General features: G+C 70.6%; 42 protein-coding genes and 3 pseudogenes. 23 read left to right on the forward strand and 22 right to left on the reverse strand.

Going from position 1 to position 57,671, the window contains the following annotated elements; all coding sequences use genetic code 11:
- The 4 genes and pseudogenes from ACWD3C_RS09715 to ACWD3C_RS09730 all read right to left on the reverse strand — a co-directional run.
- Nucleotides 1–289: pseudogene (locus ACWD3C_RS09715) on the reverse strand (hypothetical protein); the annotation flags it as partial.
- A 341-nt stretch (nucleotides 290–630) separates the two neighbouring features.
- A complete protein-coding gene (gene prfB, locus ACWD3C_RS09720) occupies nucleotides 631–1,737 on the reverse strand; it encodes a peptide chain release factor 2 (RefSeq protein ID WP_451141921.1) in 1,107 nt (368 codons plus the stop codon).
- 164 nt (nucleotides 1,738–1,901) lie between these two features.
- Nucleotides 1,902–3,149, reverse strand: a complete 1,248-nt coding sequence (locus ACWD3C_RS09725; RefSeq protein ID WP_451141923.1) for a serine/threonine-protein kinase — start codon at nucleotides 3,147–3,149, stop codon at nucleotides 1,902–1,904.
- Nucleotides 3,150–3,343: 194 nt separating this feature from the next.
- Complete coding sequence (locus ACWD3C_RS09730) at nucleotides 3,344–5,050, reverse strand: serine/threonine-protein kinase (protein ID WP_451141925.1); 1,707 nt, start codon at nucleotides 5,048–5,050, stop codon at nucleotides 3,344–3,346.
- 591 nt (nucleotides 5,051–5,641) lie between these two features.
- Between ACWD3C_RS09730 and ACWD3C_RS09735 the strand changes: the two genes are divergently transcribed.
- The 5 genes from ACWD3C_RS09735 to ACWD3C_RS09755 all read left to right on the forward strand — a co-directional run bounded on the left by ACWD3C_RS09735 (nucleotide 5,642) and on the right by ACWD3C_RS09755 (nucleotide 16,831).
- Nucleotides 5,642–10,204, forward strand: coding sequence for an FHA domain-containing protein (locus ACWD3C_RS09735; RefSeq protein WP_451141927.1), 4,563 nt, complete (start codon nucleotides 5,642–5,644; stop codon nucleotides 10,202–10,204).
- Between the two features lie 457 nt (nucleotides 10,205–10,661).
- Nucleotides 10,662–12,077, forward strand: a complete 1,416-nt coding sequence (locus ACWD3C_RS09740) for an ABC transporter substrate-binding protein (protein WP_451141929.1) — start codon at nucleotides 10,662–10,664, stop codon at nucleotides 12,075–12,077.
- A 5-nt stretch (nucleotides 12,078–12,082) separates the two neighbouring features.
- Nucleotides 12,083–13,435, forward strand: coding sequence for a carbohydrate ABC transporter permease (locus ACWD3C_RS09745; RefSeq protein ID WP_451141931.1), 1,353 nt, complete (start codon nucleotides 12,083–12,085; stop codon nucleotides 13,433–13,435).
- Nucleotides 13,432–14,415 (forward strand): carbohydrate ABC transporter permease, encoded by a 984-nt coding sequence (locus ACWD3C_RS09750; RefSeq protein ID WP_451141933.1) that lies wholly within the window; start codon nucleotides 13,432–13,434, stop codon nucleotides 14,413–14,415. Before ACWD3C_RS09745 ends, ACWD3C_RS09750 begins: the two co-directional genes overlap by 4 nt.
- 160 nt (nucleotides 14,416–14,575) lie before the next feature.
- Nucleotides 14,576–16,831, forward strand: coding sequence for a bifunctional glycosyltransferase/CDP-glycerol:glycerophosphate glycerophosphotransferase (locus ACWD3C_RS09755; protein WP_451141935.1), 2,256 nt, complete (start codon nucleotides 14,576–14,578; stop codon nucleotides 16,829–16,831).
- Between the two features lie 255 nt (nucleotides 16,832–17,086).
- Here the strand turns inward: ACWD3C_RS09755 and ACWD3C_RS09760 are convergent, their stop codons facing one another.
- On the reverse strand, nucleotides 17,087–17,500 hold the full coding sequence (locus ACWD3C_RS09760; RefSeq protein WP_451141937.1) for an organic hydroperoxide resistance protein: 414 nt from the start codon (nucleotides 17,498–17,500) through the stop codon (nucleotides 17,087–17,089).
- A gap of 122 nt (nucleotides 17,501–17,622) precedes the next feature.
- Between ACWD3C_RS09760 and ACWD3C_RS09765 the strand changes: the two genes are divergently transcribed.
- Nucleotides 17,623–18,114: a MarR family winged helix-turn-helix transcriptional regulator gene (locus tag ACWD3C_RS09765; RefSeq protein ID WP_451141939.1), complete on the forward strand. Its 492-nt coding sequence runs from the start codon at nucleotides 17,623–17,625 to the stop codon at nucleotides 18,112–18,114.
- A 55-nt stretch (nucleotides 18,115–18,169) separates the two neighbouring features.
- Nucleotides 18,170–19,156 carry a UDP-glucose 4-epimerase GalE gene (galE, locus tag ACWD3C_RS09770; RefSeq protein WP_451141941.1) on the forward strand — a complete coding sequence of 329 codons (987 nt, stop codon included), beginning with the start codon at nucleotides 18,170–18,172 and terminating at the stop codon, nucleotides 19,154–19,156.
- A gap of 109 nt (nucleotides 19,157–19,265) precedes the next feature.
- Here the strand turns inward: galE and ACWD3C_RS09775 are convergent, their stop codons facing one another.
- From ACWD3C_RS09775 to ACWD3C_RS09785, 3 genes are all read right to left on the reverse strand, one after another.
- Complete coding sequence (locus ACWD3C_RS09775) at nucleotides 19,266–19,547, reverse strand: hypothetical protein (RefSeq protein ID WP_451141943.1); 282 nt, start codon at nucleotides 19,545–19,547, stop codon at nucleotides 19,266–19,268.
- Nucleotides 19,544–19,900, reverse strand: coding sequence for a hypothetical protein (locus ACWD3C_RS09780; RefSeq protein WP_451141945.1), 357 nt, complete (start codon nucleotides 19,898–19,900; stop codon nucleotides 19,544–19,546). Before ACWD3C_RS09780 ends, ACWD3C_RS09775 begins: the two co-directional genes overlap by 4 nt.
- 89 nt (nucleotides 19,901–19,989) lie before the next feature.
- Entirely contained in the window at nucleotides 19,990–20,412 is a 423-nt protein-coding gene (locus ACWD3C_RS09785; RefSeq protein WP_451141947.1) for an ATP-binding protein, read from the reverse strand.
- A gap of 208 nt (nucleotides 20,413–20,620) precedes the next feature.
- Between ACWD3C_RS09785 and ACWD3C_RS09790 the strand changes: the two genes are divergently transcribed.
- The 5 genes and pseudogenes from ACWD3C_RS09790 (at nucleotide 20,621) to ACWD3C_RS09810 (ending at nucleotide 24,216) form a co-directional block, all read left to right on the forward strand.
- Nucleotides 20,621–21,472, forward strand: coding sequence for a helix-turn-helix domain-containing protein (locus ACWD3C_RS09790; RefSeq protein ID WP_451141949.1), 852 nt, complete (start codon nucleotides 20,621–20,623; stop codon nucleotides 21,470–21,472).
- An 11-nt stretch (nucleotides 21,473–21,483) separates the two neighbouring features.
- The gene (locus ACWD3C_RS09795; protein ID WP_451141951.1) at nucleotides 21,484–21,690 is read left to right on the forward strand and encodes a DUF397 domain-containing protein; all 207 of its coding nucleotides are present in this window, start codon (nucleotides 21,484–21,486) and stop codon (nucleotides 21,688–21,690) included.
- A pseudogene (locus ACWD3C_RS09800) lies at nucleotides 21,683–21,820 on the forward strand (ADP-ribosylglycohydrolase family protein); the annotation flags it as partial. The gene ACWD3C_RS09795 and the pseudogene ACWD3C_RS09800, both read left to right, overlap by 8 nt.
- Before the next feature lie 675 nt (nucleotides 21,821–22,495).
- Nucleotides 22,496–22,723, forward strand: a complete 228-nt coding sequence (locus ACWD3C_RS09805; protein ID WP_451142005.1) for a lactococcin 972 family bacteriocin — start codon at nucleotides 22,496–22,498, stop codon at nucleotides 22,721–22,723.
- 1,250 nt (nucleotides 22,724–23,973) lie between these two features.
- A complete protein-coding gene (locus ACWD3C_RS09810; RefSeq protein WP_451141953.1) occupies nucleotides 23,974–24,216 on the forward strand; it encodes a hypothetical protein in 243 nt (80 codons plus the stop codon).
- A gap of 400 nt (nucleotides 24,217–24,616) precedes the next feature.
- Here ACWD3C_RS09810 and ACWD3C_RS09815 read toward each other — a convergent pair whose 3' ends face one another.
- Complete coding sequence (locus ACWD3C_RS09815; RefSeq protein ID WP_451141955.1) at nucleotides 24,617–24,838, reverse strand: hypothetical protein; 222 nt, start codon at nucleotides 24,836–24,838, stop codon at nucleotides 24,617–24,619.
- A gap of 149 nt (nucleotides 24,839–24,987) precedes the next feature.
- On the reverse strand, nucleotides 24,988–25,626 hold the full coding sequence (locus ACWD3C_RS09820) for a TetR/AcrR family transcriptional regulator (RefSeq protein WP_451141957.1): 639 nt from the start codon (nucleotides 25,624–25,626) through the stop codon (nucleotides 24,988–24,990).
- Between the two features lie 234 nt (nucleotides 25,627–25,860).
- Here ACWD3C_RS09820 and ACWD3C_RS09825 point away from each other — a divergent pair, with 234 nt between their 5' ends.
- Together ACWD3C_RS09825 and ACWD3C_RS09830 are read left to right on the forward strand one after the other, a co-directional pair.
- Complete coding sequence (locus tag ACWD3C_RS09825; RefSeq protein WP_451141959.1) at nucleotides 25,861–26,826, forward strand: ABC transporter permease; 966 nt, start codon at nucleotides 25,861–25,863, stop codon at nucleotides 26,824–26,826.
- Nucleotides 26,819–27,658: an ABC transporter ATP-binding protein gene (locus ACWD3C_RS09830; protein WP_451141961.1), complete on the forward strand. Its 840-nt coding sequence runs from the start codon at nucleotides 26,819–26,821 to the stop codon at nucleotides 27,656–27,658. The genes ACWD3C_RS09825 and ACWD3C_RS09830 overlap by 8 nt, the downstream gene beginning before the upstream one ends.
- Nucleotides 27,659–27,789: 131 nt before the next feature.
- Here the strand turns inward: ACWD3C_RS09830 and ACWD3C_RS09835 are convergent, their stop codons facing one another.
- Entirely contained in the window at nucleotides 27,790–32,733 is a 4,944-nt protein-coding gene (locus tag ACWD3C_RS09835) for an NAD-glutamate dehydrogenase (RefSeq protein WP_451141963.1), read from the reverse strand.
- Between the two features lie 865 nt (nucleotides 32,734–33,598).
- Here ACWD3C_RS09835 and ACWD3C_RS09840 point away from each other — a divergent pair.
- The gene (locus tag ACWD3C_RS09840) at nucleotides 33,599–34,165 is read left to right on the forward strand and encodes a DJ-1/PfpI family protein (RefSeq protein ID WP_451141965.1); all 567 of its coding nucleotides are present in this window, start codon (nucleotides 33,599–33,601) and stop codon (nucleotides 34,163–34,165) included.
- A gap of 180 nt (nucleotides 34,166–34,345) precedes the next feature.
- Here ACWD3C_RS09840 and ACWD3C_RS09845 read toward each other — a convergent pair.
- From ACWD3C_RS09845 to ACWD3C_RS09855, 3 genes and pseudogenes are all read right to left on the reverse strand, one after another.
- Nucleotides 34,346–34,986, reverse strand: a pseudogene (locus ACWD3C_RS09845) (ATP-binding protein); the annotation flags it as partial.
- A gap of 146 nt (nucleotides 34,987–35,132) precedes the next feature.
- On the reverse strand, nucleotides 35,133–35,798 hold the full coding sequence (locus ACWD3C_RS09850; protein WP_451141967.1) for an HAD family hydrolase: 666 nt from the start codon (nucleotides 35,796–35,798) through the stop codon (nucleotides 35,133–35,135).
- A 115-nt stretch (nucleotides 35,799–35,913) separates the two neighbouring features.
- Complete coding sequence (locus ACWD3C_RS09855; protein ID WP_451141969.1) at nucleotides 35,914–36,429, reverse strand: DUF6912 family protein; 516 nt, start codon at nucleotides 36,427–36,429, stop codon at nucleotides 35,914–35,916.
- 354 nt (nucleotides 36,430–36,783) lie between these two features.
- Between ACWD3C_RS09855 and ACWD3C_RS09860 the strand changes: the two genes are divergently transcribed.
- Nucleotides 36,784–37,617 (forward strand): Rv3235 family protein, encoded by an 834-nt coding sequence (locus tag ACWD3C_RS09860; protein WP_451141971.1) that lies wholly within the window; start codon nucleotides 36,784–36,786, stop codon nucleotides 37,615–37,617.
- A 154-nt stretch (nucleotides 37,618–37,771) separates the two neighbouring features.
- Here the strand turns inward: ACWD3C_RS09860 and secA are convergent, their stop codons facing one another.
- Nucleotides 37,772–40,585, reverse strand: coding sequence for a preprotein translocase subunit SecA (gene secA, locus ACWD3C_RS09865; RefSeq protein ID WP_451141973.1), 2,814 nt, complete (start codon nucleotides 40,583–40,585; stop codon nucleotides 37,772–37,774).
- A 272-nt stretch (nucleotides 40,586–40,857) separates the two neighbouring features.
- On the opposite strand from secA, the gene ACWD3C_RS09870 reads away from it, so the two are divergent.
- Nucleotides 40,858–41,430 carry a GNAT family N-acetyltransferase gene (locus tag ACWD3C_RS09870; protein ID WP_451141975.1) on the forward strand — a complete coding sequence of 191 codons (573 nt, stop codon included), beginning with the start codon at nucleotides 40,858–40,860 and terminating at the stop codon, nucleotides 41,428–41,430.
- Nucleotides 41,431–41,743: 313 nt separating this feature from the next.
- Complete coding sequence (locus ACWD3C_RS09875) at nucleotides 41,744–42,946, forward strand: winged helix-turn-helix domain-containing protein (protein WP_451141977.1); 1,203 nt, start codon at nucleotides 41,744–41,746, stop codon at nucleotides 42,944–42,946.
- Between the two features lie 35 nt (nucleotides 42,947–42,981).
- On the opposite strand, the gene ACWD3C_RS09880 is transcribed toward ACWD3C_RS09875, so the two are convergent.
- From ACWD3C_RS09880 to mtnA, 7 genes are all read right to left on the reverse strand, one after another.
- Nucleotides 42,982–43,728, reverse strand: a complete 747-nt coding sequence (locus ACWD3C_RS09880) for a response regulator (protein ID WP_152790099.1) — start codon at nucleotides 43,726–43,728, stop codon at nucleotides 42,982–42,984.
- Nucleotides 43,729–43,936: 208 nt separating this feature from the next.
- The gene (hpf, locus tag ACWD3C_RS09885; RefSeq protein ID WP_451142007.1) at nucleotides 43,937–44,632 is read right to left on the reverse strand and encodes a ribosome hibernation-promoting factor, HPF/YfiA family; all 696 of its coding nucleotides are present in this window, start codon (nucleotides 44,630–44,632) and stop codon (nucleotides 43,937–43,939) included.
- Between the two features lie 316 nt (nucleotides 44,633–44,948).
- Nucleotides 44,949–45,854, reverse strand: a complete 906-nt coding sequence (locus ACWD3C_RS09890; protein ID WP_451141979.1) for a ComF family protein — start codon at nucleotides 45,852–45,854, stop codon at nucleotides 44,949–44,951.
- A gap of 233 nt (nucleotides 45,855–46,087) precedes the next feature.
- Nucleotides 46,088–47,926, reverse strand: coding sequence for an LpqB family beta-propeller domain-containing protein (locus ACWD3C_RS09895; protein WP_451141981.1), 1,839 nt, complete (start codon nucleotides 47,924–47,926; stop codon nucleotides 46,088–46,090).
- On the reverse strand, nucleotides 47,916–50,045 hold the full coding sequence (gene mtrB / locus ACWD3C_RS09900; RefSeq protein WP_451141983.1) for an MtrAB system histidine kinase MtrB: 2,130 nt from the start codon (nucleotides 50,043–50,045) through the stop codon (nucleotides 47,916–47,918). Before mtrB ends, ACWD3C_RS09895 begins: the two co-directional genes overlap by 11 nt.
- A 1-nt stretch (nucleotide 50,046) precedes the next feature.
- The gene (gene mtrA, locus ACWD3C_RS09905) at nucleotides 50,047–50,736 is read right to left on the reverse strand and encodes a two-component system response regulator MtrA (RefSeq protein WP_187822996.1); all 690 of its coding nucleotides are present in this window, start codon (nucleotides 50,734–50,736) and stop codon (nucleotides 50,047–50,049) included.
- A gap of 8 nt (nucleotides 50,737–50,744) precedes the next feature.
- Nucleotides 50,745–51,890 (reverse strand): S-methyl-5-thioribose-1-phosphate isomerase, encoded by a 1,146-nt coding sequence (gene mtnA / locus ACWD3C_RS09910; protein ID WP_451141986.1) that lies wholly within the window; start codon nucleotides 51,888–51,890, stop codon nucleotides 50,745–50,747.
- A 140-nt stretch (nucleotides 51,891–52,030) separates the two neighbouring features.
- Here mtnA and ACWD3C_RS09915 point away from each other — a divergent pair, with 140 nt between their 5' ends.
- From ACWD3C_RS09915 to ACWD3C_RS09935, 5 genes are read left to right on the forward strand one after another with little or no spacing between them, the layout of a single operon-like run.
- Nucleotides 52,031–53,398 (forward strand): glycerophosphoryl diester phosphodiesterase membrane domain-containing protein, encoded by a 1,368-nt coding sequence (locus ACWD3C_RS09915; RefSeq protein ID WP_451141988.1) that lies wholly within the window; start codon nucleotides 52,031–52,033, stop codon nucleotides 53,396–53,398.
- Between the two features lie 4 nt (nucleotides 53,399–53,402).
- Complete coding sequence (locus ACWD3C_RS09920) at nucleotides 53,403–54,113, forward strand: DUF4129 domain-containing protein (protein ID WP_451141990.1); 711 nt, start codon at nucleotides 53,403–53,405, stop codon at nucleotides 54,111–54,113.
- Complete coding sequence (locus ACWD3C_RS09925; protein ID WP_451141992.1) at nucleotides 54,110–55,303, forward strand: DUF4350 domain-containing protein; 1,194 nt, start codon at nucleotides 54,110–54,112, stop codon at nucleotides 55,301–55,303. The genes ACWD3C_RS09920 and ACWD3C_RS09925 overlap by 4 nt, the downstream gene beginning before the upstream one ends.
- Nucleotides 55,303–56,292, forward strand: a complete 990-nt coding sequence (locus tag ACWD3C_RS09930) for an AAA family ATPase (protein ID WP_451142009.1) — start codon at nucleotides 55,303–55,305, stop codon at nucleotides 56,290–56,292. Before ACWD3C_RS09925 ends, ACWD3C_RS09930 begins: the two co-directional genes overlap by 1 nt.
- Nucleotides 56,292–57,602: a DUF58 domain-containing protein gene (locus ACWD3C_RS09935; protein ID WP_451141994.1), complete on the forward strand. Its 1,311-nt coding sequence runs from the start codon at nucleotides 56,292–56,294 to the stop codon at nucleotides 57,600–57,602. Before ACWD3C_RS09930 ends, ACWD3C_RS09935 begins: the two co-directional genes overlap by 1 nt.
- Nucleotides 57,603–57,671 lie beyond the last annotated feature (69 nt).

Genomic DNA, 57,671 nt, shown 5'->3' on the forward strand with positions numbered 1-57,671 from the left:
CCCCACCAGGCGGCTCCTCCCCACCAGGCGGCTCCTCCCCACCAGGCGGCTCCTCCCCACCAGGCGGCTCCTCCCCACCAGGCGGCTCCTCCCCACCAGGCGGCTCCTCCCCACCGGGCGGCTCCTCCCCACCAGGGGGATCCTCCGGGAGGCAGATGCCGATCGGGCAGTCCTCGTCGCCCTCGTCAGCGAAAGCCGTGCCCGCACCGATCGCGGTGAGCGACGCGCCGGCGGCGATCACGGCACCGGCGGCGACGCGCGCCACCCGGATCCGCGTCTTCTTGGTCATAGGTTTGCTACCCCCAGTAGCTCATCGTCAGTGGAGCAGCGCCCGGGGCCACGGCGTCAGGAGATAGCTCGTTCACTCAAGCCCCCCGCGTCACATGCGCCCCAGAGATACGCATGCCACGCTTCACCCTTCCCAGTTTTCAAAGCAACGTCAAGGTCGTTGCGTGCGCAATGTCCAGTTCACGTCATTTGGGGACGGTGAGGGTGTGTGAGTGTGACGTAAAACCCAGACATGCCGCGCAGAACCGGCAGCCATGTAAACCCCGGAAACGACAACGGCCGCCCGATGGACGGCCGTTGTCATGTCGACAAAGTGCTCGCGATGCGTCTCGCCGTACGCGCTTACTTCTCCTGCTGCTTGCGCCAGCGAATCCCGGCCTCCAGGAACCCTTCGATCTCACCGTTGAACACGGCTTCCGGGTTACCGACTTCGTGATCGGTGCGCAGGTCCTTGACCATCTGGTACGGGTGCAGGACGTACGAACGCATCTGGTTGCCCCAGGAGTTGCCGCCGTCGCCCTTGAGGGCGTCCATCTTGGCCTGCTCCTCCTGGCGGCGCCGCTCAAGCAGCTTGGCCTGGAGCACGTTCATCGCGGTCGCCTTGTTCTGGATCTGCGAGCGCTCGTTCTGGCAGGAGACGACGATGCCGGTCGGGATGTGCGTGATGCGCACCGCGGAGTCGGTCGTGTTGACGCCCTGGCCGCCGGGCCCGGACGACCGGTAGACGTCGATCCGAAGCTCGGACTCGTCGATCTCGACGTGGTCGGACTGCTCGACGACGGGCAGCACCTCGACACCGGCGAAGGAGGTCTGGCGGCGGCCCTGGTTGTCGAACGGCGAGATGCGCACCAGCCGATGCGTGCCCTGCTCGACGGAGAGAGTCCCGTAGGCGTACGGGGACTGCACGGCGAAGGTGGTGGACTTGATGCCCGCCTCCTCCGCGTACGACGTCTCGTACACCTCGGTCTTGTACCCGTGCTGCTCGGCCCACCGCAGGTACATGCGCTGGAGCCTCTCGGCGAAGTCCGCGGCGTCGACGCCGCCGGCCTCGGCGCGGATGTTGACGAGCGCCTCGCGGGCGTCGTACTCACCGCTGAGCAGCGTCCGGACCTCCATCTCGTCCAGCGCCTTCTTGACGGCGGCGAGCTCGGACTCGGCCTCGGCGCGGGTGTCCGGGTCGTCCTCCTCCTCGGCCATCTCGAAGAGCACGGCGAGATCGTCGATCCGCCCGCGCAGGGCCTCGGCCTTCCTGACCTCGGCCTGCAGGTGGCTCAGCTTGCTGGTGATCTTCTGCGCCTCGTCCGGGTTGTCCCACAGGGACGGCGCGGCCGCCTGCTCCTCGAGCACGGCGATGTCTGCCCTCAGCTTGCCGAGGTCCAGAACGGCCTCGATCGACTCCATGGTCGAGGAGAGGGACTTGAGCTCTTCGGATACATCGACGACTGCCACGCCTCCAGCGTAACGGTTACGGCAACCGTGGCTCGCCGCTCGGTACCGGGGGAGGGCCGGCAGCCGCCGGGGCCCTGTGAGGTGTGTCCGCCCCCGCCGTCCCTGGGCCTGCCCCTGCGCCGTCCCCTGCCCGTCGCATCCCCGGAGGCCGGCCCTCACCCCCGTCACGGCGAAGACGGCACCGAATTCTTCGTGTCCGTCGGCGTCCCACCCGCGTCGTCGCCCGATGTGGCCGCCCACGTCCCCACCCCCACCGCCGCGACCAGCGCCACAGCCGCCGTCCCCAGGGTGATCCGGCGGCGTCGGGCGGTGGCGCGGTGGCGGGCCGAGCCGGGGCGGGGGGCGCCGGGGGTCCGGGGGGCCCGGGCGGTGCCGCGGGCGCCGCCGGCCAGCTCGTCCGGGCCGGGCACCCGCATGGAGGTGTGGGTGTCCCGGTTGGAGTCGGGTTTCGCACCCGGTACCAGCGGCACGGCGCCCCGCCGCACCCGCTCCCGCGATGCCGCGGCCGTCGCCGAGGCCGACGCCGACTCCTCCTCGGGCTCGTCCCCCGACTCGCCGTCCGGCTCGTCCACGTCCAGGGGCGGCATTCCGGCCAGCGAGGGCAGCTGTTCCCGCAGCCGGGCCGCGAGCTCGGACGCCCGCAGCCGCGAGGCCGGTGCCTTGGCGAGGCACTGGACGAGCAGCGCCCACAGCTCCTCCGGGATGCCGGGCAGGGGGACGACCGTCTCCGTGACGTGGCGGCGCAACACCGCTCCCGGGTGCCCTCCGCCGAACGGCGTGAAGCCGGCGAGCAGCTCGTACAGGACGGTCGCCAGGGCGTAGATGTCCACCGAGGCGCGCGGCGGCAGTCCCTCCACGATCTCCGGTGCGAGATAGTCCGGCGTGCCGATTATCTTCGTGGCCCGGGTGCGGCGCGGCGAGTCGATCAGCTTCGCCACGCCGAAGTCCGTCAGCAGCGCGGGGTGGGAACCGCCGGGGCCCAGCGGGCCCTGCATGTCCAGCAGCACGTTCTCCGGCTTGACGTCCCGGTGCACGACCCCGGCCGCGTGCGCCGCCGCCAGCCCGTCCGCGATGTCCGCGACGATCGCGACCGCCGCCTCGGGCGCCAGCCGCCGCTCCCGGTCGAGCCGGGTGCGCAGGTCGGTGCCCCGGACAAGGTCCATGACGAGGGCGAGGTCGTTGCCGTCGACCACGAGGTCCCGTACGGAGACCACGTTCGGATGGTCGAGGCCCAGCAGCGCCGTCCGCTCCTGGACGAAGCGCCCCACGAGTTCCTGGTCGGCCGCGAGGTCCTCGCGCAGCAGCTTGATGGCGACGGGCCCCTCCGGCCCCTCACCCAGCCACACCGCGCCGGCGCTGCCCCGCCCCAGAATCTGGTGCGCGGTGTACCGGCTCCCGATCTTCCGTGCCAAAACTGCTCCTACGGACGCGTGTTGCCGATAAAACTACGCGGCCGCGGAGCCAACCTTCACCGCGGAGACAGAAATCACCCGTCAGATGTCGACAAATCCCCAACCTCGGCGGCGAAACCGTCAGGGCGGAGTCGTCGGAGCGGAACCGTCAGGCGGAAGCGTCAGTACGGGTACGCGCGGCTGTGGGCCACGAGCTACTGGTCCGAGCTCCCGTTCAGCTGCCCTATCCACCCGCTGACCTCGGTCACCACGTCCGTCAGCTGCTCCCAGTACCCCTTCGACGTACCGATCCATCCCTGCAGCGGGCTCAGTTCCCAGATCAGCCATCCGGCGACGAACAGGATGACGATCGTGAAGAGGCACCCCTTCAGGCAGCCGAGCCCCGGGATCTTCATGGGGTTGGCGCTGCGCCGGCGCGGCTCACGCGGTTCACGGGGCTCGCGCGGTGGGCGCGGGGCGGGCTGCTGGGGCTGCTGCGGGGCGGGCGCGTACCGCTGCGGCTGGGCCTGCGGCGGCGCTTGGCGCTGCGGCTGCTGCTGGGGGGCGTACTGCTGGGGCTGCTGGGGCGGGTAGCCGTAGCCCTGGCCGGGCTGCCCGGGGTGCTGCTGCGGACGTGGGCGCTGCGGCGGCTGCTGGGGCCGCGCGACCTGCCGCTGGGGGCGGCGGCGCAGGGGATCCTGGCTGGGGTCGAGGTACTGGACCTGCGTCTGGTCGTTGCGGTCCCGGGCCGCGCGCAGCTGGTTCTGCCAGGGGTGTGGGTCCTCGCCCTGCCCGGGGGGCTGGTTCGGCGGCACCGGTGGCATGACGGCGGTCGGGTCGGCGGCACCGTGGTTCGGGAGTACGGAGGTGGGGTCCCCGGCGCCCGCGGGGCCCGAGGTGTGCGGAAGCACGCTGGTCGCCGCTTGCGGGTCGTACGCGCCGGCGGGCGAGGCGTGCGGGAGCACCTGGGTGGGGTCGGCCGCGCCCGCCGCGCCCGGCACCGGCGCGGGTGCCGGGTCGGGGGCGAGGAGGGCGCCCACGCCCTCGGCGGCGGCGATCTGCGCGGAGTTCGCGTGGACGCCGATGCCCTGGGCGACGACGCGCAGCCCGTGCGCGAGGCTTTCGGCGCTGGGCCGGTCGTCCGGGTTCTTGCGCAGACAGCGCTCGATGACCGTCCACAGCGGTTCCGGGACGGTGGAGGGGCGGCGCGGCTCGGCGCTGAGGTGCTGGTGCAGTACTTCGAGGGCGGACTGGCCGCTGAACGGCGGCCGCCCGGTGACCAGCTCGTACAGCAGGATTCCGGCGCCGTAGATGTCGACGGCGGAGGTCTGCGGGCGGCCCTCGGCACCCTCGGGCGCCACGTACGCGGGCGTGCCGACGAACTCGCTGGTCCTGGTCAGCCCCGGGGAGTCGGCGAGGCGGGCGATACCGAAGTCGGTCAGCATCGGGTGCATCTCGCCGCCGTACTGCTGGAGCAGGACGTTCGCGGGCTTCAGGTCGCGGTGGACTACGCCGTCGGCGTGGCTGGCGGCGAGCGCGTCGGCGATCTGGGCGGTCAGGAGGGCGGCGGCGACGGGCGTGAAGGGCCCGTTCTCGCGCAGGTAGCGGTGCAGGTCGGGGCCCTCGATCAGGTCCATGACCAGCGCCAGCAGATCGCCCTCGACCACCAGGTCCCGTACCCGGACGATGTTCGGGTGGGTGAGGCGGAGCAGGACGGAGCGCTCCCGCAGGAAGCGCATCACGATGTCCGCGTCGCTGGCGAGCTCCTCTTTCAGGACCTTGATCGCCACGGTCTCGCCGGGCTGGCCGGGCACGGCGGCCTCGGCCCCCGCCGTCTCCCGCTGGCGGGCGCGCCAGACAGTGCCTGTGGCGCCGCGCCCCAGCGGCTCCTCAAGGAGGTATTTGCTCCCTACCGGCCGCACGTCATGGCTCCCTGCTGCTTGCCCGTCTTGTCCGTACACCGTGCTATGGGTGTTCCGACCCACTGTAATGCCGCTGTCCTTGGGACCGGGTTGTCGTCTGTCCTGTGATTGCCCTGTGGCCGTCCCGCACGCCTCAGGGGCGGCCGCGCGCTCGCCGTGAACGCCCGTTCGTCCCGCACACGCGAGTAGTCCCGTAGTCCCGCTGGTCCCGCACACGCGAGTACGTACGGGGTCCGGTGCGCGTTCGGCCGGATGGCCGTTCGCGTACCCGTACGTCCTCTCGCACACGTTCCCGTCGTGTTCCCGTACTTGTTCGACGGGAAGACGCTCGTTTTGGGGAAGTTGGTTGCCTGGCGTGGACGTGACCGATCTCAAGCGGACTCGGTCGGTCACTGGTCAGGCACTTTTGCGGGCAGAGCCGACCAATCAAGATCACTTGCGGGTGGGGGACGGGCGCGTTGTCAGTGGCAGGTGCGAGGATGCTCCCGTACTGGCCGACGTGCCCGTGTGGTGGGGGAAGTCTGCGGTGGGGACCGCGCAGCCTCGTTCTCGCCGTCGCGGGTGCCCGCGCGGAAGGGACCGCTGACGGCGATGCAGATCCGGCTGACCGTCGTAGACCCGCTGGGGCCGTCCTCGGAGCCGCGAGGACGTGCCACGGCCTGCGATGTGCTGGTCACGGCACCGGCCGGGACGGCGCTGGCCGCGGTGGCCTCGGGCCTCGCCTCGGCGCTCGGCGGGGACGGGGGCGCCTCGCCGGCCGAGCGGAGCCGGGAGCCCGGCGGCGGGACGGTCGTGCTGTACGCGGGCGCGGAGCGGCTCGACGCACAGCGCCGCACCCTGGGCGAGCCCCCTCTGATCGACGGCGCCGTGCTCACCCTGGGCGCCCCCGCCGAGCCGGGCCCCGAGGTCGACGAGGCCGCGGCCCAGCTGCACGTGGTCGCGGGCCCCGACGCGGGCGGCGTCCACCTCCTGCACGGAGGCAAGATCCGCATCGGCCGCTCCGCCGACGCCGACGTCCCCCTCGACGACCCGGACGTCTCCCGCCTCCACTGCGCGGTCACCGTCTCCCCCGACGGCCGCGTCTCGGTCGCCGACCTCGGCTCCACCAACGGCACCACGCTCGACGGCACGCGCGTGGGCGACCGTGCGGTGCGGTTCGCGCCGGGGGCGCTGCTGCGGGTCGGCGAGTCGACGTTGCGGCTGGCTTCGCCCGGGGGTGCGGGGGCGGTGGGGACCGTGCCGGACGGGGAGGGGCATGTGCGGGTGGGGGCCGAGGGTGTGGGGACGGTTGGAGCGGCGGGGACGGCGGGGACGGCAGGGACGGTTAGGGGTGGGGCTGGGGGTACGGCCGGGGGGGCTGGACCGATTTCGGGACCGGCTTCTGGATCGGGTCCGGGATCGGTTCCAGGAGCATCGGGATCTGTCGCGGGTGCCGTTGTGCCGCATGTGCCGCACGCGCGCGTGGGGAGTCCCGGCGGACAGGGATCGGCGGGCTGGGGCGCGGCCGGGGAGGCCCCCGGTGCGCAGGAGCACGGGCCCGTGGAGCCGCCGATCGTGCCGGGGCAGGGGCGGGCGCCGCGGATCGAGAGCAGGGGCGTGGACGGGGGCGGGGCCGCGGGGGCGCGTGGTACGACTCCGGCCGCGGCTCCCCGAGACATGGCTCACCCGGGTGACGCGGTCGAGGACCGCCCCTCCAGCTCGCGCAAGGGCACACCCCTGCGGGGCACGGACGTACCCCAGGGGCTGCGGAGGCGTGGCGGGCTCGGCGCGTGGGCGCGTCGGCTGGCCGGTGGGCGGGGCGAGCAGCCGGGGAGCGAGACGCAGGCGTACGACGAGGAAGGCTCGGCCCCGGAGCCCTTCGTCACGCTGCCGCAGGCGCCCGAGGTGTGGCCGAACCCGGCGGAGCTGCTGCTCACGGCGCTGGGACCGGGACCGCGGCTGTGGGAGCGCGGGCCGGGAAACCCCGAGGCGCTGGCGGTACGGCTGGGCACGGCCGACCGGATGGCGCCCGACGGCTCCGGACTGGTCCCCGCGGTGCCGGTGACCGCCGGGCTGCGGGAGGTCGGCGCACTCGGACTGGCCGGGCCGCGCCCCCGGCTCATGGGGCTGGCCCGCGCGGTCGTGGCCCAGCTCGCCGGGCTGCACTCCCCCGACGCGCTGGAGCTCGTGCTGATCAGCGCGGACCGCTCCCGCTCGCCGGAGGAGCGCACCGCCGACTGGTCCTGGCTCGGCTGGCTCCCCCACGTGCGCCCCACCCACGGCCAGGACTGCCGCCTCCTCCTCGCCTACGACCGCGAACAGGCCACGGCCCGCACGGAGGAGCTCCTGCGCCGCCTGGAGGACCACCTCACCGACGCGGGACGCTCCGCCCCGGGCACGGCACGCGCGGGCGGACAGCCCCTCGGCGGAGCCGCTCGCACGGACGCCTACGGCGCCGGGGGTGCCGACAGCAAGGGCGGCGGCCCTCACGGTGCCACCACCGGCTCCGGCCGACCGCCGGGCGACGACAGCGGACCGGTCTCCGCTCCCTGTGCGGCGGGCGAAGCCCGTCACTCGGGCGCCTACGGCACCGGTGCCGTAGGCAGCCGGGGCAGCGGCGGCCTCCCCGGAACTGCGGGCAACGTCGGCCGGGGCCCGGCCGACGGCGGCGTCCCGCCCCGTGCCTCCGGCCCGACCGGCGCACACCCCGGCACATACGGCACCCGGCAAGACGCCACGCCCGGCGGGCACTCCGGCCAAACACCCGCCGACGGCAATGCCCCGCCCCACACCTCCGGCCCAGCGGGCGCCCACCCCGGCGCATACAACACCTCCAGCCGGACACCGGCCGACGGCAGCGGCCCCACCCGCGCCTCCGGCCCAACGGGCACACACCCCGGCACGTACGGCACCCGGCAAGACGCCACCCCCGGCAAGCACCCCGGCCAAGCACAGACCGACGGCGGCGTCCCGACCCGCGCCTCCGGCCCGACCGGCGCACACCCCGGCACGTACGGCACCCCGCAACACGCCACCCCCGGCAAGCACCCCGGCCAAACACCCGCCGACGGCAGTGACCCCACCCCCAACTCCGGCCCGGCAGGCGCCCACCCCGGCGCATACAACACCTCCAGCCGGACACCGGCCGACGGCAGCGCTCCCACCCGCGCCTCCGGCCCAGCGGACACGCACACGGGGGCGTACGACACCCCGCGAAGCAGCCCTTCGGCCCCCGCTCCCGCCCCCGTGGGCGCCCGCCCGGCCGTATACGGCGCCCCGGACGGCACCGCCCCCACCGAACACCCCGTGCGTCGGCCCTCCTGGGCCCGTGACGACGAGGCGGTGGACGTCGGCTTCGCCGGGCCGTACACCGTGGTGCTCGTGGACGGGGACCCGGGTGGGGCGGATGTGCGGGAGGCGGTCGTGCGGCTGGCTCAGGAGGGGGCCGTGGCGGGGATCCACGTCGTGTGCCTCGCCGAGACCGCGGCCGCGTCGCCCGCGTCGCCGGTGACGGAGACGTACGAGGCGGCCTGCGCGGTCTCGCCGGCGTTCCTCGTGTGCGGGGCCGTGGCCCTGCTCAGCGGGGACGTGGCCACCGCCCTGCGGCTGATGCGGGTCGCACCGGCCGACCCGGCCACCCACCAGCCGGCGCGCCACACCACACCGGGCACCCCGGCCGCCCACGACACGCCGGGCACCTTGGGCGCGCCCTCCCCCAGCACCCCTGCCGCCCATGACACCCCCGCAAGCCACCCGCCCCCCAACCACGCGGGCCGTACGCACACCAGCCTCACGGGCCACCTCACACCCGAGCCCCCCGGCCCCGGTCAGGTCGCCGTCTCCGGCGGGCCCATGGGGCACGGCACCGTCGCCTCCGTGGACGCGGTGTCGGCGGCGTGGGCCGAGCGGTTCGCACGGGCGTTGGCACCGTTGCGGACGGACGGGGCAGGCGGCGACCGGCAGCAGCGATTGTCCGCGCCGTTGCCCCAAGCGGCGCGGCTGCTGGACGAGTTGGGGCTGGCGCGGGCCACCCCGGCGTCGCTGATGACGCGTTGGGCGGACGCGGCCGACGACAGGGAGGCGCTCGGCGGACGGGCCTGGGCCGTGCTCGGCGCCGGCCCGCGCGGCCCCGTCACCGTGGACCTCGCCGCCCAGGGCCCGCATCTGCTGATCGAGGGCCCGCCCGGCAGTGGCCGTACGGAGCTGCTGCGCTCCATCGCCGCGTCGCTTGCCGCCGCCGAGCGGCCCGACCGGCTGGCCATCGCTCTCGTGGACGGCCGGGACAGCAGCGGGGCCGGGACCGGGACCGTCGGCCGGACCGGTGAAGGGCTGCGTGTCTGCACCGACCTGCCCCACGTCGGTACCCACCTGACCGCCAACGACCCCGTCCGTATGCGGGAGTTCGCCCAGTCCCTCAGCGCCGAGCTCAAACGCCGGGCCGAGTTGGTCGGCCACCTCGACTTCGCCGCCTGGCACGCCCGGGGCAGGTCGTCCGGCCGTATCGTCGCCCAGCGCCCGCCGACCGCAGGCGCACCCGGCACCCCCGGCACCCCCGGCACCCCGAACGCCTCCCCCGGTGCCGCCGACCTCGACACACCCCCCAGCTCCACCCTCCGCCTCCGCCCGGCCGCGACCCGCACGCGCGGCCAGGCCGGTCCGCCGCCGGCCCTCGCCCGGCTGGTGGTGATCGTCGACGACCTCGACATGCTGCTCTCGCCACCGTTGGGTTCGCCCGGCCGTCCCTCGGCCGGTTCAGTCGTACGGGCGCTGGAGGCGGTGGCCCGGGAGGGCGCCCGGCTCGGGGTGCACCTGGTCGCCGCCACCGCCGGTGGGCCCCGTACGGCCGAGAGCGGGCTCGCGCGCGCGGCCGCCCTCCGGGTCACACTGGAGGCCCCGTCGCCCGGGCCGGACGAACCGGCGCCGGGGCGGGGGCAGTTGACGGTCGGCGGTCGGACCACGCCGTTCCAGGCGGGGCGGGTGACGGGGCGTATCCCCCGTACGGCCACGCTGCGGCCCACGGTCGTTCCGGTGGACTGGGTCCGCATGGGCGACCCGCCCACCCGGCGGCCGGTCCGCGAACTGGGCAACGGACCCACGGACCTGGCCCTCCTCGCCAGCGCGCTCGACCGTGCGGCGCGGGAGGTCTCGGCGGCGGAGGTGCCGTCGCTGCTGTGACCCCGGCACCACACGACCCTCAGCACCGCACGACCCCCGGCAACACCGCACCCCCCAGCGCTGCCCAGACCTAGGACCTCCGGCTCCCCCCTCGGATCGTGACCGCGTTCGAGGAGAAGTACGGGTGGGACGTAACCGCCCCCACACGCCCGGGAGTTGGCGGCATACTGCTGGAAGTGCGTGTACGTCGTTGGCGACTGACCGGCACAGCCCAGTGACCGCCGCGGCAGGAACCGCCTCGCCGTACCTTGCCGCAGCTTGCCGCGGATGAGCAGCCGACCGGATTCGGCCTCGTCGGCCCGCCCCACCGCCGGAGGCACACGTCACGACGCGGTTACGATCACCGAGTTGACACCGCAGGCGCTCTTGCCGCCCCCCGAGACCCGGCGTAGACCAGAGCGCACGGGACAGCGCCGAACGTTCGACGAGGCAACGACGCACGAAGAACGGGGCAGTCATGCGCAGCACTCTTCGTACACGCAAGTCCAACCACACCACCTTCTCCCACAGGTCACCCAGGTCACCCGGAGCCGCGAAGGCCGTGGCCGCGCTCGCGGCCGGTGCCCTCGCCCTCGCGCTCACCGCATGCGGCGGTGACGACGACGGCGACGAGGGCGGTACCGGCGACAACGGCGGCACCGAGGTCACCGTCCAACTGCCCGAGCTCGACGGCCAGAAGCTGGAGGTCGCGGCCGTCTGGACCGGGCCCGAGCAGGAGAACTTCACCAAGGTCCTGGACGAGTTCGAGAAGCGCACCGGCGCGGAGGTGAGCTTCGTGCCGACGGGCAACAACACCTCCACGTTCCTCGGTACCAAGATCCAGGGCGGCCAGCCACCGGACGTCGCGTTCCTGCCTCAGGTCGGCGTGCTGCACCAGTTCGCCGAGCAGGGCTGGCTCAAGCCGATCGGCACCGAGACACAGACCCAGCTCGACAAGAACTTCTCCCAGGGCTGGAAGGACCTGGGAGCGTACGAGGGCACCCAGTACGGCGTGTACATGAAGGCGGCGAACAAGTCCCTCGTCTGGTACAACACGCATGCCTTCGACGCCGCCGGTATCGCAGAGGAGCCCACGACCTGGGACGAGTTCCTCACCACCGCCCAGACTCTCTCCGACGCGGGCACCCCCGCCGTGTCCATCGGCGGCGCGGACGGCTGGACGCTCACCGACTGGTTCGAGAACGTCTACCTCTCGCAGGCCGGCCCGGAGAAGTACGACCAGCTGGCCGCGCACGAGATCCCGTGGACGGACCCCTCGGTCGAGGAGGCCCTGACCACACTGGCGGAGCTGTGGGGCAACGACGATCTGATCGCGGGCGGCGCGTCCGGGGCACTGCAGACGGAGTTCCCGAAGTCGATCACGCAGACGTTCTCCGGTGACACCCCGGCGGGCATGGTCTTCGAGGGCGACTTCGTGTCCGCCAGCATCAACGCCGACACCGACGCGGAGGTCGGCACGGACGCGAAGGTCTTCCCGTTCCCGGCGGTCGGCGACGAGTCGCCGGTGGTCAGCGGCGGTGACGTGGCCGTGGCGCTGAAGGAGAGTGAGGGCGCGCAGGCGCTGCTGGCCTTCCTCGCCTCGACCGAAGCGGCCGAGGTGTGGGCCGCCCAGGGCGGCTTCGTCTCCCCCAACAAGGAGATGGACACAGGTTCGTACCGGGACGACGTCACCCGGGACATCGCCGAGGCGCTGCTCGCGGCGGGCGACGACTTCCGCTTCGACATGTCCGACCAGGCCCCGGCGGCCTTCGGCGGCACCCAGGGCGTCGGCGAGTGGAAGCACTTGCAGGACTTCCTGGCGAACCCGGACGACGTGGCGGGCGCCCAGCGCAAGCTGGAGGCGGACGCGGCCAAGGCGTACCAGAGCAGCTGACGGCCATGTCATCGGTCGCCAAGCCGACGGAGGGCGCGGGCGTACTGCCCCCGCCCTCCGTCAAGTCGCGCAAGGGCGTGACGGGCACCCGGCTGTGGGTGGCGGTGCTGTTCCTGCTGCCCGCGCTGGTGCTGCTCGGCGCGCTCGTGGTCTACCCGATCGGGTACTCGGTGTGGCGGAGCCTGTACAACGCCGACGGTTCGGGCTTCGTCGGCTTCGACAACTACGTCGACATCTTCTCCAACGACTCCACGCTCACCGCCGTACGCAACACGGCGATCTGGGTCGCGGTCGCGCCCGCGGTCGTCACCGCGCTCGGCCTGATCTTCGCCGTCCTCACCGAACGGGTGCGCTGGGGAACGGCGTTCAAGCTGATCGTCTTCATGCCGATGGCGATCTCGATGCTCGCCGCGGGCATCATCTTCCGGCTGGTGTACGAGCAGGACCCGGACCAGGGCGTCGCGAACGCGGTGGTCACCTCCGTGCACGATGTGTTCGTGGACGAGTCGGTGTACCCGAACGCCCGGCCCAACGCCGACGTCAGCGACCTGGAGGCGTCCGGCGGCGGCTCCTTCACCTCCACGGGGACCGTCGAGGCGGGCAGTCCGGCGCTGCTCCCCCTGGTCGGCATCGCCCCGAACCGGCTGCCCGGCGACCCGCAGGACGCCGGGACGCCGACGGGCGACGGGATCACCGGCACCGTCTGGCTGGACTTCAAGCTCGGCGGCGGCGGGGAGAAGGGCGCGATCGACGCCGGCGAGAAGGGCCTGGAGGGCGTCAAGGTGGAGGCCGTCAGGGACGGTGCGGTCGTCGCCTCCACGACCAGCGGCGCCGACGGCACCTTCAGCCTCCCCGAGTCCGCCGACGGGGCCCAGCTCCGGCTCCCCGGCTCGAACTTCGCGGCCCCCTACAACGGCATCGACTGGCTCGGCCCGACCCTCGTGACCCCGGCCATCATCGGCTCGTACGTCTGGATGTGGGCGGGCTTCGCGATGGTGCTGATCGCGGCGGGGCTCGCCGGGGTCGACCGGAATCTCCTGGAGGCCGCGCGGGTGGACGGCGCCAACGAGTGGCAGGTGTTCAGAAAGGTCACGGTCCCGCTGCTGGCGCCCGTCCTGGTGGTCGTCCTCGTCACGCTGATGATCAACGTGATGAAGATCTTCGACCTGGTCTACATCATCGCGCCCCAGCCCAGCCAGGACGACGCCAACGTCCTCGCCCTGCAACTGTTCCTGTCGTCCTTCGGCGGCGGGGGCAACTACGGCGTGGGCAGCGCGATCGGTGTTCTCCTGCTGCTGCTCGTCCTGCCGGTGATGTGGGTCAACATCCGGCGACTCAGGAAGGAGCGCCAGCGGTGACCGCACCCGACACGCCGACGCCCGCACCCGACACGCCGACGCCCGCTCCCGGCACTCCCGGCACTCCCGGCACTCCCGGCACTCCCGGCACTCCCGGCACTCCCGGCAAGGACACCTCCCTACGCCCCAAGCGGTCCATCGCCGCCCGCGTGGCGAGCGGCGCGGCCGGTGGCGTCCTGCGGGTCTTCCTCCTCCTGGTCGCGCTGTTCTGGCTGGTGCCGACCTTCGGTCTGTTCGTCTCGTCGTTCCGCGACCCGACGGACATCGCCGCCGAGGGCTGGTGGAAGGTCTTCACGGCCCCCGCCCAGCTGACGACGGCGAGCTACGAGTCGCTCCTGAAGAACGACGACGTCACCAGCGCCCTGTTCAACACGGTCTGGATCACGGTTCCGGCGACGCTGCTCGTCGTCCTCATCGGCGCGATGGCCGGATACGCCTTCGCGTGGATGGACTTCAAGGGCCGCGACTGGTGGTTCCTGGCCGTCGTGGCGCTGCTGGTGGTGCCGGTACAGGTGGCGCTGATCCCGCTGTCCTCCCTGTTCGGCGACATCGGGATCTACGGGGACATCATCGGCGTGGTCCTCTTCCACGTCGGTTTCGGACTCCCGTTCGCGATCTTCCTGTTGCGCAACTTCTTCGCGGAGATCCCCCGGGAACTCCTGGAGGCGGCCCGGCTCGACGGCGCCGGAGAGGCACGGCTCTTCGCGACCGTCGTCCTGCCGCTCGGCGCGCCCGCGATCGCGTCCCTCGGGATCTTCCAGTTCCTGTGGGTGTGGAACGACATGCTGGTGGCCCTGGTCTTCTCGGACTCGGGCTCGCAGCCGCTCACCGTCGCCCTGCAGCAGCAGGTACGGCAGTTCGGCGCGAACATCGAGATCCTGGCGCCCGGCGCCTTCATCTCGATGGTCATCCCGCTGGCCGTGTTCTTCGCGTTCCAGCGGCAGTTCGTGTCCGGCGTGATGGCGGGCGCGGTCAAGTAGCCGTCGTCGTACGGCGTTCGAGGGGCGGGCCGGGGTGGCCCGCCCCTCCTCGTTCACCCCAGTTCATCCCGGTTCCCCCGTATGCAGCAGCCGACGTAACCCGATCGCCACGGAGGGCGTTTGCGGGCAGTATGCCCGCGCCGACCCATGGATGTCCTCCTTGACCAGGTTCAGTGTCATCGTCCCCGCGTACAAGGTTCAGGCGTACCTCCACGAATGCCTGGACTCCGTGCTGTCCCAGTCCTTCACCGACCTCGAACTGATCGTCGTCGACGACGGCTCGCCGGACGCCTGCGGCGCCATCGCCGACGAGGCCGCGGCCCGCGACGCCCGCGTACAACCGGTCCACCTGCCCGAGAACGCCGGCCCCGGCCCCGCCCGCAACGCCGGCCTGCGCCTGGCGACCGGCGACTATCTGCTCTTCCTCGACGGCGACGACCCCCTCACCCCGGGCGCCCTCCAGGCGATCACCGACCGTGTCAAGGAGACCGGCGACCCGGACGTCCTCGTCCACGACTACGCCCGCGTCCACTGGACCGGCGAGACGGTCCGCAACCGGCGCGCGCTCCAGCTCACCGAGCGGGGCCCGGCGCCCTTCCGCCTGCCCGACCGGCCGGGCCTGCTCACCCTCCTCCCGGCGGCCTGGAACAAGGCGTACCGGCGGGAGTTCATCGAGCGGGAGGGCTTCACCTTCCCGTCCGGCGACCACGAGGACATCCCCTGGACCTACCCGGTCCTGATGGCCGCCGAGTCCCTCGCCACCCTCGACCGGGTCTGCGTGCACCACCGCAGGCGCCGCCGGATCGGTGCGCCCGGGCGTCGGCACCTCGACGTCTTCGAGCAGTACGACCGCCTCTTCGCGTACGTCGACGAGCACGCCCGGCTGGCCGGCTGGCGGCCGGTGCTGTTCCGCCGCATGGTCGAGGACCTGGCGTCCCTGTACGTCCACCGGCTCCCGCCCGGCACCCGCGCCGAGTTCCTGCGCAAGGCCCGCGCGCACTACTCCCGTCACCGCGTCCTCGGCGCCCCGGTCCGCCGCCCGCGCCATCTCCTCGTCCGCCTGGGCACCCACCGCACCTACCGCCTGCTGTCGCTCGCCTCCCGCGCCGCCAGAAGCGCGACCAAGGCCATCTCGACAGCCCTGCAAGGCAGTTGGCGTACGGCCCTGCGCCTCCACTACCGCGTCCAGCGCTGCCTGCCCCTGCGCGAGGACCGCGCCGTCTTCTCCGCGTACGGCGGCCGGGGCTACGTCTGCAACCCGGCCGCACTGGAGTCGGCGTTCCGTACGCTCGTCCCGCGCATCCGCACGGCGTGGATCGCGCACCCCGAGCACCACCACACGCTCCCGACGGCGACCCGCCGCGTGACGCCCGGTTCGCTGGCGTACTGGACGGCGCTGGCCCGCGCCAAGTACCTGGTGAACAACACCGGCTTCGACCCCCGCCTGGTCAAGCGCCCCGGCCAGATCCTGGTCCAGACGCAAGCCGGCACCCCGCTCAAGCGCGTGGGCCTCGACCTCCAGGACCGCCCGGCCGCCGCCCGCGGCACGGACTTCGGGCAGCTGCTGCGCGACGCGGACCAGTGGGACTACGTCGTGTCCGGCAACCGTCACTCCACGCTGGTCTGGGAGCGCGTGTTCCCGTCCGGGTTCGAGACACTGGAGTACGGCCAGCCGCGTAACGACGCCTTCCAGCGGGCGACTTCGGTCGACGTGGACCGGGCACGCTCCTCGCTCGGCATCCCCGAGGGCGCCATCGCCATCCTGTACGCCCCGACCCACCGCGACTACCGGCGCACCCAGCGCGTCCCCCTGGACCTGGAGCGCGTCCTGCGCCGGCTCGGTCCGCGTTTCGTGGTGCTGGCCCGCGCCCACCCGTCGTACGGCGCCCCGCTCGTCGAGGCCTCCGGCGGCCGCCTCCTCGACGTGAGCGGCCACCCGAGCATCGAGCACCTGTGCCTGGCCTCGGACGCGCTGCTCACCGACTACTCGTCCCTGATGTTCGACTACGCCGGCCTCGACCGCCCGATCGTGATCCACGCGGACGACTGGGAGGCGTACGAGGCCGCCCGTGGCACCTACTTCGACCTGCGCTCCTTCCCACCGGGCGCGGTCGCGCGCGGTGAGGACGAGCTGATCGACATCTTCGCGACGGGCCACTGGCGCGGTTCGCGCTCCACGCAGCTGCGGTCCGCGTTCCGGGAGCGCTTCTGCGCGCACGACGACGGGCGCGCCGCGGAGCGGGTGGTACGGCGGGTGGTGTTCGGCGAGACGAAGCGGACGGGTCTGCCGCGAGCCCTACCGCTGGCGGAGCGGAAGCCCGTACCGTCGGCGGCGGCGGCGTTCACGGTGTCCGCGTCTCTGACGAGCGTGCCGTCGCCGGGCGGCCCGGTGCTGGTGCCCGACAGCCGCCGCTGAATACACCCGAAGCCGCCCGAAGCCGACGTTCTGTGGAACCCTGGGATCTCGTGAGCCTCGTGAGTCTCCGCACCGGAGCCCGTAGCCGTACCCGTACCCGTACCCGCCCCGGTTCGCCCTCCTCGTCGCGCCCGACCCCCACCCGTCCGACCACGTGGCGCCCGTCCGGGCGGCCGGGACGCTGAGCACCCGCACGACGGAGCCCCGCGTACGCGATGTACGCGGGGCCCCACGAGGTGGGTGAACGCGGGGGGGTTACTCGACGACGAGCTCGACCGGGATGTTGCCGCGGGTGGCGTTGGAGTACGGGCAGACCTGGTGGGCGGCCTCGACGAGCTTGCGGCCGGTGGCCTCGTCCACGGAGTCCGGCAGCTCGACGCGGAGCACGACCGAGAGGCCGAAGCCCTCGCCCTGCTTGGCGATGCCGACCTCACCGGTGACGGCGGCCTCGCTGACGTCGACCTTGGCCTGGCGGCCGACGAGGCCGAGGGCGCTGGCGAAGCAAGCGGCGTAACCGGCGGCGAACAGCTGCTCCGGGTTGGTGCCCTGACCGGTGCCGCCCATCTCCACCGGGATCGCCAGTTCGAGGTCGAGCTTGCCGTCGTTGGTGACGGCGCGGCCCTCGCGGCCGTGGGTGGCGGTGGCTACGGCGGTGTAGAGCGCACTCATGGATGGACCATCCCTCTCACAGTTCATGTCAGGCGGTCCGGTCCGACCGCCTCGCACGACCAAGTAGAGCACACAATTCAATTGCACACAACTAAATGGCGGGCACGCGCTACCCTGGAACCATGACCACGACCACGAGCCCCGCATCCCTGAACGAGGAGGACTTCCTCCGCCTGGACCGGCAGATCTGCTTCTCCCTGCACGCGGCCTCGCGCGCGTTCAACAGCGTGTACCGGGTCGTACTGAAGGACCTGGGGCTCACCTACCCCCAGTACCTGGTGATGCTGGTGCTGTGGGAGCACGGCGAACTCCCGGTGAAGAAGCTCGGCGAACACCTGCGCCTCGACTCCGGCACGCTGTCCCCCCTCCTCAAGCGCCTGGAGGCCGCCGGTCTCGTACGCCGTGAGCGCAGCGCCCGCGACGAGCGCTCGGTGGAGGTACGGCTGACCGACGAGGGCACGGCCCTGCGCGAGCGCGCCCAGGCCGTCCCCCGCCGTATCGTCGCCGCCACCGGCTTCGACATCGACGAGGTACGCGACCTCCGCTCCCGCCTCGACCGGCTGACGGCCACGCTGGACGCGGCGTCGCTGGAGGAGACGCCCGACTGCGTCTAGGTTTGTCTGTCCGGCGGATACAGACTCACGGACGAGGACGAGAGGGAGGCCGCACATGGCCTGGTTGATCACCGGCGGTGCCGGCTACATCGGGGCACACGTCGTCCGCGCGATGCTCGACGCGGGCGAACGGGCCGTGGTCTACGACGACTTGTCCACGGGCATCGCCGAACGCGTCCCCGAGGCGGTGCCGCTGGTGATCGGCTCCACCCTGGACGGCGACCTGCTGGCACGCACGATCGAGGAGCACGGCGTCACCGGTGTCGTACACCTGGCGGCGAAGAAGCAGGTGGGCGAATCGGTCGAACTGCCGCTGCACTACTACCACGAGAACGTCGAGGGCCTACGGGTGCTGCTCCAGGCGGTGACCTCCGCCTCCGTCCCGTCCTTCGTCTTCTCCTCCTCCGCGGCCGTGTACGGCATGCCGGACGTGGACCTGGTGACGGAGGAAACCCCTTGCGTGCCCATGAGCCCGTACGGCGAGACCAAGCTCGCGGGCGAGTGGCTGGTCCGCGCCACGGGCCGGGCGACCCCCGACCTGTCGACGGCCTCCCTGCGCTACTTCAACGTGGCGGGCGCGGCCGCACCGGAGTTGGCCGACGTGGGCACCTTCAACCTCGTACCCATGGTCTTCGAGAAGCTGACGGAGCGCGCGGCGCCCCGTATCTTCGGCGCCGACTACCCGACACCGGACGGCACATGCGTCCGCGACTACATCCACGTCGTCGACCTGGCGGAGGCCCATGTCACGGCGGCCCGCCGACTACGGTCCTCCCCGGGCCTCGACCTCACCCTCAACATCGGCCGCGGGGAAGGCGTTTCGGTCCGCGAGATGATCGACCGCATCAACACGATCACCGGCCACGACCTGCCGCCCGTGGTGACGGACCGCCGCCCCGGCGACCCCGCCCGAGTCGTCGCCTCGGCGGACCGCATCGCCACCGAGCTGTGCTGGAAGGCCCGGTACGGCGTCGACGACATGATCTCCTCGGCGTGGGCAGGGTGGGTGCGGTCGCATCCAGGGGCGGGGGCGTCGGCCTGAGCCGGGGGCCCTGCCGGGCGGGAGCCAGGTGGGCGCAGAGTCCCAGCGACACGCCGCATTGACGCCATGTCGCTGGGACGGTACGGACACTTGGAGTCTGCACCGACGCTCAACCCACCCAGGTCACCCTCTGGATGTAAACACGCTTCCGATAATCGATGACCTGATACCACACCATGAGCGGGCCCATGGCGATCACACGCAGACCCTGCGGATTCGTCACGCTGGCCCCGTCACCCGGGTCCTGTCCCAGCGAGGCAAGCACGACCAGCTCTCGTGCGACCTCTTCAGCCGCCGCTCGCCCCTCGTCAGGAAGATCGCCGACCACCCAGTCCGGTTCCGCCCCGTATTCCCAAGCCCACTCCGGGTCCGACGGCTCCTGGTCGTTCAATCCTCGATCTCCTGCTCGGCCTCGCGCAGAATCCTGTTGATCTCCGCCATGGCCGCACGAAACGCGATCTCGCCGACGGAGTCGTCCTGCGAAATCCGTTCGGCCTCATGCAGACGGGCCGCCCGCTGTGGATCTCGCTCGATCGCCACGAAGACCCCCCAGCGTTTCAGAAAGAGCTGGAGCGGAGCCGTACTCCCGGTCTGGCTGGCCTGGTCGAATGCCCGTCCGGCCTCCAGATCGAACTGCGGCAGATCCACAAGACTCAGCCGCTTCACAGTCTCGCGCAAGGCGTCCCTGGTCAGAGGAGGCATCGGGACAATCGGCCCGTCGTGATGCACCGGCTGTGCACTCATCCCTCGTTCCCCTCTCTCCCGCCAGTCGGATTCGACTTGCCCGGACTCATCACCTGCCAGGGTAGCCGCGCACGGGGACAGCCGAGCGGTCATCGCCCACCCCCGGACAGCCCCGACGCCCCGAGCTCGAACCAGACCCCCTTCCCGCCCTCGCCCCTCCCTCCGGTCCGCCACCCACCACGTTCGACTCCCCAGCGCCCCTCGGTCACGGAGTCGACGATCCACAGACCGCGCCCGCACTCGGGGTCGTAGCCCTCCCGCATGACGGGCAGCGTCACGTCCCCGTCGTAGACCGTTGCGCGTACGCCGGCCGGGTTGGCGATGAGCCGGAGCCCGGCGGCCGTTCCAGCCGCCGCGTGGAGGCACGAGTTGGTGACCAGCTCCGAGACGCAGAGGGTCGCGTCGTCCACGAGGGCGCCGAGTCGCTGTGCGTGCAGCACGGAGGCGACGAAGTCGCGGGCGACGCCGGGGGAGGTGTCGAGGGAGGGGATGCGGAGGGTGTATTCGGGCATGGGGGATCGACTCCAACTTGCCGTGAGTACAGGAGAGTTGACGGCAGGCGGGAGTACCAGCAACCGAGGGTGTCGCCTGCATCACCGAAGGTAGGGCGCAACCCATATGCGCCGCAACCTATATGCTCAGAATGCCAACCTGCCGAGTGACCCGTGCCATGCTTGCCCGGCACACTCGTACGCTGGAAAGACCAGGGGGACGCCAGAGATGCCGCTCAGGAGCAATCCCACCTATCGGCAGGAGCGATTGGGGGCCGAGCTGCGCAAGATGCGCGAGCGCGCGGGCATCACCGGGCGAGCCGCAGCCGCGCTGCTCAGCTCAAGCCCCATGTATCAAAGCCATGTCGAGAACGGCCGCAGCGGCATCAGCGAGGACCGCATCCGGCGCCTGGCCAGTCACTGCGCCTGTGACGATTCCACGTACATCGATGGGCTGGTTGCCATGGCCGCGGAGCGGGGCAAAGGCTGGTGGGAGGAGTACCGCGGCGTCGTGGTCCCCAGCGGCCTCAACCTGGCGGAGCTGGAGCACCACGCCATGCGCATCCAGACCTTCCAAATGGCGCACATTCCCGGCCTGTTGCAGACCGAGGATCACGTGCGAGCCGTGTTCCGCTACGGATCGCCAGAGCTGATGCCCCAGGACCTAGAGGCGTATGTGGCGTTCCGTCTGCGCCGCCAGCACATCATCACGGACTCACCTGAGACTCCGTACGAAGCGATCATCCACGAGGCAGCCCTGCGCATTCTCGTCGGCGGTCGCAAGGCAGCCCACGCACAGCTACAGCGCATCCTAGAACTCTCGGAGCTGGACCACGTGACCGTGCGCGTCCTGCCGTTCGCAGCCGAGGACTTCGCCGGCGCTGGGCACTCGATGGACTACCTGCACGGCCTCGCCCCCCAGCTGGACACCGTGCAGACCGACACCGGTCACGGCAGCGTCTTCTACGATGCCGAGCCACTGCTCATGCGCTACCGCAAGCGGTACGACAGAGTGGCAGGATCAGCCTTTGACCCGGCCAAGTCCCGGAACTTCATCGCCCAAACGCTTCGGGAACTCTGAAAGGCACCGGCATGCCCACATCCCTCACCTGGCAGAAGTCGTCCTTCTCGGGCGGCAGCACAGGCGACAGCTGCGTCGAACTCGCCCCCTCCGCCTCCACTCCCATCCCCACATCCATACACCTCCGCGAAAGCGACCACCCCACCACCATCCTCACCACCACCCCCGCCCTCCTCCACGCCCTCCTCACCACCCTCAAGACCGGTCAACTTGCCTGACCCACGGCTCCAACGCGCCCTCGGCGCTGCTCTCGGCCCGGCCGTCGGCGACGCCCTGGGCGCACCCTTCGAGTTCGAGCCCGAGGGTGCCTTCTCGACCCGCTCCCCGGGAACCGGTCACCACGGCGAGACGAGATGACAGTGCCGCGCCCGGCACGAACTCGGTGCCCTGCTCGACATCATCCCGCGACAGGCACTCTCTCCGGTGGCGGTTTGAACGACGAGGCTTGACACCACCCGGTTCCGGCACACTCGCCTCTGCGTCCTCCTGGCTCCTAGCGATACGGAAGGCGCCGAGGGCGAGGTTACGCAGGTCGGCCACGGTGCAGGGCGCGACCAGCCACGACGGGCACACAGGTGAAGCACCGGACTTCCAGCGGGGCGCTTAGCGACCCTCGGACTCACGTGATCGTTCCCGGCCGATCGCGAGAACGACAGAGTCTTGACGCAATCCGGATATGAGACAAAAAAAGGGGGGAATAAATCGGAAGCAACCTTGCCGATCGCGATAATAAGGCCAGCAGTCGATTTCAGACACTATTACCGAGACACCTTCACTTCGAAAGCTTGTTCACCGAAGATCTCTCCCGAGAGCCCTCATCGGGAACATTCGAAGAATGGCGTAAATTCCATGAAGCCCCTTGGTAGATCCATCGCCCTCGTCGCCGCGAGTGCAGCCGTGGCTGCTGGCATTCTCGCTTCACCGGCCAGTGCGGCAACCCCCCAGCCCCCCAAGGAATTGGGAAACGTCAAGGAATGGGGTGTGGTTGAAATCACAGTCGATGCATCCTCGATGGTAACTCCGATGGCCACCAAGGATGTTGGTGGCGGCTCATGGACTTACGGCACTGAATTGACGGCCGACGGAAAGCGCTGCTACTCGTACTACTTCCATGGATCCGTGGCCCACAAGTCGACCGCGAAGATAGCCAACGCCAGCAACACGGACACCGCGCGTGCCGGAGTGACCTCCAGGGCCAGCAGAACGGCAGGCGCCGCGTACACGTGCTACGCATACTGGGGCAAGCTCTAAGAATCTTCCAGGCTCCGACCATCGCGGCCCCGGCCCGCCACCCCGGGATGCGGCGTGGCTCAGGGGCCGCGAAGTCGCACCTCGCCGGTCTACTCACTCCGATGCCCGCCAGCGTACGGTGCGATGAGCGCCTTCGCCGCTTCGCGCCTCGCTACTGAAAAGGACTCCATCGAACGCCGTGTCCCCTTCACGCTCCTCCATCCTGGCGCCTGTGGCCGCGCTGATAGCCGGCGCGGCACTCGGAGTCCTCGCCCCACTCCTTGAGACAGCCGACGCTTCAGCAGTCCACGTGGCACATCTTGTCTTGGCTGCAGGGTGGTCCTGGGCAGCCCTGGCTTTTTGTGTCGGCCTCGCATGTAAATCCTGGATCAAGTCCGCCGTCTTGGCCCCTGCATCCCTCACCGCAGGCGTGATCACTTACTATGTGACCAAATTGGAGCGAGGGGAATTCTTGGAAGCGGTGAACCTGGATGACCCTTCGCAAGGAGTTCAGGTTTACTGGGCGGGCTTCATATCAAAAACGGTGTTCTGGTGCGTAGCGGCAGTCGTTCTGGGGCTTATTTTGGGGTTGGCCGGGAATCTGGCCCGAGATCGGGGATTTCGCGGCCTGCCCTTTCAAGCCTCGATTCCACTGGTAGCTATCGTGGAGACATCAATGCGGCTCCGCGCCGAAGCCTCGCTGCAAGGGGAACTCGCTAGTACGACATGGAGCGTCACCCGCCTTGTAGCCGTGGCTGTCGTTGTCGCTCTAGTGGGGCATGTGATGATCACCCGTTGGCATCGACGCACCGCAGTACCCGGCGCACGGTCGCCTCGCCGGGCGCCCGGTCCCGATCACGCAGCATAGCCCCGCAGTGGAGAACGAGCCGGTCAGTGGTGTCGGCGGCTCATCGGCGATTGCGGTGAGGGACTTCGCTCCGGGCAAGACCATGCAGGCCAGGACATACAACAGTCGGTGGCGCCGCCCCGGAACCAGCGCGGGTCGGGCAGGCGGCGCAGCCGGTCCAGCAAGTCGGACGGTTCATTGGAGCGGGCCGGACCGGTACCAGCGAGTTGGCGCAGCCCGGCGGGGGTGGGCGATGTTGTCGCAGCAGGCGCGGTCTTCCGTTGTGGTGATCAGCGGACTCGACACTCCGTTGGGTATCAGGCCCATACCGGCTACGTCGAGCCAACCGCGAGAACGACGGAACTCTGTCTTGGCTCCCAAGCTCGGAGGATGTTGCCCCTACCCTCACTTCGCTGGAGAAACCATGCGCAAAACGACCAGCGCACTCCTCGGCACAGCGATCACGGCCGGATTGATAACAGGCTGCAGCTTCCAGAAGACCGTGGCCGAGCCCGACTCCGTCGGCATCGCTACGAAACTGCCTGAAGACACCGACAACGCCAAGTCCGTCAAACAGGCCGGGAAGTTCAAGTCGTGGCTGGACAGGCACGGCAGCGAAGGCCAGAAGGATGCCGCTGAACGCGTGCAGCGGATCATCGGCGAGTAGGACGGCAAGACCGGAACAGGCCTTCATCTCCACCGACATCAACGGCGGCACAACCCCGGTCAAGGACCCCATGGCCACGGCCGAGGCCATCGCTGAAGCCTTCGACTCATACGCCGACTCCGAGCAGGGCTACGTCAGCGTGTACGACGTGTTCGGCAACACCCTCATCACCAACGCGGGGTTCTGACCCTGCTCCGCTGCGCTGATGGCCCCCGGCTCCGCCCCATCGGCGAGATCCCGCATCCTGCCGGAACTCCCGCCGATCATCTGCTCGTTCCGTTGGACGAGACGGGCCACACGGCGACGGCCACCGGAGTAACAAATTCGCCGCGAGCGGGACGCTGGTCGGTCCCGCTCGCGGCGAACGGTTGTGACGGGTGGTGGAGACGGACCGGCTCCGTCAGAGCTTGTCCATGCGCGTGTAGGGACTGACGATGCGTGCTTGGCGGGAGCCGAAGTCGACGAGCAGTGCGATGCCCTCCTCGACGCCGACGATCCTGCCCAGGCCGAACTGGTCGTGCGTAACGCGGTCGCCCAGGGCGAAGTGCTTGGCGACCGGGGCAACCGGAGCTTTGAAGGGGCTGGTGGACAGATGGCGCCGGGGCGCGGATGGCTTCGTCATCGTGAACCCAGTATGCGCGCCGTAAGGCCTCGACAGGGAGCCGTGGATGACAACGATCCGGCGCCTATGGGTGCCGACCGGCCCCGCGGTACCGATCCGGCCCGCCTCCGCGAGGGTCCCGAAGGCCGCGAAAAGCCCGAAGGGTCTCCCTAAAGCGCTCTGAGCGCCCCCGCCGTCGCCCGCGACAAACTCGCCAGGTACCCCTTCGGCAGCTTCGGGCTCCGTACCACCACCGCCCGCCAGTACAGCGGCCCGGAGATCAGGTCCAGGGCCAGGTCCTCGTCGAGCCCCTGCCGTACCTCGCCGCGGGCGACCGCCGACGCGACGATGCCGGTGGCCACGCCCTGCTGGCCCTCGCGCAGGGCCTTCTGCATGGCTTCGGCGATCTCGGGGTTGCGGGCGGCCTCGGCCTGGAGGTCGGGGATGATCTGGCCGGCCACCGGGTGGCGCAGCGCGCGGGAGGTGACCTCGTACAGAAGCCTCAGGTCTCCTTCGAGGGAGCCCGTGTCGGGCATTGGCAGGCCCTGGACCGCGATCGCCGAGACCAGGTCGAGGACCAGGTGGAGCTTGGAGCGCCAGCGGCGGTACACCGCGGTCTTGCCGACGCCCGCGCGGCGCGCGATGCCCTCGATGGACATACGGGCGTAGCCGACGGCCGCGAGTTCCTCGAAGACGGCGGCGCGGATGGCCTCGGTCACGTCCTCGCGGAGCACGGCCGCCCCGGCGGGGGCCCTGCGGCGGGGCCGTGGCCGAGGTGCGTCGGCGTCGGCGTCGGCGTTCGTCGTCATGCGGACCAGCATAGGGCGTTACGACGAAACGGTTGCGTTCCGACGTAGCGAAGGCTTACGCTCGCGTTGCGACGATACGGTCCCGTCCCGACGTAAGAGCAGAGTAAGAAGCAGAACAAGAAACAGAGTTGAGAAGCAGGCCGAGAGCACCGCGAAGCGCGATGTCGACATCGACGTCGACGTCGAGGACGGGTCGTCTCCAGCGAACGCCACCCCCCTAGTGAAAGCTGTGATGTGAGTCAGGTCCTCCACACACCACCTCCAGCGACCTCCACCGCCCCGGCCGCCCCGGCCGCCCCGGCCGCCCCGGCCGCCGAGTCCCCCACGGCCCTCGCCGACCTCGCCGACCTCGCCGACCGCCACGGCCTCACGGTCAGCGGAGCCCGGCCCACCCTGCGCGAGTACGTACGGCAGTTGTGGGCTCGGCGGCACTTCATCACCGCCTTCTCCACCGCCAAGCTCACCGCGCAGTACAGCCGGGCCAAGCTCGGACAGGTGTGGCAGGTGGCGACCCCGCTGCTGAACGCGGCGGTGTACTACTTCATCTTCGGCGTCCTCATGGGCACCAGGCGCGGCGTGCCGGACTATGTCCCGTTCCTGGTCACCGGCGTGTTCGTGTGGACGTTCACGCAGAGCTCGGTCATGGCGGGGACCAGGGCCATCTCAGGCAACCTGGGTCTGGTCCGGGCGCTGCACTTCCCTCGCGCCACGCTGCCCCTCTCCTACTGCCTGCAGCAGCTCCAGCAACTGCTGTTCTCCATGGCCGTACTGGTCGTGATCCTGCTCGGCTTCGGCGTGCCGGTCACCCTGTCATGGCTGCTGATCGTGCCCGCGCTCGCCCTGCAGTTCACGTTCAACGCCGGCGTCGCCATGGTCGTGGCTCGGATCGGCGCCAAGACTCCCGACATCTCGCAGCTCATGCCGTTCGTGCTGCGCACCTGGATGTACACGTCGGGTGTGATGTGGAGCCTCGACAGAATCCTCGCCAACCGGAACCTTCCCGGCTGGGTCCACGTCCTGCTGGAGTGCAACCCCGCCGCCGTCTACATCAACCTCATGCGGTTCGCGCTGATCGACAGCTTCCACGCGAGCCAGCTGCCGAGCCACGTATGGGCCCTCGCCCTGGGCTGGGCGCTGCTCGCCGGCGTCGGCGGATTCATCTACTTCTGGAAGGCTGAGGAGACGTACGGCCGTGGCTGACATCACCATTCCCCGCCCCGACAAGGCCGCCGCGTCCGGCGACGCCCCCGCCGAGCGCGTCCCCACCGTCATCGCCGACGGCGTCGACGTCGTGTACCGGGTCAACGGCACGGGAGGCGGCCGTGGCGCCGCCACCGCCGCGCTCCATCGCATGCTGCGGCGGAAGAAGAAGACGGAGAGAGCCTCCGGTGTGCGCGAGGTGCACGCCGTGAGAAACGTGTCCTTCACCGCGTACCGGGGTGAGGCCATCGGGCTCATCGGGACGAACGGGTCCGGGAAGTCGACGCTGCTGAAAGCCGTGGCCGGGCTGCTGCCCGTCGAGAACGGTCGGATCTACACGGACCGCCAGCCGTCCCTGCTCGGCGTGAACGCGGCGCTGATGAGCGACCTCACCGGCGAACGCAACGTCTATCTCGGCGGGCTCGCGATGGGGATGTCGCGGGAGCAGGTCAAGGAGCGGTACCAGGAGATCGTCGACTTCTCGGGCATCAACGAGAAGGGGGACTTCATCACACTGCCCATGCGGACGTATTCGTCGGGCATGGGCGCCCGGCTCCGGTTCTCCATCGCTGCGGCCAAGCAACACGATGTGCTGCTGATCGACGAGGCGCTGGCGACCGGTGACCGGTCCTTCCGGAAGCGGTCCGAGGCCCGTATCCGTGAACTGCGCAAGAGCGCGGGCACGGTGTTTCTGGTCAGCCACAGCAACAAGTCCATTCGGGACACGTGTGACCGGGTCCTGTGGCTTGAGAGGGGGGTGCTTCAGATGGACGGGGCCACGGAGGACGTGCTGAAGGAGTACGAGAAGTTCACGGGCGGTGACAAGAAGTAGGAGAGACCCGCCGGAGCCCGGACCCGCGCCTTCGAAGGGGGCGCCCCTGAACCAGGGGCGCCCCCTTCGCCGTACCCCGTACGAACGCCGTACCCGTACGAACGCCGTACCCCTTACGAACGCCGTACCCCTTACGAATCCGTGCGCAGCAGCGTCCGCATCGTCCGCATCGCCACCGACAGATTCGCCAGGTCGAACGAGTCCGACCCCTGGATCTCCTCCAGCGTGGTGCGGGCCCGGCTCAGGATCGCCGCGTTCTTCTGCTCCCACACCTTGAAGCGCTGCTCGGGCGTGGACGTGCCGTTGCCGACCGTCAGGACGTCCGCCGTGAGGGCCGCGTGGCAGGCGTAGAGGTCCTCGCGGATCGCGGCGCGGGCCATGGACTGCCAGCGGTCGGCGCGGGGCAGCTCGATGATGCGGTCCATGAGCTGGCTGATCCGCAGGCGGTCGCCCAGGTCGTAGTAGACCTCGGCGACGGCCAGCGCGTCCGTGCCCTTGCGGTCGGCCACCCGGACGATGTCGAGCGTCGGGAAGGCGGCGGAGAACCCGGCGACGCGCGTGGCGAGCTCGGCCGGGAAACCGGCGGCCGTCAGCTCGTCGTGGATCTTCTGGTACCACTCCAGGTCATCGCCGCGCAGCAGCTTGGGCAGCTCGGCCCAGACCTGGCCGACGCCCTCCTTGAAGAAGGCGATGGTCTCGGTCAGCTCGATCGGCTGCGGCCGGTTGTTGAGCAGCCAGCGGGTGCCGCGCTCGACCAGGCGGCGGGAGTGCAGGCGGATACGGGTCTGGACGGCCGCGTCGACCTGGTTGTCCAGCCCTTCGACCGCGTCCCACACCGCGCCGGAGCCGAAGATCGCGCGGGCCGCGGTCTGGGCGCGGACGATCTCCTCCAGCGAGGCGCCGGTCTCCTCGCGCAGACGGTGCAGGAAGCTCGTACCGCCCGTGTTGACCGTGTCGTTGACCAGGACGGTCGTGACGATCTCGCGGTGCAGCGGGTGACTGTCGATGTGCGAGGCGAACCGCTCGCGCAGCGCGGTCGGGAAGTACGCGTACAGCAGGCTGCGCAGGTACGGGTCGTCGGGCAGCGAGGTGTGCAGCAGCTCCTCGGCGACCGTGATCTTCGTGTACGCGAGGAGGACGGCCGTCTCCGGGCCGGTCAGCCCGTGGCCGCTGCTCAGCCGCTCACGGATCTGGCGCTCGGTGGGCAGGAACTCCAGGGCCCGGTTGAGGTGGCCCGCCCTGACCAGGTGGCGCATGAAGCGCTGCTGGGCGTGGAGCATGTCCTTGGACTGGGCGAGGGCGTTGGCGATCGCCACGTTCTGCGCGTAGTTGTTGCGCAGGACCAGGTTGCCGACCTCGTCGGTCATCTCGGCGAGCAGCTTGTTGCGCTGCTTGACGGTCATGTCGCCCTCGGTGACCAGCCCGTTGAGCAGGATCTTGATGTTCACCTCGTGGTCGGAGGTGTCCACGCCCGCGCTGTTGTCGATGGCGTCGTTGTTGACGCGACCGCCGTGCATCGCGAACTCGATGCGGCCGAGCTGGGTCAGGCCCAGGTTGCCGCCCTCGCCGACGACGCTGACGCGCAGGTCGCCGCCGTTGACGCGGATCGCGTCGTTGGCCTTGTCACCGACGTCGCTGTGGGATTCCGCGGCGGCCTTGACGTACGTGCCGATACCGCCGTTCCACAGCAGGTCGACCGGCGCCTTCAGGATCGCCTTCATCAGGTCGGCCGGGGTCATCTTGGAGACCTTGCCCTCGATGCCGAGAGCCTCGCGGATGTGGTGGTTGAGCGGGATCGCCTTGGCGGTGCGGGGGAAGACGCCGCCGCCGGCCGAGATCAGCTCGGTGTTGTAGTCGGCCCAGGAGCTGCGCGGCAGCTCGAAGACGCGGCGCCGCTCGGCGTACGAGGTGGCCGCGTCCGGGTGCGGGTCGATGAAGATGTGCCGGTGGTCGAAGGCAGCGACCAGGCGGATGTGCTCGCTGAGCAGCATGCCGTTGCCGAACACGTCACCGGACATGTCACCGATGCCGACGACCGTGAAGTCCTCGGTCTGCGTGTCCACCCCCAGCTCGCGGAAGTGCCGCTTGACCGACTCCCAGGCACCGCGGGCGGTGATGCCCATGCCCTTGTGGTCGTAACCGGCCGAGCCTCCGGAGGCGAAGGCGTCCCCGAGCCAGAAGTTGTACGACTCGGCCACCTCGTTGGCGATGTCGGAGAAGGTGGCGGTGCCCTTGTCGGCGGCGACGACGAGGTAGGTGTCGTCCTCGTCGTGACGGACCACGTCCGGCGGGGGTACGACCTCCCCGGCCACCATGTTGTCGGTGATGTCGAGCAGCGCCGAGATGAAGGTCTTGTAGCTGCGGATGCCTTCCGCCAGCCAGGCGTCGCGGTCGACGGCCGGGTCCGGCAGCTGCTTGGCGACGAAGCCGCCCTTGGCGCCGACGGGCACGATGACGGTGTTCTTGACCATCTGCGCCTTGACCAGCCCGAGGATCTCGGTGCGGAAGTCCTCGCGGCGGTCGGACCAGCGCAGCCCGCCACGCGCGACCTTCCCGAACCGCAGATGCACGCCCTCCACCCGAGGCGAGTACACCCAGATCTCGTACGCCGGCCGCGGCGCGGGCAGATCGGGGATGGCCTGCGGGTCGAACTTCATGGAGACGTAGTCGTGCGGCTTGCCGCCCAGCGTCTCCTGGAAGAAGTTCGTGCGCAGGGTCGCCTTGATGACGGTGAGGAAGGAGCGCAGGATCCGGTCCTCGTCGAGGGACGCGACCTGGTCGAGAGCCCCGTCCAGCTCCTCCAGGAGCCCTTCGACGATCTCCAGCCCGGCGCGCTGCCGTTCCGGTGACATCCGCGCCTCGAACAGGGAGACGAGGAGGCGGGTGGTGTGGACATTGTTTCGGAGGGTGTCCTCCATGTAGTCCTGGCTGAAGGTGGAGCCCGCCTGGCGCAGGTACTTGGCGTACGCCCGCAGCACCAGCGCCTCACGCCAGGTGAGGCCCGCGCTCAGCACCAGCGCGTTGAACCCGTCGTTCTCGGCCTGCCCGGTCCAGGTCGCGGCGAAGGCGTCCTGGAACCGCGCACGCGCGTCGTCGCCGGGGTAGTCGCCGCTGCCGTTCTTCGACTTGGGCATGCGCAGCCCGAAGTCGTAGACCCAGGCGGTCGTACGGTCCGAGCAGCGCAGCTCGTACGGCCGCTCGTCGATGACCTCGACGCCGAGCCGGTTGAGGACGGGGAGCACGGCCGACAGGGAGACCGAGCCGCCCTTCTGGTAGATCTTGAACCGGCGCTCGTCGGGCGCGGCGCCCACCGGCTCGTACAGGCTGAGCGAGAAGTCCTTGTCCTCGCCGAGCTGTTCGAGGTGGACGAGGTCGGCGACCGCGGCGCGCGGGGTGTGGTCGGCCTTGTAGCCCTCGGGGAAGGCGGAGCCGTAGCGGCGCAGCAGCCCGGCGGCGCGTTCCTCGCCCAGCTCGGCGCCCAGCGCCTCGGAGAAACCGTCGGCCCAGGAACGGGCGGCCTCGACGAGCCGGGCCTCGATACGTCCCTTTTCGGAGTCGGACAGCCTCGGCAGCTCCGTACCCTGCGGGACGCGCACCACGAAGTGCAGCCGGGAGAGGATCGACTCGGTGTTCCAGGCGGTGAAGTCGACGCTGATACCGCCGAGCTCCTCCTTCAGGATGTCGATGATCCGCAGCCGTACGCCGGTGGTGTAGCGGTCGCGCGGGAGGTAGACGAGGGCGGAGTAGTAGCGCCCGTACTCGTCCTGCCGCAGGTAGAGCCGAAGCCGCCTGCGCTCCTGCAGGTAGAGCACGGACGTGACGATGGACTGCAACTCGTCGACGGGGGTCTGGAAGAGCTCGTCGCGCGGGTACGTCTCCAGGATCTGGAGCAGATCGCGCCCGTCGTGGCTGTTGGGCGAGAACCCGGCGCGCTGAAGGACTTCGTCCACCTTGCGCCGAATGACGGGCACGCGCCGCACGCTCTCGGTGTAGGCGGCGGAGGAGAACAGCCCGAGGAACCGCCGCTCACCGACGACGTTCCCGTCCCCGTCGAACTTCTTCACACCCACGTAGTCGAGGTACGACGGCCGGTGCACGGTCGAGCGGCTGTTGGCCTTGGTCAGGACGAGGAGCTTGTGCTCACGGGCCTTGGCGCGGGCGTCGGCGGGGAGCCGCTCGAAGGAGGAGGAGACGGGGTGGCTGTCCGGCCCGGCGTGATGCGGATCGGCCCGCAGAATGCCGAGCCCGGTCCCCGGCACGGCGGCCAGGGTGTCGTCCCCGCGAAGCTCGTACTCCCGGAACCCGAGGAAGGTGAAGTGGTCGTCGGCCAGCCAGCGCAGCAGCTCGCGGGCCTCCTCGATCTCCTGCGCGCGCAGGTCGTCGGCGAGGGGCTCCTCCGGCAGCTCGTCGGCGATACGGAGGGCCGAGTCCCGCATCTTCTCCCAGTCCTCGACGGCCTCGCGGGCGTCGGACAGGACGCGCAGCAGATCGGCGGTGATCTGCTTCAGGTCGGCCCGGTCGGTCTCGCGGTCGATCTCGACGTGGATCCAGGACTCGGTGTGCGCGTCATGTGGAAGGGCCTCGCCGGCGGGCGGGACGGGGAGGACTTCGATGAGCTTGCCGGTGACATCCCGCCGTACGAAAATCTGCGGGTGGATGACGACATGAATCCCGCGCCCCTGCCGCGACAACTCATTGGTCACGGAATCAACGAGGAACGGCATGTCGTCGGTGACGACCTCGACGACGGAGTGGCTGCAGGTCCAGCCGTTCTCCTCAACGGTCGGGGTGTGGACCCGCACGCTGGCCGTGCCCTGGGGGCGATTCTCGGCCAGCCGGTAGTGCGAGAAGGCGGCTCCGAAGATGTCGACCGGGTCGCGGTCGGTGAGGTCCTCCGGTGCGGTGTGCAGGTAGTAGCGCTGGAGGAACGAGAGCACGGTTTCGTGGTCCGGGGTGCCGGGAGTGCCCTCACCCGTCGTCCCGGTCGGTAGATGCCCCCCGACCGGGCTGTTCTCAGCTACCCGGGCGGCCCGTTCGAGCAGCTCGGCCTTGGCTTCGTCCAGCTTGGTCTGCATTATCCTCTGGCTCCTGTCGCGCGCCGTTGCGTGACGTTGAAGGAAGTACGGTCTCTGCTCCGCGGTTTCCGACGCGACGCCACGACGCGGGGTGTCCGGTCTTCTTCGACGCTATGCCGCGGAGGGAGATGAGCGGGGGGTTCTCGGCCGTTCTCGGCACGTCCGGGTGCTGTGACGCTGCTCTCCGCGCCGCCCTCCCTGGGAGTGCCCGGCATCCCCGGAGCCATCCAGACTCCGCCCCGCCCGCGAGGACCAGCGATCGCCGCCCGGTCACGGATGTCGTCCGTGCACCTCGGGCGCAGAGCAGGGACACCAAGGCCCCCGCGAACTATCGCGCTGATCACGCCACAAGGCTATCGCCCCGGACGGGGGCCCCGTCATGAGCCGTATGTGTACAAAACCGGGGGTAGAAGTTTGACGTTCTGCACAGGGACGGGGGGTGAGAGTTGTGCAGGGTGGGGGTGGGTTGTGGGGGTATGGGGTGGGGTAGGGCAGGTGAGGGGTGGGCACGGCGGTGGCTGAGCTTCTCCAGCCCGTCCGGCGCTTGAGGACGAGGCCGCAAGGCCGACAAACCACCCACCCAGCAGCACTCGTCATCCCACCCCAGCCCCCTCCAGCCCGTCCGGCGCTTGAGGACGAGGCCGCAAGGCCGATGAACCACCCACCCAGCCGCACCTACCCGACCCACCCCGGGGGTCTGGGGGCGCAGCCCCCAGGGATGGGACGGGTAGGGGCGGCGGGGGCGAGAAAACCCACCACCCGGAAACCCCCACCACGAACCCCTTGGCAAGACCCCACCCCCCGAGGCACCTTGCCAAAGACGGCCAACAGAGGCGAAGACACGGCCGAGGGAAGCGGAATCGACATGACAGCCAAGATCCTGATCGTCACCGGCGACGCGGCGGAATCACTGGAGGTCCTGTACCCCTACCAACGCCTGCGCGAGGAGGGCTACGACGTCCACATCGCCGCCCCCACCCGCAAAAAGCTCCAGTTCGTCATCCACGACTTCGAACCCGGCTTCGACACCTACACCGAAAAGCCCGGCTACACCTGGCCCGCCGACCTCGCCTTCTCCGAGGTCGACCCCGGCCAGTACGCCGCCCTCGTCATCCCCGGCGGCCGCGCCCCGGAGTACCTCCGCAACGACCCCGAACTCCGCAAGATCCTCAAGTCCTTCTTCGACACCGACAAACCGGTCGCCCAGATCTGCCACGGCCCCCTGCTCACCGCCGCCGTCGGGGCCCTCCACGGCCGCCGCGTCACGGCGTACCCCGCCCTGGAACTCGACATGCAGGCAGCCGGCGCCACCTTCCAGGACACGGAAGCCGTGGTCGACGGCACCCTGGTCTCGTCCCGCGCCTGGCCCGACCACTCCCGCTGGATGCGCGAGTTCCTCACGGTACTGCGCGCCAAAGCCCCAGCGACCTGACCACCACCGGTCCGACCAGGCACGCCGGTGACATCCAACCGGTCACGCCAGTGACAAAGGACGGCGGCTGCCCCACCGACGCGGGCAGCCGCCCATGGCACGCCCGGGCCGAAGCGGCGGGGCGCCTGCCATGACGGTCACGGGCCGTGGCGAATGGACCAACCCTGTCGACACCCACCGCCAGCCGATGGCCGTACGCAGGGTCTGGTGCCGGGTGAGCGCGGTCCGCCGGCCGCCGGTGAGCACGTCGAACCGGTGGTCGAGCCGGGCCACCAGCTCCGTCGGCAGCACCGCGCACAGTCGTACCGCCGCCAGCGCCAGCGCCAGCGGAATCCCGTCGAGCCGGTCGACGAGCGCGGGCAGCCGCTCCCGGTCGGCGTCGCTCACGGCGAAGCCGGGCACGCCGCAGCCCGCGCCCGCTCCATGAACAGCTCCAGCGCGTCCGCGCGGGCAAGCGGAGCGATCTGCACGAGGTGCTCGCCCGGCACGTCCAGGGGCTGTCTGCTGGTGGCGAGGAAGCTGACGTCCGCCGCCTCGCGCAGCAGGATGTCGGAGGGCATGGCGCAGGCGTCGACCAGGTGCTCGCAGGTGTAGAGCACGATCAGCAGCCGGCGCTCCTGAAGGTGTGCGACCACCGCGTCGATCGGCTCCATGCCGGGCTGTTCCGGCAGTTCGAGCACCGTGGCGAGCATCGCCGGGATCAGCTCCGGGTCGCGCAGCGCCGACAGCTCCGCCAGCCACACCCCGTCCGGGAACCGCTTCACCAGCTCGGCCGCCGCCCGCAGCGCCGTACGGCTCTTGCCGACCCCGCCCGGCCCTTGCACAACATACGCATTCGAGCACGGAACGTAAGCATATTCACGCCAAGTACATGCTTTCCAGGCACTGGCACCCACGGAGCGAAGCCCACGCCCTCGAAGCGAGGAGGGGCGAGGGGAGGGGAGGGGAGGCGTGGCGAGGCGAGGCCTTACGCCGCCAGCCTCCCCGCCACCTCCACCGCCTCCTCCAGGCTGTCCACGACCGGCGCGCCCACCCCTTCGAGACTGGCCCGACTGTGGGAACCCCCGGTGTAGAGAACCGCCTGCGCACCCACATGCCGAGCGGCTACGGCATCGTCGGCCGCGTCCCCGATCACGACCACACGCGTCGGCTCCACCGCACCCAGCGCACTCACATGCCGCACCATGTGCTCGGCCTTGCTGCCACCGGAGGGCCCGGTCCGCCCGTCGACGCGTATGAAGTGCGGCTCGATCCCGAACCCCCGCACCAACGGGACCAGTTCGTCATGGACGTACATGCTGAGGATCGACTGACTGCGCCCCGCCGACTGCCAGTCCGCGAGCAGCCCCGGCACCCCCTCGGTGAGCCCGCACGCCGTGCGGTGCTCCGCGTAGTACCGGTGGAAGGCCTCGTCCATGATCTCCCACTCGTCGTCGGTCGGCAGCCGTCCGATCAGCCGCTCGTAGAACTTCGGCACCGGCACGCAGTACAGCTCCCGGTACCGCTCCAGCGTGATCGGCTCGATGCCCAGCTCGGCGAACGCCGCGTTCGTCGCCCCGATGATGGCCTCATTGTCATGGAACAGGGTTCCGTTCCAGTCCCAGACGATGTGCGCTGCTTCGTGCTTCCCCATACCAAGAACGTACCCGTCACCACTGACAACGCACCGTGAGCGCCTGCGCACGGGCTCACGGCCGGGAGCCCGTGCGGGGATTTCACTCCCCGGGGCCCCGCCGAAGGACAGGGGTTCAGTCCCCGAGCCCGACCAGATTGGGGATCTCCTGCGTGGCGAACCACAGCAATTCGTGGTCCTCGGCCCCGTCCACGGTGAACTGGGCGTCGTCGTCACCGTGGTCCGCCGCTCCCAGCGCGTCCGCCGCGGCGGCGACATCGGGCTCGGCCTCGTCGGAGTCGACGTGCACGGCGGCGGCCTTGGCCAGCGGCACCGGCCCGGCGACCCGCACCTCGCCGAGCGCCGCCGGATCGAGCCCCCGGTCGGGGTCGGCCACGGCGGCTCCGTCGGCGACGTCGACGGCGACGACGACCCGCCGCCGGGCGGCCTTGGGGTCACCGGCGAGGAGGCGCAGCGAGGCGAGGGCGGCGCGGTTCAGGGCGGCGTACTCCAGCTCCTCGATGTCGTCGGAGAGGTACCACTCCCGCAGCGCGGGCGTGACGGCGTACGCGACGAACCGCCCCTCCCCCAGCTCACCCGTCTTGTACGCCTCAGCGAGGCCGGGGAGGGTCAGGGGGACGTAGACGCGCATGGCAGGCCGCTTTCGTAGTCGGAAGGCTCCTCGGAGGCATTCCGCGGAGGCTCCGAGGAGGGCGTTCGCGCACCTCCGGAGCGGCCTTCAGGATACGTGCGGGAGTCCCCTTTCGAGTCCCCGTCCGACGGGCCGGACGCGTCCACCCCCGAGCCGCGTCGTCACCCGGCCCGCCCCCATCGCATCGGGCCCGAGCCCCGCCCCGGTCACTCTGATAGGTGAACCTTTCGCGACCCCCGGCAGACCTGGGCGCTCCTTGCGACCGCCACCCCTGTCCTCGTACAAGATCCCCACACGAAGTTACCGACCGGTACCTGCCGGTTCACGGAAACGGGGACCCCCATGAGCAAGGTCATGACCAGGACGAAGCGCCAGTCGGGCACCCGCCCGCCCGTCCGCCACGACACCCGCCGCCCCGGCGCCACCCCGACCCGCACCACCCCGGGCCGCGGCCGCCCGACACCACCGAGCACAGGAGCTTTCTCCACGGCACCAGGCAACACGGCGCCCCGCAGCACGACACCCAACGGCGCCCCGGCCCGCAGCACAGCGACCAACGGCACTCCCACCCGCACCATGGCGCCGAGCGCCACTCCAGCCCGCACGGCACCAGGTGGCACGCCGACCCGCACGGCACCGGGCGCTACTCCGACCCGCACCACAACGACCCGCGACGCCCCCGCCCGCGCTACAACGACCCACAGCACCCAGACCCGCACCACGACCGCCAAGGGCGCCCCGGCCCGCACCACGGTGCCGGGCGCCGCCCCGATCCGCACCACGACGGCCGGCGGCACCCCGACCCGTACGGCACCCAGCACGGCCCCTCCGCGCCCCGTCCCCCAGCCTCGCCCCACCGACCACTTCGCCGACCTCTTGCTGGCGGTGCTGAGCGGCCAGCGGCCGGTGCACAGCATGCTGCGCCACACCGCGGGCCGGGCCTACGACGAACTGGCCTGGCTCGCCGAGCGCGGCCCCCTGCGCACCACCCGAGGCACCCTCCCGGTCGTCCGTGACATCGGCTACGACGTCCCCCGCCCCGGTGCCATCGAGGCCTTCGCCCGCATCGGCGCGGGTGACCAGCTCCGCGCCATGGCCTTCCGCCTGGAACACGGCCCCGACAACCGCTGGCGCTGCACAGCAGTGGAACTGGGCGGCCCGAGGATGCCCCACCCAGACGACGACTGACCGACGAGGACTGACCCGCGTCGGCGCTCGTCGGCACACGTCGGCACACGTCGACACAAGTCGACAGAGCACGAGGGGCCGGGCACCCTCAGGTGCCCGGCCCCTCACAGCTCGCCCTCGCGGAGCGATCGGCTCGCCCCCGCAGGGCGACCGGTCACTTCTTGCGGCGGCGCCCGCTCTTGGCCTGCTTGCGGCGCTCCGCGCGGGTCAGGCCGTCGGACTCCGACCGGACGGCGTCCTCGTTGGCGAAGTCACCCTCGACGACACCGCCCTCGCCGTCCACGGTGGGCGCGGAGAAGTGCAGGCGGTCGGGGCGCTGCGGGGTGTCCAGGCCCTTGGCACGGATCTCCGGACGGGAAGTGCCCGCCTGGGCCGGCACGGCGTCCTGCTTGTCGAGGGACGGCTTGGCATCCTCGACCGGGACCTCCTCGACCTGCTGCTCGACCTGGACCTCCAGGTTGAACAGGTAGCCGACGGACTCCTCCTTGATGCCCTCCATCATGGCGGTGAACATGTCGAAGCCCTCGCGCTGGTACTCGACCAGCGGGTCCTTCTGGGCCATCGCGCGCAGGCCGATGCCCTCCTGGAGGTAGTCCATCTCGTAGAGGTGCTCGCGCCACTTGCGGTCGAGGACCGACAGCACGACCCGGCGCTCCAGCTCACGCATGATCTCGGAGCCGAGCTGCGCCTCCCGCGCCTCGTACTGTGCGTGGATGTCGTCCTTGATGGACTCGGAGATGAACTCGGCGGTCAGACCGGCCCGGTCGCCGGCCGCCTCCTCCAGCTCCTCGATGGTGACCTTCACGGGGTAGAGCTGCTTGAACGCGCCCCACAGCCGGTCGACGTCCCACTCCTCGGCGAAGCCCTCGGCGGTCTCGGCGGTGATGTACGCGTCGATCGTGTCGTCCATGAAGTGCTGGATCTGCTCGTGCAGGTCCTCGCCCTCCAGGACGCGGCGCCGCTCGCCGTAGATGACCTCGCGCTGCCGGTTGAGGACCTCGTCGTACTTCAGGACGTTCTTGCGGGTCTCGAAGTTCTGCGTCTCGACCTGCGACTGGGCGGACGCGATCGCGCGCGTGACCATCTTGTTCTCGATCGGCACGTCGTCCGGGACGTTCGCCATCGACATCACGCGCTCGACCATCTGGGCCTTGAAGAGCCTCATCAGGTCGTCACCCAGCGACAGGTAGAAGCGGGACTCGCCCGGGTCGCCCTGACGGCCGGAACGACCGCGCAGCTGGTTGTCGATACGACGCGACTCGTGCCGCTCGGTGCCGAGGACGTAGAGGCCGCCGAGGTCCTTGACCTCTTCGAACTCGGCCTGCACCGCCTTTTCGGCCCTCTCCAGGGCGGCGGGCAGCGCCGCGGCCCACTCCTCGATGTGCTCCTCGGGGTCGAGGCCGCGCTGACGCAGCTCCGCCTCCGCGAGGTCATCGGGGTTGCCGCCGAGCTTGATGTCGGTGCCACGACCGGCCATATTCGTCGCCACGGTCACGGCGCCCTTGCGGCCGGCCTGGGCGACGATCACCGCCTCACGGTCGTGCTGCTTCGCGTTCAGCACTTCGTGCTGGATGCCGCGCTTGCTGAGCTGCTGCGAGAGATACTCGGATTTCTCGACCGAGGTGGTGCCGACGAGGATCGGCTGGCCCTTCTCGTGCTTCTCGGCGATGTCGTCGACCACCGCGTCGAACTTGGCGACCTCGGTGCGGTAGATCAGGTCCGACTGGTCCTTGCGGACCATCGGCCGGTTGGTCGGAATCGGGACCACGCCGAGCTTGTAGATCTGGTGGAACTCGGCGGCCTCGGTCATCGCCGTACCGGTCATGCCGGAGAGCTTGTCGTAGAGGCGGAAGAAGTTCTGCAGGGTGATCGTGGCGAGCGTCTGGTTCTCGTCCTTGATCGGCACCCCTTCCTTCGCCTCGATCGCCTGGTGCATGCCCTCGTTGTAGCGGCGGCCGGCGAGGATACGGCCGGTGTGCTCGTCGACGATCATGACCTCGCCGTCGATGACGACGTAGTCCTTGTCGTTCTTGAAGAGCTCCTTGGCCTTGATGGCGTTGTTCAGGTAGCCCACCAGCGGCGTGTTCACCGACTCGTAGAGGTTGTCGATGCCCAGCCAGTCCTCGACCTTGGCGACACCGGACTCGTGGATGGCGACCGTGCGCTTCTTCTCGTCGACCTCGTAGTCCCCGGTCTCCTCGATGCCCTTGAGCTGGTTGCCCGGCTCGCCCCTCTTCAGGCGGGTGACCAGCTTGGCGAAGTCGCCGTACCACTTGGTGGCCTGGTCGGCCGGGCCGGAGATGATCAGCGGCGTACGGGCCTCGTCGATGAGGATGGAGTCGACCTCGTCGACGACCGCGAAGTTGTGGCCGCGCTGGACGAGCTCGTCCTTGGACCAGGCCATGTTGTCGCGCAGGTAGTCGAAGCCGAACTCGTTGTTCGTGCCGTACGTGATGTCGCACGCGTACTGCTCGCGGCGCTGGGCCGGCGTCATGTTGGCGAGGATGCAGCCGACGCTCAGTCCCAGGAACTTGTGGACGCGGCCCATCATCTCGGAGTCGCGCTCGGCCAGGTAGTCGTTGACCGTGATCAGGTGGACGCCGTCGCCCGACAGCGCGTTCAGATACGTGGGCAGCGTGCCGACCAGGGTCTTGCCCTCACCGGTCTTCATCTCGGCGACGTACCCGCGGTGGAGGGCGGCGCCGCCCATGATCTGCACGTCGTAGTGGCGCTGCCCGAGGACGCGCTTGGCTGCCTCTCGGACGGTGGCGAACGCCTCGGGGAGCAGGTCGTCGAGCGTCTCGCCGTCGACATACCGCTGCTTGTACTCATCGGTGAGGGCCCGCAGCTCGGCGTCGGAGAGGTCGACGAAGTCCTCTTCGATGGAGTTGACCTGGTCCGCGATGCGGTGCAGCTTGCGCAGGATCTTGCCTTCGCCTGCACGCATGATCTTCGAGAGGACGGACACGGGGGTTGGTCTCCTTGCCGGTCGGGCCTGGGACGGTCGATTCCAAACAACTGATTGAGCAACGGCCATCGTAAGCGAGGACCCGCCCGTGTCGGGAGGTCTGCCTGTGACAGCCACTAGAACAACGTGCGGGCGAGGCGGATGGTGCCGGATTCCGCCCACGAATTGCGCGAATCGTGATCACTGCCTCACACACAGCTAGCATCCCGCTTCAACAGCCAGGACCCGCAAAAGGGATGGCACCCTTCCGCTCTCCCCACCACAATCGGCCGATGAAACCCGTCACCCTCACCACCGCCCGGCTGCTCCTGCGTCCGGTGGGTCCGCAGGACATCGACGCGGTGTACGTCGCCGCCCAGGACCCCGACATCCAGCGCTGGACGACCATCCCGTCGCCGTACCTCCACGAACACGCGCGGAGCTTCGTCGACCAGACGATCCCGGACGGCTGGGCCGACGCCTCGATGTTCACCTTCGGCGTCTTCCTCCCCTCCGGGGAGCTCGTGGGCATGCTCGGCATCACCATGCACTCCCTCGGCGCCGGCGAGATCGGCTTCTGGGCGGCAAAGGAACACCGCGGCAACGGCTACATCACCGAAGCCACCCTCACCGCCTCTCACTGGGCCTTCACCACCCTCTCCCTCGACCGCCTCGAATGGCGAGCCGAGGTGGGCAACACCCCGTCCCGCGCCGTGGCCGAAAAGGCCGGCTTCACCATCGAGGGCACCCTCCGCTCCGCCCTCAACAACAGGGGCGTACGCCGCGACTGCTGGGTAGGTTCCTTGCTCCCCTCCGACCTGGGCCTCCCTTCAACGGCCCCGTACTTGCCGCCACGAACGTCCTGAGACCCAACAGCGCCTACCCCGAGGCCTCCTCACCTGCACCTTCCAGACCGGCCCCGCCCTTTCCAGCCCGTCCGGCGCTTGAGGACGAGGCCGAAGGCCGATCCCACAGCAACCACCACCCACCCGCACACACCCCACCCCCCAACGGGGGTCCAGGGGGCGCAGCCCCCTGGCGGGGTCGAAGGGGCGGAGCCCCTGGAGGACGGGACGGGTAGGGGCGGCGGGGGCGAAACCCCCACCAGCCACACCCCCACCCACCCTCATCTCCCCAGCTCACCCCCCGCTGTCAGTCCCACCCCCTACCCTGCGGACCATGACAACCCTCCCGCGCCCCACCACAGAACTCTCCGCAGACGAGGCCCGCCGCATCGCCCTTCGAGCCCAGGGCCTCCTCGGCGCCCCGGCCCGCAAGTCCGGCGTCCGCGGCATACTGCGGCACCTGGGCGCGGTCCAACTCGACACCATCTCGGTCCTGGCCCGCTCGCACGAACTCATCCCGTACGCCCGCCTGGGCGCAATAGGCCGCACCACAGTCGACAAGGCGTACTGGACAACTGCGTCCTTTGGCGCGCCTCCGGCACGACCCCACGCCTTCGAGTACTGGTCCCACGCCGCCTGCATCCTCCCCATCGAGGAATGGCCCCACTTCGCCTTCCGCCGCCGCGCCTACCGCACCCGCCCCCACTGGCACCACCCCCTTCCGGACGGCGCCTACGACCGGGTCATCAAGCAACTCCGCGCCGAAGGCCCTCTCACCGCCACGGAGCTGGGCGGAGCCAAGCGCACCAGCGAGTGGTGGGACTGGTCCGGCGAGAAGGTCGCCGTCGAACGCTCCCTGATGTACGGCGAGGTGGTCTGCGTGGAACGCCGCGGCTGGAAGCGGGTGTACGACCTCGCCGAGCGCGCCGTCCCCGACGAGCTGCTCCACGACGACCTGGACGACGCCGAGTGCCTGCGCCGCCTCGTCCGCCTCGCCGGCCAGGCACTCGGCGTCGGCACACGCGCGGACATCGCCGACTACCACCGCCTCAAGGGCGAACAGGTCGACGCGGTGATCACCGACTCGGGCCTGGTCCCGGTGACGGTGGCGGGCTGGAGCAAGCCCGCCTGGGCCGACCCGGCGGCCCTGGAAACACCCCCGCGCGGCCGCCACCGCACGACGCTTCTGTCCCCGTTCGACTCCCTGATCTGGGAGCGGGCCCGCACGGAGCGCATCTTCGGCTTCACCCACCGCTTGGAGGCCTACGTCCCCAAACAGAAGCGCGTCCACGGCTACTTCGCGATGCCGGTCCTCGCCGGAGGCCGCCTCGTCGGCCGCGTCGACCCCGCCCGCGACGGCCGCACCCTGGTCGCCAAACAGGTCACCCTCGACGGCCCCAAGGCGGTCCCGGCAGTGGCCCAGGCCCTGCTGGAGGCGGCGAGCTGGGTGGACTGCACCAACGTACGCGTGGAACAGGTGGACGCCCCCGAGCTGCGCGAACCCCTGACGACAGAACTGTCCCGCGCTCTGGGATGAGACGCCCTGGGGCGAGACCTGCCCTGGGCAGAGGCCTAACGGATCTCGAGAATCTTCTCCCGCATCGCATACACCACGGCCTCCATCCTGGAGTGCAGCTGCAGCTTCTCCAGAATGTTGCGCACATGGTTCTTCACGGTGTTCTCGGAGATGAACAACTCCTTGGCGATATCCCGGTTGTTCATCCCCGTCGCCACCAGCTTGAGAACCTCCAGCTCACGGTCCGTCAGCCGGGGCGCCGGCACCAGACGGCGCTCGTCCGTCCGCTGGATCATCGACTTGAATTCGGTGAGCAGCTTCGACGCCATCGAAGGGCTGATCTGCGACTGCCCGTCGGCGACGGCGCGAATGGCCGTGGCCACCTCGTCGGTGGAGATCTCCTTGAGGAGATAACCGGTGGCGCCCGCCTTGATCGCGTCGTAGAGATCGGCTTCCTCGTCGCTGATCGTCAGCATGATGATCTTCGCGCTGGGCGCCACCTCCTTGATGGAGGTGCACGCCTCGATCCCGCCGCGCTTGGGCATCCGTACGTCCATCAGCACGATGTCCGGCAGCAGATCGGCCGCCTTGTCGACCGCCTCCGCCCCGTCACCCGCCTCGCCGACGACCTGGATGTCCTCCTCGGCCGCGAGCACGATCTCCAGACCGCGGCGGAAGAGGGCGTGGTCGTCCACGACGAGGACCCGGATGGGCTCCTTGCGCGGGGAGCCCGCCTCCGGGCCCATGCCGACGACGCCGCCGTCGGCATCCTCATCACGCATCGGTCCGAAGCTGTCCGCCATCGTTCCTCCCCCTAGAAGGCCGTGGCCTGTGTTCCTGTGCCATCGCCAACCCAAGGCAACGGCCCACCGGTTGGGGCCGGTCCGGCCATGATTTCATGCCCGGACGACAGTGCGGTGACAGAGCGAGGCGCAAAGTGGTCGCACACCGGTGCCCCTGGGGGCGCACGCGCGCACCAGGGGCACCGGATCGGCTGTCACCCGGCGAAGGTCAGCCGCCGAGCGCACCGCCCGCGGCCGCCGACTGTCCTTGGGCCACCATGGGGTCCGTGCTGAGGTGGATGACGCCGTAGTCGTATGCGTGCCGCCGGTAGACGACACTCGGTTCCTTGGTCTCGGAGTCGACGAACAGGTAGAAGTCGTGCCCGACCAGCTCCATCTCGTAGAGCGCCTGGTCGAGCGTCATCGGGGAAGCGACGTGGGTCTTCTCACGGACGATGAGGGGGCCTTCGCCCTTCACTTCCAGCGAGCCGATCTTCTTGGTGGGCACGCTGTCCGAGTGCTCATCCTCATGGACGGCGTGGCCGTTCCCGTTCAGCGTCGCCACGCCCGGGACGTGGTCGGGGACCTCGGCTGCCGTGAGCCGTCGGGCTCCACGGCGCGTGAAACGCTTGTCGTGCTGCCTGCGCAGCCGGGCTTCCAGCTTCTCCGCTGCCAGGTCGAGTGCCGCGTACGGGTCGCTGGCCGCTGCTTCCGCCCGGATCACCGGACCTCGGGAGTGAAGCGTGATCTCCACTCGGTCCGATCGGTCGGCCTGCCGGGGGTTGGGCTCCTTGGACACCTCGACGTCGAGGCTGATCACCTTGCCATCGAGCTTCTGGATCTTCTCCAGCTTCAGCTTCTCGGCCACGTGCTTCCGGAACCGCTCGGGCACCTCGGTCTTGCGGCCCTTGACGACGATGTCCACGCAGAACTCCGTTCCCGGATAGCTCCGCATCCCTGGCGGAGCATCTCCCTTTTGCACCAGGCTCCGGTGAGTCCCGGAACCTTCGGACTCGGTGACTTCCACCTCCTCCTCCCCCGCGGGCAAGATCTCCACCCTGCCGCCGCGAGTGATTGCAGAAAACCCGCAGCACGGCATTCGGATATGCGAGGAACGGCTTGGGCCATTCCCTCACAACCGAACATATCTCGCCCGGACGGATGTCGTCACCCTCTACCGCGGGGTACCTCCGTTCAGGTGAATAGGCCTTCTCGTTACCTGCAACGATGCAAGTTCTCTGTCAGTTCCGGTTCATTTCGAATGAGTCCGGCGGGGCCGCGACGACGGCCGCACGGACCAGGTCTCCAGGGCCGTTCGGACCCGTCATCGCCTGCATCGCTTGTGTCCGGTACGCCTCCCCTGCTGTCACTCGCGCGAACCGTTGCGCCATTCTTTCCCCTGCCGCGTCGGCGTACACGGCCGTCCCGGCATCCACACCCGTTCCAGGCCGCCCACCCTGCTCCGCGAGCGCGGCGGCCCGTACGGCGCGCGCCCCCTCCGCCAGCGAGGCACCCGTCGTGATCAGGTCGTCGACCAGCACCACCCGGCCGCCAGCCAGCAGCCGATCCCCTCCCGCGGCCACGTCCAGGGCGCCGGCGAGATTGTCCAGCCGCTGCCGGGAGTTGAGCGCCGACTGATCGGCCACAGCACGCCTCTGCCGCAGCACGGCCGCCACCCGGGCCGGCATCCCGGTCCGCCGCAGCTCACCGGCCGCCGCGAGCGCGATCCGCCGTACCGGGTCGTGCCCCCGCGCCCGCACCGCTCTGCGCGCGGACGGCACGGGAACCAGCAGCACAGGCCCCTGAGCGCCGCCCACGGCGCCGCTCCGCCCGTCCTGGTGCCCTGGCCGTGTCTCGTCCAGTCCCGCCCGTACGGCCCCTGCCAAGGCCGCTCCGAGCGGTGCGGCGAGCGCCAGCGCGCCCCGTTCCTTGTGCGCGAGCAGCAGCGCGCGCACCTCGTCCTCATACGGAGCCGCCGCGTGCACCACGGGCAGCCCCAACGGCTCCGGCACCGGTCGCGCCCGGCACGGTACGGCTCCACTCAGAGCGGCACGGCACTCCGGGCAGAGCACCGTGCGAGGCCTCCCGCAGCCTCCGCACTCGGCCGGCAGCACCAGATCGGTGAGGTCCTGCCACCACCCCCGCATGCCCGTCACTGTGCCAGCACCCACGCCGCCCGGCCACCCCTGTGGACAACTCCCTGTGGACAACTCACCGCAACCACCACGGCCGTGTCCCCCACACGAGTGAGACCCCGTGCGATGACAGCCGAAGCGGCCGGCGGCAGGCCCGTACAGCGGTGGCAGGCCGCCCGTACAGAAAGAACCGCCACAGCCCACGCGGCTGTGGCGGCCCTGTCCCGGACGACCGAACGTCTCCCCTACCCCGGATAGACCGGCGCCGTCCCCTCCTTGATCACCTTCTGCCACTGCGCCCCGGACGTCAGCCGTACGATCCCGTCCTCCTCCGAGTGCGCCACCAGCGGCAGCCGCTCGTCCTCGGACGCGGCGATGTCTTTGACCCCCGTGAGCGCCGCGGGCGCCGGGCCCGGCGCGGTGGAGCCGTCGACCTGGACGTATCGCATCTGCTGCACGCCACCGGACTCGCGCCCGACCACGACGAGCCGGCTGTCCCCGGCCCACGACATGGCCGTGACCTCCTCCAGGTCCGGGGTGACGGAGCGCAGTTCGACGATCGAGACGGTGGCCTTACCCGTGGAGTCGGTGTCCCGCTCGATCCGCCCGAGGAACAGCGACTGTTCGCCGTCCTTCTCCACGATCAGCGCGATCCGTACCCCGTCGGCGGCTACCCGCACCGCCTCGACACGCCCGTCGAGCCTCGGTGTCCTGACCTCCAGCGGCTCACCCGCGCCGTCCTGAAGGACGACCAGCCGGGCGTTCTTCGGGTCTCGGTCGGCAACCCACAGGTCGTCTCGCCCGTCCCAACTGGGCGTTGTCAGCCGGTCTTCCTCGGTAGCGCCCTCGCTGCGCAGCACCGGCTCCCCGAGCGAGCCGCCCGAGGCCAACTGCCCCACATACAGCTCGCTGCCCTCCAGGGACACCCCGGCCGCCCGGTTCTCGGCGCGCGACACCGCGGCCGAGCGCAGCTCGGTGCCCTCCTCGCCCAGCGGGCCGGGCACCGGATCGGCCTCGGGCTCCCGGACGGCGCCGTCGGCGGACATACGGACGAGCCGGTGCTTGTCGTCGATGAAGTACTCGTACCCGGCGCGCTGCCCCGGACCGTGCGCGGCGACGATGTCCGCGTCGGCCTCGCCGAGCGCGCACAGCCGCTTGCCGTCCGTCCCCTGCAGCTCCACCTCCTTCACGCCCGTGGGCGTCAGGTCCTGGAGCGTGAACAGGAGCTGGGCCGCCATCTCCTCGCACTTGGCCGACGAGACGCGGTCGGCCTTGTCGTTCAGCGGCACGGTCAGCGTGCTCTGGTCGTCGGGCGTCAGCGAGGTGACGCCCTCCTTCAGCGCCGTACCGGAGGGGAAGCTCGTCCGCGCCACCGGGTTCAGCCAGCTGGTCGGCCCCTTCAGGAGGGCGCGGACCATCGCCGTCATGGGGTCCACCTTGCGGCGCACGTAGACCGGGTCGGCGACGGTACCCAGTGGCCCGGACTCCGTGGCGGACGTGAAGTAGTACTTGTTGACGGAGACGTAGTTGCGCTGGAAGTCCGACATGCCCAGCACGACCCCCTGCGGCAGCTCGTCGATGCGCCACTGCTGGGTGTCCTTGAGCCGGGTGAGGTGCACGGTCGCCCTGTAGTCCCCGCCGACGGGCGCGTACGCGTTCTGGTCGTCCACCTTGGCGACCTTCGTACCGAACAGCTCGAACTCGTACTCGCTGTCATCCTCACTGGTCCCCGTGGACTGGGACAGCGCGTTCGGGCCCTCCGTGAGGATCGTCGTGGACGCGCCCGGCTGCCAGGTCTTGCGCGCGTTGTCCGCCAGGTACAGGCGGGCGGTGTCGTAGTCCGGGTCGTCGCTGGTCAGTGCCTCCAGGAAACCCTGCACGATCTCCGAGGGCCGGGCGTCCTCCCGCGGCTCCAGGGCGAAGACCCGCACCTGCGTGTCCTGCCGGGGCGTGGACTCCACACCCCTCAGATCCCCGTTGTCCGGCATCGAGGCACACCCGGCCAGCAGTACGGCGCCACAGCCGACGTACGCCGCCACCCGTACCGGACGCCTACGGCCGCGCCTCTCGCGGTCAGCGCCCACGGAATGCCTCCCCCTGCTCGTACTGTTCCGGATGCCGCGACCGAGCCGGCTGCTCCTGGCCGCCGCCCTCAAACGGCCTCTCCTCGGTGCCGCCCGCGACTTCGGCGGCCGTGCTGTCCCCCATGGCCTCGGCCGACGGGCGCGTGGCCTGGGTCGGCAGCGGCACCACGCGCGCGCCGTTGCCGGGCAGCGCCGTCGGGTCGGCCGTCGGGGTCGGCCCGGTCAGCCTCGGCCCTATGGATGCCGGCCCTATGGATGCCTTCGCCGACATGGTCTCCCCGGAGGGCTGCGCCGGGACGGTGGCGAGCTTGGGGCTGCCGCCGAGCGGCAAACCGGCGTCATTAAGTCCACGATTTCGCCGGGAGTCCTTCGGTTCGAGGGGGATCGGGGACCCGCGCAGCGACTCGTCCGCGGTCCGCGGCAGCGTCAGCCGGAACTGCGAACCGCCGCCCGGCTCCCCCCACGCCTGCAGCCAGCCGCCGTGCAGCCGGGCGTCCTCCAGGGCGATGGACAGCCCCAGCCCCGTACCGCCGGTGGTACGCGCGCGTGCCGGGTCAGCCCGCCAGAAGCGGCTGAACACCCGGGTCGCCTCGCCGGGCTTGAGTCCCACGCCGTAGTCGCGCACCGCGACCGCGACCGCACCGCCCGCCGCGGCGAGCTTGACCACGACGTCCTTGCCCTCACCGTGCTCGACGGCGTTGACGACCAGGTTGCGCAGCACCCGCTCCACGCGCCGGGCGTCCGCCTCGGCGACCACGGGCTGCTGGTCGCCCACGACACGTATCCGCGTGCCCTTGCGCTCGGCGAGCGGCTCGGCCCCGCTGACGACCCGCCGCACGACCTCGCGCAGGTCTATCGGCTCGGCCTCCAGCGCCGCCGCGCCCGCGTCGAACCGGCTGATCTCCAGCAGGTCCGCGAGCAGCGACTCGAACCGGTCCAGCTGGTCGGCGAGCAGCTCGGCCGACCGCGCGGTCACCGGATCGAACTCGACGCGCGCCTCATGGATGACGTCCGCCGCCATCCGGACGGTCGTCAGCGGCGTACGCAGCTCGTGCGACACGTCGGAGACGAACCGGCGCTGCATCCGCGACAGGTCCTCCAGCTGCTGGATCTTCAGCTGCAGGTTCTGCGCCATCTTGTTGAAGGCCTCGCCCAGCCGCGCGATGTCGTCCTCGCCGGTGACCTTCATACGCTCCTGAAGGCGCCCGGCGGACAGCCGCTCGGCGATTCCGGCCGCCATCCGTACGGGTGTGACGACCTGGCGCACCACGAGCCAGGCGATGGCCCCGAGGAGCACGACGACGAACAGCCCGGCCGTCGCCAGCGTCCCCTTCACCAGGCTCAGCGACTTCTCCTCCTGGGTGAGCGGGAAGAGGTAGTACAGCTGGTACGGGTCCCCGTTGGGGTCGTTGACCTGCTTGCCGATGATCAGCGCGGGCTGGGAGTCCTGGCCGTTGGTGTACGAGACGCGCGTATAGCTCTGCACCGCGCCCGCGCCGTCGTCGACGCGCTCACGCAGGTCCTGGGGCACGCTGAGGTTCCAGTCCACGACACCCGAGGCGCGCGGTCCCAGGCCGCCGGTGGCGCCGTCGGCCGAGGCGGGAGCGAGGGTCACGACGTCGAACGCGCCCTGGCCGCCGCTGGAGAGCGACTCCACGAGGTTGCTCATCCACTCGCCGACGTTCTGCACACGGTCGCCGTTGATGTCCGAGCTGTCGTTGCCCGCCGCGTTCGCCGCGACGTCCGCCTGCTGCCCGGCGGCGGTGAACCCGCCCGTGGCCTGGCTCTGCGACGCCTTCACCTTGGCGTCCAGCAGACCGTTGCGCACCTGCCCGATGACGACGAAGCCCAGCAGCAGGACGACACCGAGCGACATCAACAGGGTCGTGACGACGATCCTGAGCTGGATGTTGCGCCGCCACAGCCGCATCACCGGCAGCAGCGGACGACGCACCCAGCGCATGAACAGCCGGAGGACCGGGCTGCCCTGGACTCCGCCCTGCAGCAGCCCGCCCTCCAGGACGCTCCCCCAGCGGGAACCCGTCACCTTCCGGCCGACAGGCCGCCCCTCGCGGGTCCCCGGCTGACCGGGCGCCGAAGCGGCACTGTCTCCGGACATGTCAGCTCGGTCCGGCCTTGTACCCGACACCACGCACGGTCACCACGATCTCCGGCCGCTCCGGGTCCTTCTCGACCTTGGAGCGCAGCCGCTGCACATGAACATTCACGAGACGGGTGTCCGCCGCGTGCCGGTACCCCCAGACCTGCTCCAGCAGGACCTCGCGCGTGAACACCTGCCACGGCTTCCGTGCCAACGCGACCAGCAGATCGAACTCCAGCGGCGTGAGCGCGATCGACTGCCCGTCCCGCTTCACGGAGTGACCGGCGACATCGATGACAAGGTCACCGATGGCGAGCTGCTCGGGCGCCGGCTCCTCCGACCTCCGCAGTCGCGCCCGGATCCGCGCCACGAGCTCCTTCGGCTTGAACGGCTTCACGATGTAGTCGTCGGCGCCGGACTCCAGCCCGACCACCACGTCCACCGTGTCGCTCTTCGCCGTCAGCATCACGATCGGCACCCCGGACTCCGCCCTGATCAGACGGCACACCTCGATACCGTCCCGCCCGGGCAGCATCAGATCGAGCAGCACCAGATCAGGCTTGGTCTCGCGGAATGCGGCCAGCGCCTTGTCGCCGTCGGCTACGAAAGACGGCTCAAAACCTTCACCACGCAGCACAATGCCGAGCATCTCGGCCAGTGCGGTGTCGTCGTCGACGACAAGGACTCGTCCCTTCATAAAGGCCATCATCCCATTAACTAAATCGTTACCTGGCGTGACCTGGCACACAGCTCTGCCAGGGCCTCAGCTGTCACGGGCGACACGGCGCCCTCTTCGGTGACGATGGCCGTCACCAACTCGGGCGGCGTCACGTCGAACGCCGGGTTGTACGCCTGGGTGCCCAGGGGTGCCACCGCTATCCCGCCTCCCGCTTCCGTTCCCGCCGCGGGCACCTGGGGCGCCGCGATCTCGGTCACCTCATGACCGGCGCGCTGCTCGACCTCGATGGACGCCCCGTTGGGCGTGTCCGGATCGATCGTCGTCACCGGCGCCACCACGATGAACGGCACATGGTGATACCGGCACAGCACCGCGAGCGGATAGGTCCCCACCTTGTTCGCCACCGAACCGTCGGCCGCGATCCGGTCGGCCCCGACCAGCACCGCGTCCACCTCCCCCGCCGCAAACAGCGAACCCGCCGCATTGTCCGTGAGCAAGGTGTACGCCATTCCGCTGCGGGCCGCCTCCCACGCCGTCAGACGTGCACCCTGCAGCAACGGCCGCGTTTCGTCCACCCACAGCCTGCGCAGCCGCCCCGCCCGGTGCGCCTCCAGAGCCACCGCGAACGCCGTGCCCTCACCACCGGACACCAGCATCCCGGTGTTGCAGTGCGTGAGCACCCGGTGCCCGCCGCCCGGCAACAACTCGTCGAGCAGCGCCAGCCCGTGCCGGGCCATACGCGCACTGGCCTTGGCGTCCTCCCGGTGCAGCACCCGCGCCGCGGCGAGCGCCGCCTCGGCGGCCTGCTTCTGGTCCCCGCCCGCGGCGAGCGCGGCCCGGTACGCGTCCCGGGCCCTGCGCACGCCGACGGCAAGATTCACCGCGGTCGGCCGGGCGCTCGCGAGCGCCTCCGCGGCCTCCTCCGCGTCGAAGCCACGCGCGGCGGCGAGCGCGACGCCGTACGCCCCGGCAATGCCGAGCAGCGGCGCCCCGCGCACGGCGAGCGTACGGATCGCCTCCACCAGCGCGGGCGCGTCCGTGCACACCAGCTCGACCTCCTCGGCCGGCAGCCTCGTCTGGTCGAGGAGGACCACGACGGGGCCTTCGGGGGGCTCGTCCCAACGAATCGCGGGTATCTCCGCCGGCCGGTTGTCGTCGCCGGATTGCGCGTACTGATCAGCCATCCGCCCAGTCTGCCCCTTATCCGTCGGACAATTGAAGGCGGGCAGCCCGTACAGCCCCCGGTCCCTTCTCGGACACACCGTGGCACGATGGGCGCCAACCTGCCGCCGCGACCGCGGACGGGCACCGTGAAGGAGCGATGATGAAAGACACTCCGGGCTGGGCCTCGCCCGGATCTGCCCCCTCGGGCGGCCAGGAGCCGGACACCTCCGGCACCGCGCAGCCGGAGCAGCCCTCGGACCAGGACGGTGCGAACCAGCCGGAGCCGCCGTCGAAGTGGTCCAAGGAGCAGCCCCCGCCCGGCCAGTGGTCCGCGCCGAGCCCCCAGGGCCCCGGCCAAGCCCCGCCACCACCCCCGCCCGGCCCGGGCTGGGGCGGCCAGCCACCGGGCGGCCCCAGTGGCTACGGCGGCCAGGCCGGCGGATACGGCGGCTGGGGCGCACCCGGATCCGGAGGCGCGGGCTACGGCGGTCCCGGTCCCGGCGGCTGGGGCGGCCCGTGGGGCGGTCCCCCGCCCGCGGCCAAGCCCGGCGTGATCCCGCTGCGCCCGCTCGGCGTCGGCGAGATCCTCGACGGCGCGGTCTCCACCATGCGCACGTACTGGCGCACGGTCCTCGGCATCTCCCTGACCGTCGCCGTCGTCACACAGATCGCCATCACCCTGCTCCAGGGCTTCGTTCTGAACGACAGCGCGGGCACAGAGGCCCTCAACGACCCCAACGCCACGCTCGACGAGCTGACCAGCGCCATGGGCAGTGCGATGCTCAGCTCGGCCGTCCTGTTGCTGATCAGCCTGCTGGGCACCATCGTCGCGACCGCCCTGCTGACGACCGTGACCAGCCGCGCTGTCCTGGGCAGGTCGGTGACCACCGCCGAGGCCTGGCGGGACGCCCGGCCTCAGCTCCTGAGGCTGTTCGGCCTGACACTCCTGCTGCCGCTGATCGCCGGCGCGATCATCACCGCCGGCATCCTGCCCGGCATCTTGGTCGCCGTCGCCGGTGGAGGCGACGGAGGTGTCGTACTCATGGTCCTCGGCGGTCTCGCCGCGTTCGTCGTCGCTCTCTGGGTGATGATCCGCTTCTCGCTCGCCTCGCCCGCCCTGATGCTGGAGAAGCAGAGCGTCTTCAAGGCGATGGGCCGTTCCTCCAAGCTGGTGCGCGGCTCCTGGTGGCGGGTCTTCGGCATCCAGTTGCTCGCCACGATCATCGCCAACATCATGGCGTCGATCATCGTGATCCCCTTCGCCTTCCTCGCCGGTGCCCTCAGCGGAGACGGCGTCACCGGCTTCCTCAACAGCACCACCGGGGACTTCGGCTGGACGTTTCTCATTGTCAGCGGGATCGGCTCGGTGATCGGGTCCATGCTCACGTTCCCCATCACCGCGGGCGTCACCGTGCTGCTCTACATCGACCAGCGCATCCGCCGCGAGGCCCTCGACCTCGACCTGGCCCGCGCCGCCGGCATCCCGGACTACGACTCCCACGCCCCCGGCACCACCCCGGGGAGCTGATGCGGTGAGTCTGTCGGGGGGAATCGTCATCCCTGTGCTGCGGCGCGCGGACGACGAACCACCGGTCACCCTCCCGCGCGACCCCGCGCGGGAGGCGGCCGAACGTGAACTGTCCAAGCGGATGTACCACGAGAACGACCCCAGTTGGTTGCAGCGTGCTCTGGACACCTTCTGGGAGTGGGTCGACAAACTGTTCAGCGCGGCCTCCTCCGCCACGCCCGGCGGCGCGCTCGGCCTGATCGTCATCGTCTTGGTCGTCCTGGCGCTCCTCGGGGCGCTCTGGTGGCGCCTGGGCACCCCGCGCCGCTCCCCCACCTCGTCCGCCGCGCTCTTCGACGACCGCCCCCGCAGCGCCGCCGAACACCGCGCGGCCGCCGAGGCACACGCCGCCCAGGGCCACTGGAACCAGGCCGTCCAAGACCGCATGCGCGCCGTCGTACGCTCCCTGGAGGAACGCGCCCTGCTCGACGTACGCCCCGGCCGCACCGCCGACGAGGCCGCCTCCGAAGCCGGCCGCGCACTCCCCGCCCACGCGGAACGCCTGCGCGCCGCCGCCCGGGACTTCGACGACGTCACGTACGGCGGCCGGTCCGCGGCCCACAGCACATACCGCGGCCTCGCCGCCCTCGACAACGACCTGGAGCGCACCAAGCCCGTGCTGACCAGCAGCGCCCACAGCACGGACCACAACGCCCGCCAGGGAGCCGCCGAATGACCACCGAGGCCACGCTCCCGTCCACCTCGGCCTCGCCCACCGCCCGCCAGGTGTGGACCCGCGCGCGCGGTGTCGTCCTCGCGCTGGTGGTCCTCCTGGCGGCGGCCGTCGCGATCGCCGCGGTCCGCTCCGATGCCCGGCACGGCGCGCTCGACCCCCGCTCGGCCGATCCCTTCGGCAGCCGTGCGATCGCCGAACTCCTCGACGACCGGGGCGTGTCCACACGCGTGGTCACCACCCTGGACGAAGCGAGCACCGCCACCGGCCCCGACACCACCCTCCTGGTCGCCGTCCCGGACCTGCTCACCGACCGCCAGCAGTCCAAGCTCCACGCCGCCACCGAGGACTCCGGCGGCCGTACGATCCTGGTGGCCCCCGACACCCCGTCCGTCGGCACCCTCGCCCCCGGCGTGAGCGCCGACGCCACGCTCAGCTTCGAGTCGACGCTCTCTCCCGACTGCGACCTCCCCGCCGCCCGCCGAGCGGGCACCGCCGACACAGGCGGCGTCCGGTACCACACCACCGCGCCCCGCGCGGACTCCTGCTACCTCAGCGACGGCCTCCCCACCCTGCTCCGCCTCCCGGCGCCCGAAGAGAACGGCGACACCGTCGTACTCGGCGCCCCCGACATCCTCTACAACGACACCCTCGACGAGCAGGGCAACGCCTCCCTCGCCCTCCAACTCCTCGGCTCGCGCCCGCATCTGGTCTGGTACCTCCCCTCGCTCTCCGACGACTCGCTCACCGACACCGGCGAGCGCAGCTTCTTCGACCTGCTCCCCGCTGGATGGCTCTGGGGCACTCTGCAGCTCTTCATCGCCGCAGCCCTGGCCGCCCTCTGGCGGGCACACCGACTCGGCCCCCTCGTGCCCGAAAAACTTCCCGTGGCGATCCGCGCCTCCGAAACCGTCGAAGGCCGCGCCCGCCTCTACCGCAAGTCCAACGCCCGCGACCGCGCGGCCGCCGCACTTCGCTCCACCACCCGCACGCGCCTCGCCCCCCTCGTAGGTGTCCCCCTCGCCCAGGCGCACGCGCCCGAGGCCCTGCTGACCGCCCTGTCCACCCACCTCCACGGTGACGGACAGTCCCTGCACTCCCTCCTCTTCGGCCCGCCGCCCAGCGACGACGCGGCCCTCACCTCCCTCGCCGACCAACTCGACGCCCTCGAAAGAGAGGTACGCCGTTCATGATGGACCCGACCACTGACAACGCCGGGTACACCGGGGATCCGGGCGCCGCCCGCTCCTCCCTGGAAGCCCTGCGCGCCGAGATCGCCAAAGCCGTGGTCGGCCAGGACCCCGCCGTGACCGGCCTCGTCGTCGCCCTCCTCTGCCGCGGACACGTTCTCCTGGAAGGAGTCCCTGGAGTAGCCAAAACGTTGCTCGTCCGCGCCCTCGCATCCGCACTCGAACTGGACACCAAGCGCGTCCAGTTCACCCCGGACCTCATGCCGAGCGATGTCACCGGCTCCCTCGTCTACGACACCCGCACCGCCGAGTTCTCCTTCCAGCCCGGCCCGGTATTCACCAACCTCCTCCTGGCCGACGAGATCAACCGCACCCCGCCGAAGACCCAGTCGTCCCTGCTGGAGGCCATGGAGGAGCGCCAGGTCACGGTCGACGGCACCCCGCGCCCGCTCCCCGAGCCGTTCCTGGTCGCCGCAACCCAGAACCCGGTCGAGTACGAGGGCACGTACCCCCTCCCTGAAGCCCAGCTGGACCGCTTCCTCCTGAAACTCACCATCCCCCTTCCCTCCCGCCAGGACGAGATCGACGTCCTGACCCGCCACTCCGAGGGCTTCAACCCGCGCGACCTGCACTCCGCCGGCCTACGCCCCGTAGCGAACGCCGCCGACCTCGAAGCCGCCCGCGCCGCCGTCGCCAAGACCTCGATCTCCCCCGAGATCACCGCCTACGTGGTGGACATCTGCCGCGCCACCCGCGAATCCCCGTCTCTGACTCTCGGCGTCTCTCCTCGCGGCGCGACGGCGCTCCTCGCCACCGCCCGAGCCTGGGCCTGGCTGACCGGCCGCGACTACGTCATCCCCGACGACGTGAAGGCACTGGCACTCCCGACACTCCGCCACCGCGTCCAACTCCGCCCGGAGGCCGAGATGGAGGGTGTGACGGCCGACTCGGTCATCAACGCGATCCTCGCCCACGTCCCCGTCCCCCGCTGATGGCACTCACCGGACGCGCCGCGCTCCTCGCGGCCCTCGGCACCCTCCCCGTCGGCATCTGGGAACCCAGCTGGACGGGCATCCTCGCCATGAACGCCCCCCTGGCCCTGGCCTGCGCCTGCGACTACGCCCTGGCCGCCCCCGTACGCCGCCTCGGACTCAGCCGCTCCGGCGACACATCGGCGCGCCTGGGCGAAGCCGCGGACGTCACCCTCACGATCGCCAACACCTCGAATCGCCCTCTACGCGCGCGCGTACGCGACGCCTGGCCCCCCAGCAGCTGGCAGCCCGACACCGAAGGGGCCGCCTCCCGCCACCGCATCACAGTTCCCCCGGGCGAACGCCGGCGGATCACCACCCGCCTACGCCCCACCCGCCGAGGCGACCGCCAGGCCGACCGCGTGACGATCCGCTCGTACGGCCCGCTGGGCCTTCTCTCCCGCCAGGGCACCCACAAAGTCCCCTGGACAGTACGCGTCCTGCCCCCGTTCACCAGCCGCAAGCACCTGCCCTCCAAACTGGCCCGCCTGCGCGAACTCGACGGCCGCACCAGCGTGCTGACCCGAGGCGAGGGCACGGAATTCGACAGTCTCCGCGAATACGTCCCTGGGGACGACACCCGCTCCATCGACTGGCGCGCCACAGCCCGCCAGACCACGGTCGCGGTACGCACCTGGCGCCCGGAACGCGACCGCCACATCCTCCTGGTCCTCGACACCGGCCGCACCTCCGCGGGCCGCGTCGGCGATGCCCCCCGCCTCGACGCCTCCATGGACGCCGCGCTCCTCCTGGCCGCCCTCGCCTCCCGCGCCGGCGACCGCGTGGACCTCCTCGCCTACGACCGCCGCGTCCGCGCCCTCGTCCAGGGCCGCACAGCGGGTGACGTCCTCCCGTCTCTGGTCACCGCTATGGCCACCCTGGAACCAGAACTCCTCGAAACGGACGCCCGCGGCCTGACGGCCACAGCACTCCGTACGGCCCCACGCAGCGCCCTGATCGTCCTTCTCACCAGCCTCGACGCTGCCCCCATCGAGGAGGGCCTCCTCCCCGTCCTCTCCCGTCTCACTCAGCGCCACACACTCCTGGTGGCATCGGTGGCGGACCCGCACATCGCACGGATGGCAACACACCGAGGCACCACAGATGCCGTTTACGAGGCTGCCTCAGCGGCCCAGGCCCAGGAAGAACGCCACCGAACCGCAGAACAACTCCGTCGACATGGCGTCACGGTCGTCGAGGCGACCCCGGACGACCTGCCGCCGGCTCTCGCTGACACCTATCTGGCACTGAAGGCAGCAGGACGTCTTTAAGCTCAGTCTCAGCGGGCCTCCTCTGAGGAGAAAGGAGAGGAGGCCCATTAACCCCCATAAACGCAGAAA

It is taken from the genome of Streptomyces sp. NPDC002845, from assembly GCF_053591955.1.

Excerpts from the sequence above, each read along its gene's own strand:
- ACWD3C_RS09735 (WP_451141927.1), top strand. The coding sequence starts at position 5,642 with ATGCAGATCCGGCTGACCGTCGTAGACCCGCTGGGGCCGTCCTCGGAG.
- ACWD3C_RS09740 (WP_451141929.1), top strand. The coding sequence starts at position 10,662 with ATGCGCAGCACTCTTCGTACACGCAAGTCCAACCACACCACCTTCTCC.
- ACWD3C_RS09745 (WP_451141931.1), top strand. The coding sequence starts at position 12,083 with ATGTCATCGGTCGCCAAGCCGACGGAGGGCGCGGGCGTACTGCCCCCG.
- ACWD3C_RS09760 (WP_451141937.1), bottom strand. The coding sequence starts at position 17,500 with ATGAGTGCGCTCTACACCGCCGTAGCCACCGCCACCCACGGCCGCGAG.
- ACWD3C_RS09765 (WP_451141939.1), top strand. The coding sequence starts at position 17,623 with ATGACCACGACCACGAGCCCCGCATCCCTGAACGAGGAGGACTTCCTC.
- galE (WP_451141941.1), top strand. The coding sequence starts at position 18,170 with ATGGCCTGGTTGATCACCGGCGGTGCCGGCTACATCGGGGCACACGTC.
- ACWD3C_RS09780 (WP_451141945.1), bottom strand. The coding sequence starts at position 19,900 with ATGAGTGCACAGCCGGTGCATCACGACGGGCCGATTGTCCCGATGCCT.
- ACWD3C_RS09785 (WP_451141947.1), bottom strand. The coding sequence starts at position 20,412 with ATGCCCGAATACACCCTCCGCATCCCCTCCCTCGACACCTCCCCCGGC.
- ACWD3C_RS09790 (WP_451141949.1), top strand. The coding sequence starts at position 20,621 with ATGCCGCTCAGGAGCAATCCCACCTATCGGCAGGAGCGATTGGGGGCC.
- ACWD3C_RS09795 (WP_451141951.1), top strand. The coding sequence starts at position 21,484 with ATGCCCACATCCCTCACCTGGCAGAAGTCGTCCTTCTCGGGCGGCAGC.
- ACWD3C_RS09805 (WP_451142005.1), top strand. The coding sequence starts at position 22,496 with ATGGCCACCAAGGATGTTGGTGGCGGCTCATGGACTTACGGCACTGAA.
- ACWD3C_RS09810 (WP_451141953.1), top strand. The coding sequence starts at position 23,974 with ATGCGCAAAACGACCAGCGCACTCCTCGGCACAGCGATCACGGCCGGA.
- ACWD3C_RS09815 (WP_451141955.1), bottom strand. The coding sequence starts at position 24,838 with ATGACGAAGCCATCCGCGCCCCGGCGCCATCTGTCCACCAGCCCCTTC.
- ACWD3C_RS09820 (WP_451141957.1), bottom strand. The coding sequence starts at position 25,626 with ATGACGACGAACGCCGACGCCGACGCCGACGCACCTCGGCCACGGCCC.
- ACWD3C_RS09835 (WP_451141963.1), bottom strand. The coding sequence starts at position 32,733 with ATGCAGACCAAGCTGGACGAAGCCAAGGCCGAGCTGCTCGAACGGGCC.
- ACWD3C_RS09840 (WP_451141965.1), top strand. The coding sequence starts at position 33,599 with ATGACAGCCAAGATCCTGATCGTCACCGGCGACGCGGCGGAATCACTG.
- ACWD3C_RS09850 (WP_451141967.1), bottom strand. The coding sequence starts at position 35,798 with ATGGGGAAGCACGAAGCAGCGCACATCGTCTGGGACTGGAACGGAACC.
- ACWD3C_RS09855 (WP_451141969.1), bottom strand. The coding sequence starts at position 36,429 with ATGCGCGTCTACGTCCCCCTGACCCTCCCCGGCCTCGCTGAGGCGTAC.
- ACWD3C_RS09860 (WP_451141971.1), top strand. The coding sequence starts at position 36,784 with ATGACCAGGACGAAGCGCCAGTCGGGCACCCGCCCGCCCGTCCGCCAC.
- ACWD3C_RS09870 (WP_451141975.1), top strand. The coding sequence starts at position 40,858 with ATGAAACCCGTCACCCTCACCACCGCCCGGCTGCTCCTGCGTCCGGTG.
- ACWD3C_RS09875 (WP_451141977.1), top strand. The coding sequence starts at position 41,744 with ATGACAACCCTCCCGCGCCCCACCACAGAACTCTCCGCAGACGAGGCC.
- ACWD3C_RS09880 (WP_152790099.1), bottom strand. The coding sequence starts at position 43,728 with ATGGCGGACAGCTTCGGACCGATGCGTGATGAGGATGCCGACGGCGGC.
- ACWD3C_RS09890 (WP_451141979.1), bottom strand. The coding sequence starts at position 45,854 with ATGCGGGGGTGGTGGCAGGACCTCACCGATCTGGTGCTGCCGGCCGAG.
- mtrB (WP_451141983.1), bottom strand. The coding sequence starts at position 50,045 with ATGTCCGGAGACAGTGCCGCTTCGGCGCCCGGTCAGCCGGGGACCCGC.
- mtrA (WP_187822996.1), bottom strand. The coding sequence starts at position 50,736 with ATGATGGCCTTTATGAAGGGACGAGTCCTTGTCGTCGACGACGACACC.
- mtnA (WP_451141986.1), bottom strand. The coding sequence starts at position 51,890 with ATGGCTGATCAGTACGCGCAATCCGGCGACGACAACCGGCCGGCGGAG.
- ACWD3C_RS09915 (WP_451141988.1), top strand. The coding sequence starts at position 52,031 with ATGAAAGACACTCCGGGCTGGGCCTCGCCCGGATCTGCCCCCTCGGGC.
- ACWD3C_RS09925 (WP_451141992.1), top strand. The coding sequence starts at position 54,110 with ATGACCACCGAGGCCACGCTCCCGTCCACCTCGGCCTCGCCCACCGCC.
- ACWD3C_RS09930 (WP_451142009.1), top strand. The coding sequence starts at position 55,303 with ATGGACCCGACCACTGACAACGCCGGGTACACCGGGGATCCGGGCGCC.
- ACWD3C_RS09935 (WP_451141994.1), top strand. The coding sequence starts at position 56,292 with ATGGCACTCACCGGACGCGCCGCGCTCCTCGCGGCCCTCGGCACCCTC.